Consider the following 57,671-nt stretch of genomic DNA (forward strand, 5'->3'; position numbering starts at 1 on the left):
TTGAAGCTAAAACAGGAGATTTGATTTTAATAGTAGCGGATAAAAATAGTATAGTGTTACAGAGTTTAGGTGCATTAAGGCTTGAAATGGCAAAAAGGCTTGGAATACTTGAGAATAATAAAAAATTTAGATTCGTATGGGTAACTGAGTTTCCGCTTCTTTCATATAATGAGGAAGAAGAAAGATTTGAGGCTGAGCATCATCCTTTTACTATGCCAATGGACGAAGATATAAAGTATCTTGATTCAGATCCAGGACGTGTCAGAGCTAAAGCATATGATATAGTTTTAAATGGTGAGGAACTTGGAGGAGGAAGTATCAGAATACATAATACAGATTTACAGGAAAGGATGTTTAAGGTTATAGGAATTAGCGAGGAGAAAGCCAAAGAAAAGTTTGGATATTTACTTCAGGCATTTAAATTTGGGCCACCACCTCATGGAGGACTTGCATATGGACTTGACAGAATGGTAATGTTTCTTGCTGGAACTGAAAATATAAAAGATGTAATTGCATTTCCTAAGAATCAAAATGCATTTTGTCCATTAACGGAAGCACCTAATATTGTAGATAAAGCGCAGCTTGATGAATTGGGTATATATATTAAATAAATGAAAATAAGCTATACCTTTTTAGATATAGCTTATTTTGGTTAATTATTTAATTTTGTTTTTAAATCAGATAAAGAGTTTGCTATTTCGGATCTAGGCAAATTACCATCTTCAAGATCACTATCTTCCTTTAGTAGGAGATCTTCATAAAATTTTAATGCAGATTTTATAGATGTTGTGCTGAAATTGTCAAATTCTAATGTTTCAAATATTATATCGTCAGCTTTGTCATATTTATGCTCACAAATATAATAATCGATTAATTTATATTCTATATATAAAGGGAGTTTGTATTCTTTTACTCTATTTATAATTGAATTTATATCAGAAAAATAATCTTTTAAGTTTGAATCGGAACTTTTATTCAAGCATGCTTCTAAAAATAAGTTTAATGATTTAAGTAATATGCAAAATGATTCATTTTCTTTTTTTTGAAGTTCAAGTATGAAACCTTCTTCCTCTAAAAGTTTTGCCATCATTATGCATTTATCTGAGTTTATACTTCCTCCGGATTTTATCATATCTATTAGGCTTTCGTCTGAAAATGAGTTGAAAAATTTAAGACTCAATCTGAATATTTCTTTAAAAGTATCATCTATAAGAGTTATAGCTTTGTCTAAATTCCCATCTTCCTTGTTTCTTAATATTTTTCTTATGTATTCCTCAAATTTTGCAACAAGTTCAAGTGTCATATTGCGTTTTAACATTTTAAGTACCTCCAATTGATATAAGTAAATATATTATATCAAAAATAAGTTTTGATTTAAATTTTAAGTTAATTATTTATGAATTATAATATATTACGATAAATAATAATATACATTTATATAGTTATATAATATACTGTTAGTATGTTTGTAATTTTTAAATAAACAATAATTAAAGAAATGAATTCTGGCATTCTGTTGATGCTAAAAAACATGGTAATTAATATTAATATGAGTAAAGTATGATATAATCATCATAATAATATTATATACTAGTTATGGAGATGATATAAATGCAGTTGTGTTCTATTTGTCATAAAAATGTAGCTACAGTTTTTACATTGAAAGTAGAAAATGGAAAATTTGAAACTATAGGGTTGTGTCCGGAGTGTGCAAAAAATATTGGATTGCCGGCTATAAATCAATTGATGCAGCAAAATGGAATAAAACAGGAAGATATAGAAAACTTCTCAAATCAAATAAATAATATGATTGGTGAGATAGATATAGATAAATTTGCAAATAGTGATATGTTTATGAATTTGTTCAATTCTATAACACCTAATAAAAATATAGAAAATATAGAAGATGATTCTGATAAAAATAAAGATCCAGCAAAGAATGAAAAAGTTAATAATGATTCAAGTAATATTAAAACCAAAAGCAAATTATTCTCTAAGAAAAGAAAAAAACTAGATAAATACGGAACAAATTTAACAGAAAAAGCAAGGAACAATAAAATAGACAATATAATTGGAAGAGATAGAGAGATTGATAGAATTATACAAATCTTAAACAGAAGAACTAAGAATAATCCTGTTCTAATAGGAGAACCTGGAGTTGGGAAAACTGCTATAGCAGAAGGTCTTGCACTCAAAATTGCCAATAAACAAGTGCCGGTTAAGCTGCTTGACATGGAAGTATATCTTCTGGATTTAACTTCAGTTGTTGCAGGGACTCAATTTAGAGGACAGTTTGAAGGTAGAATGAAGGAAATTGTCGAAGAGGCAAAAGAAAATGGTAATATCATTATAGTAATTGATGAAATCCATAATATAATAGGAGCAGGTGAAGCACAGGGAGGTGCTTTAAATGCAGCTAATATACTAAAACCATCTCTTGCAAGAGGTGAGATACAAGTAATTGGAACAACGACGATTGAAGAATATAGAAAATATATTGAAAAGGATTCTGCCTTGGAGAGAAGATTTCAGCCTATTTTAGTCGAAGAACCGACAATAGAAGAGACGATAGAGATGTTAAATGGTATAAAAAAATATTATGAGGATTATCATAAAGTAAAGATACCTGAGGAGGTTATTGAAGCAGCTGTTAATTTATCTGAAAGATATATTTCTGATAGATATTTGCCTGACAAGGCTATAGATGTAATTGATGAGGCTGCTTCAAGGGCAAATCTAAACAATAAATCTCTTTTAAATTTGGAAAATTTAAATAGGGAGCTTAATGAAATACAGAATGAAATACAGAATGCTGCAAATAGTGCTGATTACCAAAAAGCAGCTGAGCTCAAAACAAGTGAATGTAAAGTACAAACTCAGATTGATGAACTTAGAGATACAAGTTTAAATGTACAGTTAACTACAGATGACATTGCCTATGTAATCGAAGCATGGACTAAAATCCCAGTCCATAAGGTTAAGGAGAAAGAATCACAAAAGCTTTTAAATTTGGAAAATAGTCTGCACGAAAGAATTATAGGACAAAATGAGGCAGTTACAAATTTATCTAAGGCTATAAGAAGAAATCGTCTTGGTTTTAAGAAAAAAGGGAAACCTGTATCGTTTATATTTGTAGGACCAACAGGTGTTGGTAAAACTGAGCTTGTTAAGGCACTGTCATGTGAATTATTTGGAAGTGAGGATTCACTTATACGTGTCGATATGTCTGAGTATATGGAAAAACATACTGTATCAAAATTGATTGGAGCGCCTCCTGGATATGTTGGATATGATGAAGGAGGACAGCTTACTGAAAAAGTTAGGAGAAAGCCATACTCTGTTTTACTACTTGATGAAATTGAAAAAGCGCATCCGGATGTATTTAATATGTTATTGCAGATACTTGAAGATGGAAGACTTACGGATGGTCAAGGAAGAACAGTATATTTTGATAATACTATTATTATAATGACATCAAATGCTGGTACTGATTTTAAGGGAAATAGAATAGGATTCGGAGAAGAAAGTTATAATAGTTTAGAAAATCATGCAAAAGATTCATTAAAACAAGTTTTTAAACCAGAGTTCCTTAATAGAATAGATGATATTATAGTGTTTAAATCATTAGGAAAAGTAGAAATATATAAAATTATTGATTTAATGCTTGAAGAAGTTAAAGAAGAAGTAAGTGAGAAAAATATAACCATATCTGTAACAGATGAGGTTAAGGATTTTATATTAGATGTTGGATATGATGATAAATATGGAGCCAGACCACTTAGGAGAGCTATTCAAAAGTATATTGAAGATGAAATTTCTGAGCAATATTTACAGGGAAAGTTTTCGGAGGGGTCAAATATAGAAATAAGTATGATAGATGGAAAAATATCAATAAAAAATGAATTATCAAACTAAATTTTTAATTGCTCCCTGTTAAGTAAACGAGTTTTTTTGCCTTACTTGTTGGCTTAACAGGGAGCATATCATTTTTTAGTAATAGTCCATTTTAAAAAATAAGAGGAGTAACTACGGAAATCAAACGTGTGGGCTCCTTAATTGGATTAAACCATGAATGTAAGACAGTAGAGGGATATTGAATAGAATCCCCGGCGTTTACGATATACTCTTCTTTATTTAAGGTTACAATTAAAGTGCCTTCAAGTACATATACGAATTCTTCTCCAGGATGACTGAACGTGCTTCCATGCATTTGTTCAGGTGGTATTGTTATCAGCATTGCTTCGAGCTTTCTTGAAAAAAAGTCTCCACTTATTCTTGAATATTCAGAGTTAGAACCTTCTAGTTTAAATACTTTAGTGTTTGATGAATTAACTAAAAAGTTGTTGATCTCTGGTGGGGTAAAGAAATAATTCATTGTAACGTTTAATGCATCTGCAATTTTCTTTAGTGATGTAATTGCAAGTGAAGAAGATCCATTTTCTATTTGAGATAAAAAGCTTACTGAAAGACCAGTCTTTTTACTTAAATCCTTTAAAGTAAGATTATTCTTTTTCCTTAAATTATGAATTTTTTCAGCTATTTCACTAATCATTATTTTCCTCCATTATATTTTGATGGTATTAAAATATAGAAATTAAATAAAGAAAAATTTACTAGTAAATAAGTTAAAATTTCTCTTAAATATATTAACATACAAAAAAAGAAATTTCAATCCTATCTGTATGCGTATTAGCAAAATATGGAATTAAAATTTCAGCATATATGAAATTACTAGAGGTATTAACGGTTATTAAATAAATTAGATATATATGTACGAAGACATATTGTCACATCATAGTGATGCTGGCAATATGTCTTAAAATGTACTTTTAAAGACTGAACTATAAAGCTGTACAATTTTTTGAATTATTCTTAATTATCTGCACCACTGCCAGTAAGGACAGAAATTTTGGCAAGGTCTCTTGCGTCTTCTTCTGCATCTTTTACGTCTTCTATTCTTTCTGCCCCTATACATATCATCGTCAATACCATTGTAATAAGGATCATAAGAGTCATTGTCTGTTTCATTATCATAATCCTCATCGTAATAATTGTAATTATAATCTTCATCGGTTGTGTAATAATCCTGGTCGGCCATCATTGGACATTTGATAGGTGATTCTCTCATCATATCATAGTAATTCATAAATGCTGGCTGAGCTATAGGACAAAAATTGTTTGATAATGTATTATCTTCGAATTTTTGTTCATCATTTTGATTGTCCTGATCGTTGATATTTTCAGGCCCTTCTGCGTCGTCTCTGTAAGGATACATAAAATACCTCCGTAATAACAAATTACAATATTATATTATGACAGAAAATAAAATATGTTACAAAATAATAAAGATGCATATATTTAGATTGTGAAGAATATTTAGTACTAGTAGTATAAAATTATCGCAAAAAAATATATATATAATTCTGAATAATTGCTATAATTAAATAAAATGCTATATAAATACAATTAAGTTCGGGAGGTATAGCTAAATGATTATAAAAAGTAATGAGGTTAAACTTAAAAATATAGATGATGGAATTTCAAAAAAGGTTATTTCTCATGGGGGAAGTTTAATGGGAGTAGAATTTCATTTCTTGAGGGGGGCAGTTAAAGGGATACATTTTCATAAAAATGAACAATTAAGTTATATATTAAAAGGAAGTTTTGAGGTTCAACTTGAAGGCAAAAAGGAAATACTTAGAGTTGGTGATAGTTGTTATGTCAAGTCTAATGCTAGTCATGGTATTTTAGCACTTGAGGATTCGATTGTTTTAAATGTATTTACACCACAAGTAAATGCAATTTATTGATATAAATTAAAAATATCCAGTAAAATTTATTTTGCTGGATATTTTTATATATTCACTAAAAAATAATTTATACAAAATTCAAATATTTAGAATAAACCTTCAATATATATGCATAATCAACATTATAATACATAAAATATACCGCGTTTTAGGATAAAATATAATATACTTGCAGGATAGAGAAATATATGGTATTATTAATTTATTAATTCTGAATATTTGTAACAATATTCTTAGAAGTTTTTAATGCATTAAATAACAGTAATTAATTTTAATTTATCAAAAAATTCAAGGAATTATCAAAAATAATTTTTAAGGGGGATTAAAATGGGAGAGAGAAATGCATTAAATGAAAATCTTGAACGTGGCCTTGAAGAAAGACACATTCAATTGATTGCACTTGGTGGAGCAATTGGAGTTGGACTATTTTTAGGTTCTGCAACTGCTATTCAAACTGCCGGACCAGCAATTCTTCTAGTATATGCGATAGCTGGACTTATGATTTTTTTCGTTATGAGAGCACTTGGAGAATTGGCAATTGCATATCCTGTTTCAGGATCATTCAGTGCATATGCCAGTGAATTTATTAATCCACTTATGGGATATTTAACCGGGTGGACTTATTGGTTTATGTGGATTGTAACATGTATGGCTGAGGTTACTGCAGTAGGAGTTTATGTAAGATTTTGGATACCGTCTATGCCTCAATGGATACCTGCTCTTGCAGCAGTTATAATAATGACAGCGGTAAATTTGATTGCAGTAAAAGCCTATGGAGAATTTGAATTTTGGTTTGCATTAATTAAGGTTGTTACGATTATTGCCATGATAATATTAGGATTATTAATGATAATATTTGGACTTGGAAATGGTGGTAAACCAATAGGAATTTCTAATTTGTGGACAAATGGTGGATTTTTCCCTAAAGGAATAAGTGGCCCTGTTATGTCGGTTGTTATGGTTGCATTTGCATATCTTGGTATAGAACTTATCGGAGTTACAGCAGGTGAGGCAAAGAATCCTGAAAAAACAATATCTTCAGCTATTAATAAGGTTCTATGGAGAATACTTATATTCTATATAGGTGCACTTACAGTAATAATGGCAATTTATCCATGGAATCAGTTAGGAACAATAGGAAGTCCTTTTGTTTTAACTTTTAGCAAACTTGGAATTGGCGCAGCTGCAGGAATAATAAATTTCGTTGTATTAACAGCAGCATTGTCCTCATGCAATAGTGGTATTTTTAGTACAGGTCGTATGCTGTATAATCTTTCTTTACAAGGTGTTGCACCAAAAAGATTTGGACAATTAAGTAAATCACATGTTCCAATGTTTGGAATAATAATCTCGGCATGTTTCTTACTAGTTGGTGTATTACTTAATTATGTTGTTCCTGAAAAAGTATTTACTTATGTAACAAGTGTTGCAACATTTGGAGCAATTTGGGTATGGGGAACAATATTAGTATGTCAGATGAAATTTAGAAAGAGGCTTTCTCCTGATCAGGTAAAAGAATTGAAATTCCCTACAATTGCATTTCCATATGCAAATTGGATAAGCTTATTCTTCCTGGCATTTGTAATTATTGTAATGATGTTTAACCATGATACGCTTATGTCCCTTGCTGTTGCACCAGTATGGTTTGGAATTTTACTTATAGCATACTATGCATTTGGTTTTAACAGGAAATTTACTAAAAAATAAGAATTAATTGAAGCTAATTTATAAAATAAGGTTCTATATTTTTAGAACCTTATTTTTATAACTAATTAAAACTAATTTGTAAAAGTTTATCCTAAATAGTGACAAAAGTTGGTTTAGATATTATAATAATATAATAATAAATTTTAAAATTAAATTAGTTTAAGTTTGATTTTGTATTCATGCGTATAAAGGGTTTGATTTTAATAATTGTAATATATGGGAAGTGATTATATTGAAAAAGCAGGCTCAAAAATCTAAAAAGAGTGATTTGGAAAAAAATAAAGAAAAAGTGAATCAAAAAGATAGAGAGTCTCACAAATTTTTATTTGAAATGATAGGAAGGATTTTTAGAGAGTAACTATGCAAAAACAGCAGGTTTTAAAAACTTGCTGTTTTTTTAAGTTCTGATTAAAAAGATAATTTGGTTAATACTAGGAAATATTAGATGAAAATATAGAATTTTATGCACTAAAGCTAATTATAAGTTTTATAGATAATATTAAGATGATATAATAAAGAGGTTCGAAAGTTTAATATATTGATATAGGAGGTTTAAATATGTCAAAACAAAGATTACTAGTACTTGACGGTAATAGTATTATGAACAGAACATTTTATGCACTTCCACCACTAACTAATTCTGAAGGAATACATACTAATGCCGTATATGGATTTATTACGATGCTGCTTAAAATGAAAGAAGAGATAAAGCCTGATTATATAGTATGTGCTTTTGATAAAAAAGCACCAACATTCAGACATAATGAATATAAAGATTATAAGGCTGGTAGAAAAAAGATGCCTCCTGAATTAGCAGAGCAATTTCCTATAATTAAAGATATATTCAATTTGCTTTCTATAAATATATTTGAAATAGATGGTTTTGAAGCAGATGATATAATAGGAACTATTTCTACATTTGCAGATAATAATGGTATAGAGGTATACATAGTTACAGGTGATAGAGATGCGCTTCAACTTGCAAGGAATGATGTCAAAGTTGTGATAACTAAAAAAGGAGTTAGCGAAAAAGAAATATACGATAAAAACAGAATGATAGATGAATTTGGAGTGACACCTACTCAATATATAGATGTTAAAGGGCTAATGGGTGATAAGTCGGATAATATACCTGGAGTTCCAGGAATAGGTGAAAAGACAGCATTTAAATTGATAAAAGAATATAAAAGTATAGAAAATGTACTTACTAATATTGATAACATAAAGGGAAACAAGTTAAAAGAGAACCTAAGACAGTATAGTGAACAGGCAATATTCAGTAAAAAACTTGCTACCATTGTAACAGATGTTCCTATAGAGATTAATCTTTCTGATATAAAATCAGATGATAGATATGATGAAGGTGCTCTTAAAAAACTATTTATAAAACTTCAATTTAGATCTTTACTTGAAAAGATAATACCAACTGAAAAGATAACAGAGAGTGAATTAAAGTTTAAATTAGTAAGCGATTTACAAAAATTGGAGAGTTCTGCACAAAAAATATTGGATGCAGCTAAAAAAGATGAGAATTTATACATTACATTTAAAATTATGGATGAAAATATATATTCTAAAAGCTGTATAGATAAAATATTTATAAATATAGGTGACTTAAGCTATATTATGAATGTTAAGGATATTTATGATGCCTCCGCTAACTCAACAGTTATGATATTGAGAACTATCTTTGAGGACGTTAATATTAAGAAGATTAGTTATGATGTCAAACTTCCTATTATAGTTTTGAAAAAGATGGGTATAGATTTTAATGGTATAGACTTTGATACTAAAATAGCTGCTTATTTAGTGGATTCCTCAAGGGGAAAATATGATTTTGAAACTGTGATAGAAGATTATTTGGCTATCTCTGTAGATGGAGAAGATGATAAGGCTGATTTAAAAAGAACAATTCTGCTTAAAGAGCTTTATAGAGTACTTAAAGATAATATAGATCAAAAGAATATGCATGAACTGCTGTATGATATGGAACAGCCTCTTATAAATGTACTTGCATCGATGGAGGCTCAGGGATTTATGGTTGATAGAGATAAGCTTGTAGAACTTGAAGATAAGTTTAAAATTGAAATTGATGAGTCTAAAAAAGAGATTTATTCTATGGCAGATGAGGAGTTTAATATAAATTCTCCAAAGCAATTAGGAAAAATCTTATTTGAAAAACTCGATTTGCCGGTTATAAAGAAAACTAAAACTGGATATTCAACAAATGCAGATGTATTGGAAAAACTTTATGATAAGCATCCTATAATAGAAAAAATAATATATTATAGACAACTTACAAAACTATATTCTACATATATAGAGGGACTTAAGGCTGTAATTGATACAGATAATAAGATTCATTCAAGTTTTAATCAAACGGTAACAACAACAGGCAGGCTCTCGAGTACAGAACCAAATTTGCAGAATATACCGGTAAAATATGAGATGGGTAAGGAGATAAGAAAAATATTTATCCCTGAAGATGACTCGGTTATATTGTCAGCTGACTATTCACAAATAGAACTGAGGGTTCTTGCACATATAGCGAATGATAATAATCTAATAGATGCATTTTTACATCATAGTGATATTCACACAAAAACAGCATCTGAAGTGTTTAATGTTCCTATAGATGAAGTAACGCATACTCAGAGAAGTAATGCTAAAGCCGTAAATTTTGGTATAGTTTATGGTATAGGAGATTTCAGTCTTGCCAAAGATCTGAAAATAAGTAGAAAAGAGGCCAGGGATTATATTGATAAATATTTTGAGAGATACCCTGGTGTAAAAGAATATCTAGACAATATTATAGAAAAGGCTCAAAAACAGTCATATGTAACTACAATTTTAAATAGGAGAAGAAGCATACAAGAAATTAATTCATCAAATAAAATGGTGAGAGAATTTGGTAAGAGATTGGCAATGAACACACCTATACAGGGAAGTGCGGCTGATATAATAAAAATAGCAATGGTAAATGTGTATGACAAGTTGAATGAACAGGGACTTAAAAGTAGGTTGATTCTTCAAGTTCATGATGAATTGATATTGAATGTGTACAGGAATGAAATTGGGATTGTTAAAAACTTAGTTAAGAACGAAATGGAGAATGCTATAAAATTAAGTGTGCCTTTAGAGGTGGATATAAATATAGGAGATAGTTGGTATGATACAAAGTAAATGGGGGAGTGTTTATGCTTAAAATTGGGCTTACAGGTGGCATTGGAAGCGGAAAGAGCACTGTTTCCAAAATGCTTTCCGATATGGGGTTCTGCATCCTAGACGCAGATAAGATAGCAAGAGAAGTTTTTGAGATTTATCCTGAAATACTTGTAGATGTAAAAAAGAAATTCGGAAATAATTTTTTTGATAAGAACAATGAATTAAAAAGGAAGGAATTCGGAAATTATATTTTTCAAAATAAAGATGAGAGAAAAAAATATGAAAATATAATAATACCTTTTATAAGAAAAGAATCGTTTTTAAGATTAGATAAATGTGAGATGTCAGGGGAAAAAGTATGTGTTTTTGATGCACCTACATTAATAGAAAATAATTTTCATAAGTATATGGATATAAATTTACTTGTATGGGTAAATTTTAATACCCAAATAGAAAGAGTTAAAAAAAGAGATGGGCTTTCATATAAAGAGGTTTTAAATAGAATAAATTCTCAAATGACTTTAGAAGAAAAGAGAAAATTCGTGAATTATATTATAGATAATTCAAGTAGTGTAGTACAGACGAGAGATAATTTATATATTGTACTAAATAAAATTGGTATAAAACTTAAGGGGGTGAAGTGCCTTAAAACATCAGGCACAGAGTAAGTTGAAAAAGGTAATAAGGATATTAATCTTAATTTTATTTGTAGTAGCGTTGATATTTGGGAAAAATATAGCAATGTGCTTTTTTCCGTTAAAGTATTCAGATTATATCATCAAATATTCAAAAGTGTATAATATAGATCCATATTTGGCAGCGGCAGTTGTAAAGACTGAGAGTAATTTTGATGAGTATGCAATATCTAATAAGGATGCATATGGTCTTATGCAAATTACCCCAGATACAGCTAGGTGGGCTGCTCAAAAAATGAATATCTATGGATTCACGATGAATATGCTGATGACACCTGAATTTAATATAAAAATGGGATGTTGGTATATAAATGACTTAAATGGTGAATTTAATGGAAATATTAATGTTATGCTTGCTGCATATAATGGCGGGAGAGGAAATGTAAAAAAATGGTTAAAACAAAAAGAACATTCTAATGACGGAAAAAATTTGGATTACATACCCTTTAAAGAAACTAATAAATATGTTAAAAAGGTAAAGATGAATTATACAATATATAAATATCTATATAAAGATAAACTTAAAAAGTAATTTGAAATAAAAATAGCATTTAAAAGTTATATTGACAAATGTAAAATAAATAGTATAATACTGATTAGGCAAAGATGTCACTTTAATTTAAAAGAGTCAGTCTTTGTTATAGTTTTTTAGCGAAGGTGGCGGAATTGGCAGACGCACTACTTTGAGGGGGTAGCGAGTAAAATCATACGGGTTCAAGTCCCGTCCTTCGCACCAAATGTTGAATATTTTCTGAAATATTCGACTAGCTCTAAGTTTTGAACCTACATTATAAAATTGGGAGTTCAATATTTAGATGTGGATATGTACTTTTATATGAATCCTTGTAATGGTTTAGAAGAGATAAAAGCATCTGTGAGGACACCCACCTATCGAGAGATAGGTGTCAAAATTGGAGCAACGGTATTTTGGATTTTATTATTGAATTTAATAGTTTTTAGAAGAGAGGTTTTTGCCTCTCTTTTTTTATGCGGTGTTTTATGTGCAATTAAATTAGTAAATAAATACCATTAATCATGCTTAAAATGATGGAAGTTTGTTAAAAAAAAGTCAACTTGACATTGAATTTAGAATATTCTAGAATAATTATATATCAAAATGAAAGTTGGCCGATATTATTTTTTATATTTCTGAATAATGACAAAAATTTAACAAGAACATGCAGAATATTGTGATCCAAATTAAATAAATTTTTGAAGTTTATTCTAGCAAAATTGATTTAAGCAGAATTGAGTTCTGTTTATTATAAATACTTAATAAATAAGAGGGTGGGATTGAATGGATACTGTACAGAAAAAAAATGACACCAGTAATTTAGATGGAATGGATGTTATACAAAAATATCCTAAAGAGCAAAGGTTTACTTTAGCTATTTTACAGGATATACAGAGGAAATATAAATACATTCCTCGTGATTCAATAGAAGCGTTAGCAAAATATCTAGATACACCCGTAAGCAGGCTTTATGGTATGGCTACTTTTTACAAGGCTCTGAGTCTTACACCGAAAGGAAAGTATATTATAACTGTTTGTGATGGAACGGCATGTCACGTAGCTGGATCTATGGTCATTTTTGATGAATTAGAAAAACATTTGGGAATAAAACCAGGTGAAACCACAGAGGATCTTATGTTTTCAATCAATACCGTCAATTGTATTGGCTGTTGTGCTATAGCTCCTGTCATGATGATCAATGACAAATATTACGGAAATTTGACGCCTAAAATGATAAAAGAAATTATTGATAATTATAGAGGTGAAAAATAATGGACCAAAAGAAAACTATTAATGTATGTTGTGGGACAGGTTGCTTGGCAAAAGATAGTATGGCAGTTTACAATGAATTTAAAAATATAACAGAAAAATTGGGAGTCAATGCAGAAGTAAAAACTAAATTTGAGTTAAAAGCAACCGGCTGTGATGGACTTTGTGAAAAAGGGCCTGTTATAAAAATATATCCGGATGATATAGCTTATTTTAAAGTTAGAGTTCAAGATGTAGAAGATATAGTAAAAAAGACTTTGATAAATGGAGAAATTATTGAAAATTTATTGTACTTTGAAACTTCTACTAAAGAGAGACTTAAAAATCATAAACAAAGTGAATTTTGCAAAAGACAATATAAGGTTGCACTTAGAAATGTTGGAGAAATAGACCCTACAAGTATAGATGATTATATTGAAAGAGGAGGATATAAAGCTTTAAAACATGCCATTTCTGAAATGAAACCTGAGGATGTATTGCATGAAATATCAATTTCAGGACTAAGAGGAAGAGGTGGAGCTGGATTTCCTACCGGTCGTAAATGGCAGACTGCTACTGATATTGACACTAATCCTAAGTATGTAGTATGTAATGGTGATGAAGGTGATCCAGGTGCATTTATGGATAGGAGTGTTATGGAAGGTGACCCCCATAGTGTTATTGAAGGCATGACTTTATGTGCGTATGCAATTCATGCTAACCATGGTTTTGCATATGTAAGAGATGAATATGGATTAGCTATAGAAAATTTACAGAAAGCTATAGATGTAGCTGTAGAAAATAATTTATTAGGAAATAATGTACTTGGAACGGAATTTTCTTTTGATATTCAGATAGTAAGAGGTGGAGGAGCATTTGTGTGCGGTGAATCTACAGCGCTTATGGCATCAATAGAAGGAAAAGTTGGAGAACCTAGAGCAAAGTATATCCATACTACAGAGAAAGGATTATGGGGACAGCCAACAGTGTTAAATAATGTTGAAACGTGGGCCAATGTACCTATAATAATTCAAAAAGGTGGCAGCTGGTATAATACTATAGGAAATATGGAAAAAAGTAAAGGAACAAAGGTGTTTTCTTTAGTTGGAAAGGTCAAAAATACTGGACTTGTAGAAGTTCCTATGGGTACAACCTTAAGGGAAATAATATTTGATATAGGTGGCGGAGTATTAAATGATAGAAAGTTTAAAGCCGTTCAAATAGGCGGGCCATCAGGAGGATGTTTACCTGAAAAGTATCTGGATCTTCCAGTTGATTATGACACTCTTAAAGCAGCTGATTCAATGATGGGATCAGGTGGAATGATTGTAATGGATGATAGAACCTGTATCGTAGATGTTACAAAATACTATCTGAGTTTTTTAGCAGAAGAATCATGCGGAAAGTGTGTTCCTTGCAGAGAAGGTGTTAAGAGAATGCTTGAAATAGTTACAGATATCTGTGAAGGAAAGGGAAGAAATGGAGATATAGAAGAATTACTTGAAATATGCTCTATGGTAAGCCAGGCAGCATTATGTGGACTTGGAAAGAGTGCTCCAAATCCTGTCTTAGCTGCTATAAGATATTTTAGAGATGAATTTGAAGAGCATATTCGTGATAAGAGATGTCGCGCAGGAGTATGCAAGAAATTGACAACCTTTACAATAGATTCTAACAAATGTGTAGGTTGTGACTTGTGCAGAAAAAATTGTCCTGTGGATGCTATATCTGGTGATGTTAAAAAGCCTCACAAAATAGATGCTCAGAAGTGTGTAAGATGTGGTAACTGTATTAATATATGTAAGTTTAATGCAGTCAAAGTGAAATAAGGGGTGTGAATCTTATGAATATAATTATAGACGGAAAACATTGCGAGTGTGAAAAGGGAGAATTTATTCTTCAAATTGCAAGAAGAAATAATATATATATACCCACGCTATGTCATAGTGATGCACTGTCTGGAATTGGAAGTTGTAGATTATGTATGGTAGAGGTTATAGACAGAGGACGTTCGAAGGTTGTTACAGCTTGCTTATTCCCTGTAGCTAAAGAGGTAGAAGTTGTTACAAACTCTGATAAAATAAAAAGAATAAGAAAAAATGTGGTTATGCTTCTTAAAGCAAGATGTCCAGAAAATAAAGAAATTGATGACCTGGCAAAGTATTTTGATGTGGACGAACATAGAGTTCAGAGATTTAAACTAGATAAGACAGAAAACTGTGTATTATGTGGACTTTGTACAAGAGCCTGCAATAAACTCGGAGCAGGAGCTATATCAACTGTAAACAGAGGTATATATAAAGATGTATCAACCCCATATAATGAGATTTCACCGGAGTGTATTGGATGTGAATCATGTGCCAATGTATGCCCAACTAATGCCATAAAGGTAACTAAAAAGGACAATGAATTAGAAATTTGGGGTAAAAAATTTAAGATGATAAAATGCAGTGCTTGTGGTAGATATTTTGCTACAGAGGAGCATATTAAATTTGCATATAAAAAAGCAGGTATGAAAATTGATTTAAATAAGGTTATGTGCGATAAGTGTAAAAGAGAAAAAAGTTCCAAACAAATTGCAAAGATATACAAAGATTATAATATTTAGACGATACGGTACTAAAAGAAGGGTGGTAAATTATAAAATGAAATTAGAACTTAATCCTTTTGTTTTGGTAGATCCGAAAAAATGTATAAATTGTCGTTCATGCGAAGTAGCTTGTGCTGCAAGTCATAGAGAAAATGGATGTGGATCTACAGTAGGCAATATGGATACACCAATTGTCCCAAGAGCGTTTATTGTCAAAAATAAAGAGTATAGCATAAGAATTCAATGTAGACAATGTGAGGATTCACCTTGTGCACAAGTATGCCCAACAGAAGCTATTACCTATGAGGATGAAAATATAATAGTAAATCAAAAGTTATGTATAGGTTGTAAAACTTGTACGATTGTATGTCCAATAGGTGCAGTAGATTTAATGCCTAAATTTGAAGGAAAATCAATTGATGGTGGAATAAATAGAAAATTAAAGTTGATAGCATATAAGTGTGATTTATGCAAAAATGCCGGTGGGGAGCCTAATTGTGTAAAAGCATGTCCTGAAGATGCTTTAAGAATAGTAAATCCTGAAGAAGATAAGAAAGATCATAATATTAAAGCTGCATTAGAGCTTATGTCGGATAACGGTTTATAATTTCGGATATTAAAATGAATGTTGAAAGAAGGGAATATTACGTATGTCAAATGCTTCTATAATAAATATAGATAGAGAATTATGTACTGGCTGCAGACGTTGTGCTGAAGTGTGCCCTGTAGATGCGATAGAGGGAGAGGATGAAAAGCCTCAAAGCATAGATACTGATAAATGTGTCATGTGTGGACAATGTGTTCAAATATGTAAAGGATATCTTGCGTCAGATGATGAAGTGTCTACTCCAAGAAGTAAAAAACTTTTCGATAGAGGAATGTTAAATAGTGTTAGAGAACCTATTTTTGCAGCTTATAATCTCGGACAAGTAAAAAAATTGAAAGAAATGCTTAGAAATAAAGATATGTTTAAAGTTGTTCAGTGTGCACCTTCCGTAAGGGTAGCGCTTGGCGAAGATTTTGGTTTGCCGCTTGGAACATTGACGCCGGGTAAAATGGCAGCATCTCTTAAGAAATTGGGATTTGATAGAGTTTATGACACGAATTTTGGTGCGGATTTAACTATAATGGAAGAGGGAAGCGAATTAATACAAAGACTAAAAGATAATGAAAATTTACCTATGTTTACATCATGTTGTCCAGCTTGGGTAAAATATTTGGAGCAAATGTATCCTGAATTATTAAATCACCTTTCAAGTTGTAAGTCGCCGCAGCAGATGGCTGGTGTGGTATTTAAAACTTATGGTGCTAAGATAAATGGAATTAATCCAGGTAAAATTTATAGTGTTTCTATAATGCCATGTACCTGTAAGGAATTTGAGTGCGAAAGGGATGAAATGCACGATAGTGGTTATAGGGATGTGGATCTGGTTATAACTACAAGAGAATTGGCTCAGCTTTTAAAAGATGAGGGAATAGATTTTTATCAATTACAAGAGGAAAAATTTGATACTCCTCTTGGCAAATATTCTGGTGCGGGAGCTATATTCGGATCAACTGGAGGTGTTATGGAGGCAGCACTTAGAACTGGATATGAGCTTGCAACTAAAAAAACGATTCCTAAATTAGATTTGACCATGGTAAGGGGAGGAGAAGGATTTAGAACAGCTGAAATTGAACTTGAAGATTTCCATTTGAAGGTTGGGGTCGTATCTGGACTTAAAAATGTTAAAACTGTCTTGGAGTCAATAAAGAGTGGAAAGTGTGACTTGCAGTTCATAGAGGTAATGACCTGCCCGGAAGGATGCATAAGTGGTGGAGGACAGCCTAAATTGTTTATTGATTCTGATAGAGATCAGGCTTATAAAAATAGGAAAAAATCTATATATCAGCATGATGCCAATTTAAGTGTAAGAAAATCTCATGAAAATCCTGCTATAAAGGAAATATACAATAAATTTTTAAAGAAGCCATTAGGAGAAAAGTCACATGAGTTACTTCATACACAATTTATTTCTAGGAGAAAATAGGTAATATGTAAATTATATAAGTGTAAATTTAATTTTTTATAATGAACTTTGCCTTAGGTATAGAAATTTGTATCTAGGACAAAGTTTTATTTTTGTATTTTGAAAAACGTTTTCTTTCGAAATTATAAACAAATTTTACTTAAATGCTTGAACTTAGTAAATTATTATGTTACTATAATAACAATATATGCTATGGACGTACATGTGTACGCGATATACATACAAAAAATGGAGGGTTTTATGAGTAATAAATATTTAATAATTGATACAGGGATTCTTCCAGAAGTTTTCACTAAAGTTATGCGATTAAAAGAACTTTTAAGAATTGGAAAAGTAAAGGATATATCTGATGGCGTAAAAAAAGTAGGAATAAGCAGAAGCACATATTATAAATATAAGGATTTTGTATTTACCTTGTCAGAAGGGTTAACCAGTCACAAGGTCACGTTAGGGCTAATGCTTGCTCATGAAGCTGGTACATTATCAAAGATATTGGATAAAATAGCATCTAAAAAAGGAAACATACTTACAATAAATCAGGACATTCCGATAAATAAAGCGGCGAGTGTTTCAATAACATTTGATGCATCAAAACTGGATATAGAAATTAATGAATTAGTTGATGAAATTGCAGCAATTAAAAATGTCATAAAGGTAGATTTGGTAGCTGTAGAATGAATTAATAAGTAAAGAGGGGGCAGTTTATAATGGCTTGTATAGCAATGCTTGGTTATGGAGTTGTAGGCAGTGGGGTTGCTGAACTCATATTAAAAAATAGAGGAAAATTTAAGAAAAATTTAAATCAGGAGCTGATTTTATCCAAGATTCTTGTAAAAAATACTAAAAAACATAAAGATAATAAAAATAGTGATATAATGACCGATGATATTAATGAAATATTTAAAGCTAAAGTCGATATAGTTGTGGAAGCAATGGGAGGACTTGAACCATCATATGAATATGTAAAAAAAGCGTTAAACTTAAAAAAACATGTAGTTACTGCAAACAAGGATTTGATAGCTGAATATGGATGTGAACTTCTCAAAATAGCCGGGGAAAATGGAGTTACACTTCAATTTGAGGCCAGTGTAGGGGGTGGAATTCCAATATTAAAATCAATCAGCGAATGTCTTGTTGGAAATGAGATAAACGGTATAAAGGCTATTTTAAATGGTACAACAAATTTTATATTGTCTAAAATGTCAGCTGATGGCATGAGATATGATGAAGCACTCAAACTTGCACAAGAAAGTGGATTTGCGGAGTCAAATCCAGAGTCGGATGTAATGGGATATGATGCTGCAAGAAAATTATCCATATTATCTACTATTGCATATGATAGAAGAGTTGAATGGAAAGATATAAATATAACAGGTATAACTGATATAGATGAAAAAGATTTTATGTATGCTAAGCAAGAAGGATATAATATAAAACTCGTTGGAATGAGCAGGAGAGAAGAAGGAAAGATATATGCATCTATAATGCCTGTAATGGTTAGAGAAGAATCAGTCTTAGGGAAAATAGAAAATGAATATAATGTTATAGTTGTGGACGGAGATGCAGTAGGGGATGTGGTTTTTTCAGGAAAGGGAGCAGGGATGTTTCCAACTGCGAGTGCAGTATTTGGAGATATCATTGATATAATAGGACATAAAAGAACAAGCCCTTTGAGTTTTAATGATGAAATAGCGGAAATTGATAAATATTGGTCTAGTGAAGATAGATGGCTTATAAGGATTAATACAAGTAATAGGTTAGAAGTAATAAAAAACATATCAGCTAATTTCAAAATGTGTCATATATTTTCAAATTCAGTTACAGGTGACAATGGGAATGAGGTAGCTGCATTTGTAAAAGCTTCAGATGAAAAGTCTTTGAATAATATCATAGATGGTTTTTTAAAATTAGATGGTGTTGAAAAAGTGAAAAAGATATTAGTTATGGATAGATGATGTGCATTTTGGATGGGGAGGCTTGTTTATGTCAAAGATTAAAGTTAAAATACCTGCTACAACTGCTAATATGGGACCGGGATTTGATACACTTGGAATGGCTTTGAAGTTATACAATGAAATAGAAGTTGAAGAAACTTATACGGAAACTGAAATATACAACGATAATGTGAAGAGTTCTGATGATTATAAGGATAATCTTATATATAAAAGCATAATAAATGCACTTGATAGATTTCACTATAAATATAATGGATTTAAAATAAATGTCATAAAATGTGACATACCTATGAGTAGAGGCCTTGGAAGCAGTGCTGCTTGCATAGTTGGAGGAGTAAGTGCTGCAAATGTTATTATGGGGAATAGACTTACAATTGAAGAAATTATATCAATTGCAACTGATATAGAAGGACATCCTGATAATGTTGTTCCAGCAGTAGTCGGAGGTATGGTAGTATCTATAAATGAAGATGGTATGGTAAATTATTCTAAAATAAGTATGCCAGGACAACTTAAGTTTGCAGCAATGATACCAGAGTTTGAAGTTAGTACAGAGCTTTCAAGAAAGGTTCTTCCTGAATTTTATAAAAAACAGGATTGTATATTCAATATATCAAGGGCAACTATGCTTGTAAGTTCTCTGTATAATGAAGATTTTAATAGTTTACGAATGTGTTTTGATGATAAGATACATCAACCATATAGGAATAAATTAATCAACAATCTGGATAGTATATTTGCTAAATCTAAAGAATTGGGATCAGTTGGGGAATTTATAAGTGGTTCTGGATCAACTCTTATGGCTGTTTTAAATAAAGATGAAGATAATTTTGTAAATAAAATGGGTGAATTTTTAAATCAATTAGATGACAGGTGGAAAATTATATTGTTAAAACCGGATATGGAAGGTGTAAAAGTTATGTAACTCTGTCCCAAAATCGTGTATTTTAAGTATCCTAATTTTATAGGGCTTGTAATTTCAAGCTTAAATTATACTCCAGTTGGCATTCCCAAAATTTGCCACCTAAAAAATTTCTAGTAAGTCTAAGTTCGTATTTATAAAAATCTAAGCAGATTTTATAAACTCGCATGCTCAAACATATAAAATCTACTAAGATTTTCAAAAATACTTTACTAAGATTTACTAAAAAATTTTTTAATGTGCCTACATTTTGGAAATGTCAGCTTACGTATAACTTAAGCCTGGAATTACAAATCCTATATTTTTAATATATGTAATAAAATTTTATATTTATAATATTAATATATTAAGGATAAAGGCAAAGCTTAGGGGTGAAAAAATGAAGTACACAAGGTATGATTTGGGACAAAGAGGTGGAGGTAAAACATTCGTTTTAACAGTAGTACTCATTCTAGTATTTGCATTTTTATTTGCCACCATAATATTTAAAATATTTGTTAGCGGAGGCAATTATAGGAGCAAGGCAGAAAATACTGTTTCTAAACAAACAGATAATAAAAGTGGCAGTGGAACCAAGAATAATACTGCTGTGGAAGATAATCAAAAGATAGGAAAATTTGTAGCTGTACAAGGGGGAATATATAAAGATAAAAATAATGCGGAGCAGGAGAAAAATGTTCTAAAGAAGTATGGAACACCATTTTCGGTAACAGAGCAGGATAAAACAAGAATTCTACTCGGAATTTATAATGAAGAAACAGGAAAAAATGTGGCAGAATCTCTCAATCAGCAAAAGGTTGATAATTCGAAAATGACATTTTCAATCTATAAGGATAACACATGTGACATACAGATATCGGAAATAGTAAATGCTTATATACAAGTTTTGAATAAAGCATCTGATAAAAATGTTGAGGCTGTAGAAACAGCTGATTTAAAGAAATGGAGTAATTCTCTTCAGAGTGTTAGAAGTGGTAAGAATTTGGATAAATTGAAGCAAATTAAAACTTATATAAATAAGTTACCGGATAGGATATCAAAAGATAATGTTGAAAGTGAATATACTTATATATATGGTTTTTTAAGTAAAGTCGGGAAAAAATAGATATGCCTTAATTGTGAATAAAGAATATTATATAAAGTGAAGAAAATTGTATTTTATATAATATTCTTTATTTTTGTAAATATAATACTTACTTTTAAAATTTTTTTAAAACAATTGTATATGTACTTGTTTAACCCTTTATTAAATGATAAACTATATTAGATATAAAATTAAAGTGGGGGATTAATTTGAAAGGAGCTGAAAAAAGTAGTGGCTTTTTATGGTTTATAATATTTTTAGGAGCTGTATTTGGAAGTTTTGTCGGGGATATAATAGGAAATAGTTTTAACATGCTGAGCTTTTTAGGAAAATCATATACTATAGGTAGTTCTACACCATTTGTGCTAAATTTGAGATTTATGATTTTAACATTGAGTGCAAGTGTAAATGTAAGTATAATGACTATACTGGGAACAATTATAGCTATAATATTGTATAGAAAATTCTAGGCCGAAGGGTGGTACTAAAAATGAAAGTTATTTTGGCATCATCTTCTGTTAGAAGACAGAAGTTACTCTATAGAATCATAGATGATTTTGATGTAATAGTAAGTAATTTTGATGAGAGCTTAGTCGAATTTGAAGGAGACTGTGCCTATTATGTTATGGAGCTGGCTCAAAAAAAAGCCGCAAGTGTAGAAAAATATTTAAATAATAAAGCTAATGATAGGAATATAATAGTTGGATGTGATACTATTGTATCCTTTAAAAATAAAATTCTTGGTAAGCCTGGTGATGAAGAAGAAGCATTTGATATGCTTAAATTATTAAGTGGAAATGTTCATAAAGTGTATTCAGGAATAACTTTGATAGATACACTAAATCATAAAATAAAGAAGGATTTTGTCTGTACAGATGTTAAATTTTCTACTTTGTCTGATAGTGACATAGTAAAATACATAAAAAAAGGTGAATGTTTGGATAAAGCAGGAGCCTATGGTATTCAAGGATATGGTGGATTATTTGTAGAGGAAATTCACGGATGTTATTACAATGTTGTGGGATTGCCTTTAAATAAGCTGTCTAAAATGTTTAGGAGTATGGGGGTAAATCTATAAAGAGGTAATTTATATGGGAAGAATTGTGGATTTATCTAAAAGTGAGAGACCTCGCGAGAGACTCATGAAATATGGGGCAAAAGTATTATCAAATGCTGAACTTTTGGCGATAATATTGAGAACTGGAAGTAAAAAGGAGAATATAGTAGAATTAAGTAATAGGGTCATAAAAGAAAGTGGAGGACTTAATGGTCTTCTTACTTCTGATTTAGAAGCCTTTCGAAACCTTTATGGAATAGGGAAGGCTAAAGCTGCGCAGATATTAGCTGTGGCTGAGATATCTAAGAGGTTTAACTCATATAAAGATGGTTCTGAGTATAAAATACTAAAATCATTTGATGCAGCTAATCTTGTAATGAGTGAAATGAGCAGCCTAAAGCAGGAACATTTGATGACTATATTACTAAATACAAGAAATATCGTAATATGTGTTGAGGATATTTCAATTGGAGATTTAAATTCCTCAATAGTACATCCACGTGAAGTATTCTGCGAAGCTATCAAAAAAAATAGTGCTTCAATTATAGTATGTCATAATCATCCTTCTGGCGATCCCTCGCCAAGTAGTGAAGATTTGAATATAACTTATAGATTAAAAGAGTGTGGTAAAATTTTAGGAATTAATTTATTAGATCATTTGATTATAGGTAATGGTAAATATATTAGTTTAAAGGAAAAAGGAATATTGTAGTTATGTATTGAAAGGAGAAAAATAATGGGATTATTTGGCATATCACGAGATATGGGAATAGATTTAGGAACAGCAAATACTTTAATATATGTGAAAGGCAAAGGAATATTATTGAGAGAGCCATCAGTTGTGGCTATAAATAACGAGGCAAAAAAAGTTTTAGCGGTAGGAGCCGAAGCTAAAGAGATGATAGGAAGGACTCCAGGAAATATAGTTGCTATTAGACCTCTTAAAGATGGTGTAATTGCCGATTTTGACGTTACACAGACTATGCTTAGGAAATTTATTGAGAAAATAAGTCCAAAATCTGCATTTACAAGTCCGAGAATAGTTATATGTTTTCCTTCAGGTGTAACAGAAGTTGAAAAGAGAGCTATAGATGAAGCTACAAAGCAGGCTGGGGCAAGAGATGTACTACTTATGGAAGAGCCTATGGCAGCCGCTATTGGTGCTGGACTTCCTGTAAACGAACCAACTGGAAGTATGATTGTTGATATTGGTGGAGGTACTACAGAGGTAGCAGTCATATCCCTTGGTGGAATAGTTACAAGTAAATCTTTAAGAATAGCAGGAGATGAATTAGATCAAGCAATAGTAAGCTATATAAAGAAAGAGTATAATCTAGCAGTAGGAGAAAGAACTGCAGAAAATGTTAAGATACAGCTCGGATCAGCATTTAAATTAGAAAAGGAAGAAGAAAAGTCTATGGAAATAAGAGGAAGAGATTTAATATCAGGACTTCCTAAAGTTATAAATATAACAGAAACTGAAGTAAGAAGTGCATTAAGTGAAGCAGTGTATTCAATAATTGATTCTATAAAAACTACTCTTGAGAAAACACCTCCAGAATTGGCTTCAGACATTATGGATAAAGGTATAATGCTTGCTGGCGGGGGTGCGATGCTTAGTGGACTGGATTTACTTATAAATAAGGAAACTCACATGCCTGTTCATACAGCGGAATCTCCTCTTGACTGTGTTGCACTTGGTGCTGGCAAAGCACTTGATACTATAGATAAGATAATAGCAAGTAGAAAATAATAATTATGAAGATATTTAAGAATAAACTGGCAGTAGCAATTGTAGTACTGTCAGTTACATTTTTAATTTTAATTACACAGGGATTTAGGAGAAATAAATTACCTTTTTTAGAAAATGGCATAGGTGTTGCCTTTAATCCAGTTCAAGGCACGATATATAAATTTAATAATGGTGTTAAAGACTTTGTGGGTTTTATATTTAATTTTTCTGATGTAAAGGATGAAAATGAACAGCTAAAAAAGAAAAATAGCGAACTTCAAAATAAATTAGTAGAGTATAATTCACTTAAGAATGAAAATAATGATTTGAGAAAAATGTTGAATTTTAAGAATCAAAATTCACAATATGATTATCTAGGATGTGACATAATAGGTAAAAGTGGTGACGGAGTTTTAGATCAGTTTGTTATAAATAAGGGAACTAAGAATGGAATTACAAAACAAATGATAGTTGCAGCTCCAGATGGTTTAGTTGGACAGATAACAAGTATTGGGTCTAATTGGTCTATAGTACAGACATTGTCCAATGAGAATATAGCTGTTAGTGCAACTATAGAGAGTACAGATGAAAATAGCGGTGTAGTTAAAGGGTATAAAAACAGTGATAATAAATTACTTGCACAGTTATGTTATCTACCTGAGGATTCTACTGTAAAAAAAGGCGATGTTATATTGACATCAGGTCTTGGAGGATTTTATCCAAAGGGAATAAGAATAGGTTCAGTAATAGGTATCGAGGAAGATAAGGGAAAAGTAATGAAAAATGCTATAGTACAGCCATACGTTGATTTTAATAAACTTAACAATGTTTTTGTCGTTATACCTAAAAATAAAATAGATGTGAAATATTAGGGTGATATGATATGAAAAAAGTATTGATTTTATTATTGCTGTCAATATTGTTATTTATGCTGGATAATGTACTTATGCCATTTATATCTATAAGAGGGGCATATCCAAATCTGCTTTTAGTTTTTATAATTTCGTACTCGATTATAAATGGAAGTTGGGAAGGAATGTGGATTGGTACATTATGTGGTATGCTGCAGGATGTTTATTTTTTGAATGGTTTTGGCATAAATGCATTCACAAATATGATTGTATGTATATTAGCTGGGTTTATAGGAAACAGTATACTTAAACAAAAGATGATTATGCCAGTTATGACTTGCTTTGCCTTGAGTATTTTAAAGGGAATAATGGTTTTTGTGATATTGTATATAGGCAAGGTGTACAGCAGTTTCGGGAATGTGTTTATTATAGGTATATACAGTTTAATTATATCAATTGTTATGTATAAAGGTGTGTATAGGCTTTGCCAAAAGCCATATATGGAAAGGCGATGGAGATTTTAGAGGAATGGTGATTTCATGAAAATCGATAAAAAGAATGGTATCAATAGATATGCAGCGCTAATAACTATAATGGTTTTAATCTTTGTTTCTATTTTATCCAGGATAATTTTTCTTCAGGTAGTAAAGGGAGAGGATTATAAAGCAAAGGCAGATAGCAATTCTATAAGAGAAATTCCTGAAACTGCACCTAGAGGAAAGATTCTTGATACTAATAACAAGGTGCTTGCAACTAATACACAAAGTTATGTTCTGGTATATAATCAAACTGATGAGATAGATCAAACATTTTTTCAGACTATGGACAAGGTGTTTAAGATTCTGGATGAAAATGGAGAAACTCAGAAAGATGATTTTGAATTAAAGATAAATCCATATAGATTTGAATTTAGAAGTGACGATCCAAAAACTCAAAAAAATCTTGAATTGAGATTTAAAAAGGATAGAGGTATGGATTCATATGTGCAGAAAAAATTATTCGGAGATAAGAGTACAGATAAACTTACTACTGAAGATAAGGCAAAAATCGACGAAGAGTTGCTTAAAATAACCCCTGAGGAAACATTTAAATTTCTGGTGAAAAAATATAATATAAATAGTTCTAAGTATTCCCTTGAGAAACAGAGAAGGTTTATGATAATAAAAGATACTGCTAAAATGAACAGTTTTTCAGGATATAAACCGGTAACTGTTGCCAGCAATATAAAGAGAAGTACCGCTTTGATTTTTTTACAGATGTTAAATGAGCTTCCTGGAATTGATGTCGATACACAGCCAATTAGAACGTATCCGTATGGTGAAGTTGGATCTGCATTTTTAGGTTATATATCTAAGATAACATCTGACGATGAAAAATACAGTGAAAAAGGATATGACACAAGTACGGATTATATAGGTGCCGCAGGTCTTGAAGCTTCATATGAGGATAGACTAAAAGGTTCTAAAGGTGGTAAAATTGTTAAACTCAATAAGCAGGGAAGAATAATTCAGGAACTTGGCAGCAGAGATTCTTATCCCGGTCAGAGTTTAAAACTCACTATAAACGAGGAAGTTCAAGCAGCTGCAGAAAAGGCACTTGATACAAAAATGTCAGAATTAAGAGCTAACCCTTCTGCACAGCAGCGTTCCAATACAGCTAATGCAACAAGAGGAGCCGCAGTTGTTTTAGATGTGAATACAGGTGGTGTTTTGGCACTTGCAAGCAGGCCGGGGTATGATCCAAATTTGTTTTCTACTCCCGGAAGTCTAAGTACAGATTTATATAACCAATTTTTTAATCCTGATCTTAAAGCATTTGGTAAGAATTATATAGAACAAAGGGGATTAATGGCATATTATCCTGGTGAAACAGAAGATGAAGTTTTGAATACATTGTTTCCTGTGGATAAAAGTATAAAAAATAATACTACCGTAAGGAAGGATCCTTATGATATATATGCGAAACCACTTTTTGATTATGCGACTCAGTCACTTATACCTCCAGGATCTACATTTAAACCTATGACTGCCATTGCAGGACTTCAGGGTGGTGTTATAACACCTGGTTTTGTGGTGGATGATGAAGGAATATTTGATAAAGGTGGAGGAAATTATACACGCTTTACTTTGGATGGAGCAAATGGACCAGTTGACCTTATAAGTGCCATTCAAAAATCGAGTAATCCATACTTTATGACAGTAGGTGGACTTATAAAAAAAGCATTAGGCAGCGATGGACTTGCTAAATATGCATGGAAATTTGGACTTGGTGTCCCACCTACTTCTGATGAAAAACCATCAACTGGCATAGAAATACCTGAAGCATTTGGCCAGGTGTATAATATGTGGTCTATGAAAAATTTGTATGCTAGTACGTATTTATATAAGACAATGCAAACGCTAAAGTCTGGTGGTGACAATGGATATAAATTTACCCCTATTGATCTGTATGATAATGATAATGATTCTAGTAAGGTAAAGGATATAAAGAAAAAGCTTAAAGAATCAATACAGGGTTCAATAAAAGATGGAAGTAAATCATTTAATAAGGATACGTATAATGAGTTAATAACTAATTTAGTGAAAGAAGATCCTCAATATAAAGATAAAGGTATATCAGATAAAGACATAAAATCAATGATATCGTGTATATATTATACAACGGTTTCTGATGCAAATAGCCAGATAAATGTTACAGCTCCAATGTATGATGCTGCTATAGGTCAGGGTATGAATCAATTTACCCCTCTCCAAATTGCTAATTATATTGCGACTATTGCAAATGGTGGCACTAGATATAAAATTCATCTTGTAGATGAAATTTTGGATCCAAATGGAAAGGTTATTGAACAAAACAAACCAGAGGTTATAGAGAAAACTGGAATCAGTGCTGAGAACCTGGCGGCAGTTAAATCAGGAATGGCTGCTGTTAATGAAAAAGGTACTGCAGCAGGTGCATTTCAAAGTTTTTCTATACAGACAGCAGGAAAAACTGGTACAGCCAGTACTAATAATCAAGAGGCTGTTGGCAGGACTGACTATTCAGTATATGTTGGATTTGCACCACTTGATGATCCTAAGATAGCTGTATGTATTGTAATGTTTGATGGTGGTCAGGGAGCCCAAAGTGCATATGTGGCTAGAGATATATATTCCGCATATTTTCATCTGAATGATGGTTCAGATTCTGGAACTAGCAGTACCGGCCAATAATATAGATATTTGGGCTGTAAACTCTATATAAAGTGACAGGTTATATGCTATAACCTGTCATTTTAATTTTAAAAGATTAATACTTTACATTAATGGTAAATTATATCGTAAAATGATCACTTTTTATGTTAAAATATAATATATAGTACAAATTACTAAAAGGAATTACAGGTACTGTGTTGAAATATAAATAAAATAGGTGACTTTTATTGGAGGTCTAATATGTTGGAGGATAGTATAATAATTAAAGGTAATAAAGAGGGCATTAATGCAGTTATAAATATCAATAAATTTAAAGATTTTGATGAAATGCTCGAAACTTTAATTGGCAAGTTATCAAGAGGAAAAGTTTTTTATAAAGGTGCTACCCTTAAAATAACGACTGAACTTAAGTATATCAACCAAAAAGAATTCCGTAAATTGAAGGATGTGCTATTTGAAGAGTTTCTCATAAAAGATTGTATACTAGAAGATAGTAAAGAGAAAAAAGTTAAGGTATTTACAGGAATTTATGAAGGACGTACTAAGTTTTTGAGAAGAACTGTGAGAAGTGGTCAAATTGTAAACTATAACGGCAACATAGTTATAATAGGAGATGTTAACGCAGGTGCAGAAATATATGCAGGTGGGAATATTATTATATTAGGGGCTTTAAAAGGATATGTTCATGCGGGATTTGGAGGTAATATAAAAGCGCTAGTAGCTGCCTTTTATCTTCAACCTGAAATACTTCAGATAGCAAATGTGATGACAAGGTCACCAGAAGACAATGTTAAACCTCAATATCCAGAAGTTGCTAGAGTTAAAGGTGATACAATAATTGTAGAACCATATTTACCTAATAAATTTATATAATGGAGGTATTTTAAATGGGAGAAGCTATTGTAGTGACGTCAGGCAAAGGTGGGGTTGGAAAAACTACTACCACAGCCAATGTTGGTACAGCATTAGCGTCATTTGGGAAAAGTGTAGTAGTAGTAGATGGAGATACAGGACTTAGAAATCTTGATGTTTTAATGGGACTTGAGAATAGAATCGTGTTTACATTAATAGATGTAGTTGAGGATAAATGTAGATTGAAACAAGCTCTCATAAAAGATAAAAGATTATCTAATCTTTACTTACTTCCGACTGCTCAAACTAGAGATAAAAATGATGTTAGTCGGGAACAGATGACAAATCTGATACATGAATTGAAAAGGGATTTTGACTATGTAATTATAGACTGTCCAGCTGGTATTGAGCAGGGGTTTGAAAATGCTGTAATTGGAGCGGATAGAGCATTGATTGTAGTAAATCCGGAAGTTACATCTGTAAGAGATTCTGATAGAGTTATAGGAAAACTAGATTCAAAAGGACTAGAGAATCATCAACTAATAATAAATAGAATAAATTATGATATGACTAAAAGTGGAGAGATGCTTGACATTAATGATATATTGGATAGTCTTGCAATAGAACTTATAGGTGTTGTACCTGATGATAGAAGTATTACTGTATCTACGAATAGGGGAGAACCGATAGTTTTAGATAATAAGGCAATGTCGGGACAGGCATTCAGAAATATAGCTAAGAGAATAATGGGAGAAAAGGTTCCACTCATGAATTTAGAGTCAATCAATGAAGGTTTTTTTTCAGCTTTGAAAAAGCTATTTCATATAAAATAAAGGAGGGAATAATATGGATTTGTTCAAAATATTTTCTTCAAAGCCTTCCCCAAAAGAAGTAGCTAAAGAACGTTTAAGATTAATATTAATACATGATAGATCAAGTGTTTCACCAGAGTTATTGGAATCAATAAAAGAGGATATTCTAGAAGTGCTTTCGAAGTATGTAGAGATTGATTCTGGAGAAATTGACGTAAAAATGACGAAAATGGAAGAAATAGATGGCGATTCTCCAGCTTTAATTGCTAGTATTCCGATAAAAATGACGAAAAGATAGAAAAAGCTATTTAAGGCTATGTAAATTACATAGCTTTTTTTCATGATTGTGGTATAATCATATTTATATTGGAGGGATAAAATTTATGTTGCAAAAAGTTACTGTTAATAAAAAGCTTGTAAAAGAATTAGATTTTTGGTCAATTATTGTAGTAATAGCTTTAGTAGTATTTGGATCTCTCAATATTTATAGTGCTACGCATATGAAGTCAGGTACATATTATCTTAAGGCTCAGCTTATATGGCTTGTTGTTGGACTGTTGCTTATATGTGTCATTTTGTTATTCGACTATTCCTTAATAAAGAATTATGCTAATATAATATATTGGTTTGGTATTTTTTTGCTTATACTAAATGATACTTTATTCAAGGTTACTGTAAATGGTGCATCATCATGGATGAAAATAGGTCCTATTCAGCTTCAGCCATCCGAATTTGCGAGACTTGGGATGATTATAATGATTGCAAAACAGCTTGATGACATGGAGGGAAATATCAATAATATAAGAAATTTTGTCAAGCTTACAATATATGCTTTAATACCTATGGTTCTTATAGTAATTCAACCAGATATGGGGATGACTATGATTTATTTCTTTTCCGTTCTCGGAATGTATTTTATATCTGGATTGAATCTTAAAATTATTGGTGGTGGTATGGCAGGACTTGTTGGTCTTGTTGCTATTATATGGAATTCCCCATTGATGGAACAATATTGGAAAACCAGGCTTACATCATTTCTGAATCCAGAATCGGATGAACTTGGATCCGGGAATCAACTTATATCATCGCTTATAGGAATAGGCTCGAGCGGATTCTGGGGCAAGGGATTTTTAAAGGGTACACAAGTAGGAGGAGGATTTGTTCCAGAAGATCACACAGATTTTATATTTTCAGTAGTTGGAGAAGAGTGGGGAATTGTGGGAGCAGCCTTTCTTGTGATTTTATATTTTATACTATTATATAGATTTGTTAAGATATCGAGAGAATCAAAAGATATTTTTGGTTCAGTACTGTGCATTGGTATAGTTGCTTCTATGTTGTTTTCGATACTTCAGAATATTGGAATGACTATAGGAATTATGCCTATAACAGGAATAACTCTTCCATTTATGAGTTATGGAGGAAGCTCAATGATGACTAATTTTATAGGATTAGGTTTGATTTTAAGTGTTGGTATGAGAAGAAAGAAAATTAATTTTTAGGGGGAAATGTTTATGAAAATCGCATTTGTTGCACATGATAAAAAAAAAGATGATATTGTTGATTTTGTGAAAAGATATGAAGATGTGTTTAAAAATCATGAAATTTTTGCGACAGGAACTACAGGAAAGCTCATAAATGAAATAGTTGGTTTAAAAGTACATAGATTTCTCTCAGGTCCTATGGGAGGAGATCAAGAAATTGGAGCAAGGGTAGCTGAAGGAAAAATGGATTTTGTAATTTTTTTAAGAGATCCGCTTACATCACAACCTCATGAACCAGATATTTCTGCGTTGCTTAGAATATGTGATGTTCACTGTATTCCACTTGCTACTAATCTTGGATCAGCAGAAGTTTTTGCAAAAGCTCTTAAAAATCATAAATAATAATATGAAAAATGTGAATCCTAGCAATAAAGAGTTGTTAGGATTTTTATTATTAACAAAACTTTTAGATTTGCTGGATAAGTATGCTATTTAAAAAACTCGTCATTTATTGTACAATATTGAAAGATATATTTTTTAGAAAGGGAAGGTTTGAGCATGGACAAAAGAAAATCCAAGCATAGTAAGAAAATTGGAAATTGGAAAACAATAGTACTTTTTTTGGTATTTGAACTGATATTTACTGGAGTAACAGCTCCGCTTTTAATATTTTATGGACCATTTCAAAATGTTAAAAAAACAGTAGTTGGCGCGGCTATGACTACATTAAGCCACCAGTATATAGCTAAGTTATTTTTATCAGATGACGAAATTAATAAAATTTTGGGAGAAAATAGTATTGATAACTTGGAACAAAGTGATATAATGCAGCTAAAATTTAGCAATAAACATGATGACAGTATAGAGAGAGAAGAAATTAGTGATGGGAAGAAATACAAAGGATATATGTTAATTATACATGATCCTACAAGAGTTAAAGTTGGATATAGTAAAAAATTAGGTCTTGAAGGGGAAATGACAAGCCAGATAGTAAAAGATAATAAAGCAGTTGCAGCAATAAATGCAGGAGGATTTATAGACAGTTCATCTGGAGATAGTAAGTGGACAGGAACAGGCGGAAAGCCAGTTGGAATAATTATGAGTAATGGTAAAATTATGTATAATGATATTAATAATCCAGAGTCTAAGACAGATGTTGTTGCAATTACCAGGAATGGAGTACTGCTAGTGGGATCTCATAGTCTAAATGAAATGATGTCACTTGGAGTTATTGATGCTATATCGTTTTCACCGGCTTTAGTTGTGGATGGTAAGGGTACTATAAAATCAGGAGATGGTGGCTGGGGAATAGCTCCAAGAACAGCAATAGGTCAAAGAAAAGATGGCTCAATATTATTTCTGGTTATAGATGGAAGACAAACAAGCAGCTTGGGAGCTACATTAAAAGATGTACAAAATATAATGCTGCAATATGATGCTATTAATGCTTCAAATTTGGATGGAGGGTCTTCTTCAACTATGTATTATAAAGGAGAAATACTTAATAATCCATGTGACCCGCTAGGTGAAAGATCTGTTCCATCAGTCTTTTATGTTAAATAGTAGCTGAAAATGTATATGAAGGAGAATTCAATATGAAAGTTTTAAAAAGGATTACACTGTGGGCTCTCATATCATTGATTTTGCAGTTTTCTGGATTTTTTTATGCAGATAAGTATCTTCTAACCTCTGATACGTCTCCTGTAAAAACTAAAAAAATAGTCAGTAAAACCAATGAGAGTCAAGAAGCAAGTATTAATATACCTGATGATGCTGAGAATATAACAATGTCATATGATGGAAAATTTGTAGCGTACTACCATGATGATACTCTAAAGGTAGTGGATACTAAAACAGCTGATGAAAAGAATGTCGATTTTGGTGATGATGTTGAAATTTCGTACTATAAGTGGCTTCCGGATAGAAATAGAATGCTTATAGCGGAAAAATCAAATTCAAAATTTGCATCTAATTTCACTTTGGCATATTACGATGTTGATAAGGATATAAAAGAGGATGTAAAAGAATTAGATTGGTCGGATAAAAAGTCAGAGGTTGCAGATATACAAGCATCTCCACTCACCAACGTTATATACGTTAAAGTTGCAAATGGTGGAAAAAGAAGCAGTGTATATTGGATAAATATAATGAAAGAATTGAAAAAGGTGGATACAAAAGCTTATATGATAGGTAAAATAAACATAATACCACATGAAGATAAACTGGTATATGAAGATTTAACTTATCATAGGATATATGCAACGGATCAGAATCAACCGATTGATATAAATGGTGTTGATGATCCAACACTTCTAGGAATAGACGATGATGACACCATATATATAGGTCAAGCTGATAAAGATAATAATGTATCGAAGATATTTTATGGTAATATGAAAGAAGATACAAATACATTTACATCTGTAAGTTTAGATAGTTCAGTTGATAAAAACGATATATATGTTGATAGTTCAGGATATATATATGTAAATGATAATTTTAAAGGTATTGTAACAGAAATGAAAAATAGGAAACAATATAAATATCTAGGTACATTTGTACAGATATATGAAAATGGAATTGCATCTGTGAGTGATGGAAAATTAGTAAAGACTCCAATTAATTAAACATTTAAGAAGGGATGATTTTTATTGAACAATTGGTTACTACAAAAAATACTTATAGTACCTGCAGTACTTATAGGACTTACTGTTCATGAATATGCACATGCTGTAGTTGCAGATAGATTAGGTGATAAAACTCCTAAGTTTCAAGGAAGACTTACGCTAAACCCATTTGTGCATGTAGATATAATAGGTTTTTTAATGATTATACTTATAGGTTTTGGTTGGGCTAAGCCTATAGAAACTAATCCAAATGCATTAAAAAATAGATATAAAGATGATTTGAAGGTTTCTTTTGCAGGACCCTTTGCCAACTTAATACTAGCCTTTATAGGGGCTTTATGTGTTGGAATTATAATTAAATTTGGATCAATTTCACTTGGGAATGTTCCAATATTATATAGCATTATTATGAGTATATTTTATTCTATTGTGAGTATTAACTGTATGTTGTTTGTATTTAATCTCATACCAATACCTGGTTTAGATGGTTTTCATATTTTAAGAGATTTGTTTCCGTCAATATACTTTAGAATTTCAGATTCTCTATATAGATATCAGCTTATAATACTCATAATTTTTGTAGCTACACCTCTTGCCAATTATATAGTCGGAGTACCATCGTCACTTTTATATGGCATGTTTATGAAAATAGTCAATTTAATGATGTAGTATGATATAACCCAAATAGTGAAGGAGAATGTTCTAAATATGAGACTTAGAAAGAAATGGTGGGCCAGACCTGAAATGGAAGCTAGTCATCTGACGATTATAGATCCAATTAAAAATAAAGGTGTGTGGCATGAAGAATTTAAAAACAATAATGATATTTATCTTGAACTTGGATGTGGAAGAGGAGGTTTCTTGACATCTAATGCGGTAAATAATAAAGATATAAACTATATAGGAATTGATTTAAAAGACGGGGTTTTGGTATATGCACTTAGAAAGCTTGAAGAATCTAAACTTGAAAATGCAAGGATAATTCCCATGAATATAAATAACATTCAAGATGTTTTTGGAAAAAATGAAATTAGTAGAATATACATAAATTTTTGCAATCCATGGCCCAAGAGAAGACATAAAAATAGAAGACTTACTCATACATGTTTTTTAAACAAGTATAAAAATTTTTTAAGACTTTCCGGAGAGATCTGGTTTAAAACGGATAATAGAGAACTTTTTGATGAATCTATAGAATATTTTAAAGATAATTATTTTAGTATAAAATATTTAACGTATGATCTTCATGACTGTGGATTTACTAAAAATGTAGTTACAGAATATGAAGAAAAGTTTACGAATCTCGGTATGAAAACAATGTTTTTAATAGCAAGAATGAATGTAATTAGTTGATTTATAAACCTCATGATTTCACAGCTTTTAAATTATCTATATAGGGTTTGTAAATTCCAAGCTTAAGTTATATGTAAGCTTTCATTTACAAACCCTATACTAAGGGAGCAAACATTCTTAAAATAGACTCTATGATTTTTTTTATAAGATTCCTATTTTTCCAAACATTTTCTTGTATTTCATTAGATGTTTCTATAGTATTCATAAGATCCTTATAAATATCTTTTATTGCAGGAACACCATACATGTAAGTTGCACATTCAAAATGAAGAAATAGACTCCTATAATCCATATTTATTGTTCCAACAATTGCACATTCATTATCTGATAAGAATACTTTCCCGTGAATAAAACCGGGCGTATATTCATATATTTTTACGCCTGCTTCAAGCAGTTTGTCATAATGAGACCTGGTAAGAATTTGTATGATTTTTTTATCAGGTATAGATGGAGTTATTATTCTTACATCAACACCCTTTTTTGCAGCTAAGCATAAAGCCAGTATGATTTCGTGACCTATTACTAGGTATGGAGTAGTTATATAAATGTAGTCTTTAGCACTATTTATAATATTAATATATATATCTTCAGCAATTTCGTCTTGTTTAACTGGGCCACTGTAATAAGGAATAACAATACCATTATTAGTATTTTTCGCAGTATTATCAGCTATAAATTTGTATTTTTTAAAATCTTCCCTTTTTTTTATTATTGACTGCCACATTTTCAGGAACATGATTGTAAAGCTATAAACTGCCTGACCATGTAAACAAATAGACATATCTTTCCAGTACCCATATTTTTTATAGAGGTTTATGTACTCATCCCCTATATTTATGCCACCATTAAATGCTATTCGTCCATCAATTATTGTTATTTTTCTATGATCCCTATAATTTAGCATAAAATTTAGCATTATCTTAAATGGATTAAAAATTTTAAGTTTTATATTATGAGCTTTGGCAGATTTTTTTAAGTTTTTTGGGAAGACAAATAAAGATCCTATATAATCAACTAGAATTCTTACTTCTACACCACTATCGGCCTTTTTCTTTAAGATTTCAAAGATATTATTCCACATTTGGCCGTCTGAGATTATAAAGTATTCTAAAAAAATAAATTTTTTAGCTTTTTTTAGTTCTACAATAAGTTTTTTATACATCTCTTCACCAGATGGAAAGTAATCAACTTTTGTATTTGAATATGTTATGCAATTACTAATATTTTTGATAAGTCTTGTTTCATTATATCTAACTTTATTTTTTTTCTTCAAATCAGATAGAGTTTGTTGATTTTCATCGATAAGTACACTTTTATCCATTTTCAGTTTATTAATTCTTCTAAAATTATGGTTTATACCGATTCTAGATAAAATATAAATAAGGACACCTATGACAGGTATTAAAAGAATTAAAAGTATCCAGCTGATTTTATAAGATGCATTTTTATCTTTATAATTTAAATGTATTACAGATATGAGATTTATAATTTCAAATAGTGCAAAATAGTATATATAAAACTTGTGAATAGTACCATAGATTAATGCTATGAATACAAGTTGAAAAATTATTACAAGTATTAAGAATGAAAGTTTTAAAATTGAAGTAAATATTCTTCTCTCAGCCAATTTAAGCACCTACTTTGAATTATTATCTTTATTATAGTATAGTTTATAATATATAAAAAGTGTTAAGATTTTCTTTTAAATGTAGTGCCGCATACACTACATGTTATTGTTATTTTCCCTTTATGTTTTGGAACTCTTAGTTTTTGGGAACAATTTGGGCATTTAAATATTTTATAATATCTTTGTTCGTTCATAGAAGTTGTAAGTTTTTTAAAAAAATTGGAGATGGGTGCTATAAAATTTTCATATGATTGTAATTCATTATATCTTTTATATCTATTTTTTGAGAGGCATCTCCATGTACTATATATAAAAAAAACAAAGCCTAATGTACTTGTGTATCTAAAAAGCGATAGAATACATCCGGCAATATAAAGATGAATTGAAAGTTTATCTATTCCATAACTATTTCTAAAATAGTAGGAAATTCTATTTAAAAAATTTTTCAAAATGATCAGCTCCTCAGATTTATACTATATAGTTTATAAGATAATATGATGTATTTTATACAATTATATAGTATAATTCAAAGTTTTTCAGTAGCAGAGAACAGTAATTAACAAATTATTTATAATTAAAAAAATAAATCGAATAAACATAAATTACTGGTTAATTTAATTAAAGTGTTTTGATTTATGAGGTTAAAGTTCATTTTTATGACTATAATTAGTATGTAAATTGTTTTTTACGTGATATAATTATAAATATAGAATAGAAAATGTAATTATATTTAATGAAATTGCCTTATTTTATACTAAAGGAGTGGAAACTTAATTGGATAATTTGATTGGAAAAGTGGCTGTAGTTACAGGTGCTTCTCGGGGAATAGGCAGAGCCACAGCTATTGCATTAGCTAAAAATGGGGCTTCAGTCTTAGTAAATTATAGAGAGAATGAAGAAGCAGCAGAGGAAACTTTAAAAAGTATAAAGGAAATAGGGGCTTATGGAATTATATTTAAGGCGGATGTGAGTGATTTTAAAGAAAGCGAAAAATTAATAAAACAAGCTGTTGATAAATTTGGTAAGATAGATATATTAGTTAATAATGCTGGTATTTCGAATGTCGGATTGTTTATTGATATGAATGAAACTGATTGGAATAAAATGATCGATATAAATCTTAAAGGAACTATAAATTGTTCGCACAATGCTATTAAGTACATGATTCCTAAGAAAAGTGGTTCTATAATAAATATATCTTCAATGTGGGGAGATATTGGAGCTTCTTGTGAAGTGATTTATTCTTCAACTAAGGGTGCTATTAATTTATTTACAAAGTCCCTGGCAAAGGAGCTGGCACCATCAAATATAAGAATAAATGCAGTTGCACCAGGTGTTATAGACACTGATATGAATAAGTGGTTATCTGAAGATGAAAAACATGAATTAGAAGAAGAAATACCTGTTGGAAAGTTTGGCACAGTAAACGATATTGCTAATACTGTGTTATTTTTAAGCAAAAATAGTTCTAAGTATATAACAGGTCAAATAATAAGAGTAGATGGTGGAATATCTTAAAATATGCTTATAAATAAATTGATATCTATAAATGTATAATGAAAGTGGTAATGTTATGAAAAAAATTATTGTATTGGATGATATGGCCTATATAAGGTACAGGGTAAGATTAATATTGAAAGATCAGGATATAGATGTATATGAATCATATTCTTCTTATGACCTTTTTAATCAACTTTCGGATAAAGGAGATGAGATAGGTTTAATAATTTTAGAAATCGGTCTCAGCAATGAGGACGGCTTTGAAGTGTTAAAGAAGATAAGGGCAAAAGATTATAAAATACCAATTATGATACTAACTAAACTTAGTACAAGAAATGACTTCATAAAATGTATAAAAGAAGGTGCTTCTGAGTATATTTTAAAACCGTTTGACAGTAAAATTCTAGCAAATAGAGTAAAAAGGCTAATTAGAGATGAGAAGACTGAATCTGGCTATGAGGAAATAATTTATCTTAATTTTCAAGAGTATCTATCAAAACAAATAGATATAGCAAGAGAAGATAGAAAAAATCTATCTGTTTTTATGATGAATTTGACAAAAATAGAGACCATTAGAGTGAAAAATGAAAAAATAGATTTTAATGAAAAATATTTCTTTTTATTGGATTCTCTGTATAAAGAATTAAAAGGAATATTTAAAAACCTAGGCTTGTTTGAAAAATACGGATTTTCAGCTTTTGTCGGTGTTTTACCAGATTGTGATAAAAATAAAATGATGCTTCTAAAGAAAAATGTGATTGAAAAATATAATATTCTTAAGAAGGCTGAAAACAGATATAAGAATTATGACCTTAATGTTGTGTTTGCAGTGTATCCTGAAGATGGTAATAAAAAACAAAATTTATTGGATAAAATTACAATGAAATTGAACAAACTATAGTATTATAATATATAATATTGAAGGGAGGATATGGTTTGTTATATTCACTTGTATTTGGACTTGTGACCTTAGGGTATGGAATTATACCTAAAATAGTAAGACCAAAAGAAATTAATTCATGGTATGGATACCGTACTGATTTTTCAACTAAAAATCAGGACGTATGGGATGAAGGAAATAGATATTCGTCAAATCAATACATTATAGCCGGTATAATCCTACTTGTAATTGGAAGAATATCATATGCTGTAATCGGAAATAAAGGTTTTTGGGCTCCTTTAATTGCATTTGTTCCTGTTCTTATGTGTACGGTTTTTACAACTGAAAAACATCTGAAAAGTATGTTTGATGATGATGGTGTATTAATAAAGAAGACGAAAGACAAAAAGTAGTGAAAGCTATGATTTGAAGATATTAGTGAAGTAAATCTCAGATCATAGCTTTTTTTATTGACATTGTGATATACTTGTTATAGTATATGTATAACAAGTATATCATATGGAGATGATAAAAAAATGTTGATGAGATTGGATTTCGAATCTGATACACCTATTTATATACAACTTAAAAGAGAAATAATATATGGTATTGCTACAGGACAATTAAAAGAAGGTGATAGTTTACCATCTGTAAGACATATGGCAGAAGATATAGGTGTAAATATGCATACTGTAAACAAGACATATAATTTACTTAAGGCGGATGGTTTTGTAACTATTGACAGAAGAAAAGGTGCCATAATAAGTAATATTTCTAAAAAACCTTCCTTAGACTATATTGAAAATTTAAAGCAGGACATGAAATATACAATAGCAGAGGCGGTCTGCAAAGGAATAGATAAAGAAGATTTTCTAAAAGAATGTAATGAATTATTTAAAATATATTTAGGAGGTGTAAAATATGAAAAGTGATCAATTTATATTTGCTGCACTTATGAGTTTTATACTATTTGTGATTTTTATAATACAAATATTGATGCCCAAGCTTACAAGAAAAGATATATTTTTTGGAGTAAGAATACCAGAGGAACAAATTGAAAATAGTGAATTGAAATCTGTATTTGTAAATTATGTAAAAAGAAATATTATTGTATTTTTATTATTTATATTATTAAATTTTTGCTTTGCATATATATTATCGGATTATATTGATATCATAGAAATTTCAAGTGTACTTTTATATATTTTGATTTCATTTATTGTCTATTATTTTAGTAATAAGGAAGTTAAGCTTATTAAAAATAAAAATACCTGGTTTAAGGGCAAGAGGGAAGTTGTCATGATAAATACCGATTTTTCTAAAAATAGAAGAAATGAGGTACTTGTATCATCTAAATGGTTTTTAATATGTTTGATTATAATAGTATTCAATATAGTAATCGGGTTTAAATATTATGGCAGTCTCCCGTCAAAAGTACCAATTCATTTTGATTTTTATGGTAATCCTAATGGATGGATGAACAAGTCATATAAAGTTATATGGCTTATGCCTATAACAGAAATTTTTATGACAGTGATAATGTTTTTTACGTATAAAATAATAGCCTGGTCAAAGCAACAAATAAACCCTTCAAGTCCTGAGGAATCACAAAAGAAGGATAAAATGTTTAGACACGTTTGGTCCAAGTATATAATTATAAGTAGTGTAGTTCTTGATCTGCTTTTTACTTTTGGAAATTTATCAATATTTAATGTGGTTAAGGTAAATTCGAGTTATACTTTTATTATTACGATTTTAATAACAGTTTTTATATTAATATTTACTATATATTTAAGTATAAAATCAGGTCAGGGTGGAAGCAGGATAAAGTTAAAAAATAATTCTGAAAAAATTAATTATGAGTTTTCAAGTGTAGATGATGACAGGTATTGGAAACTTGGAAATACTATTTATGTAAATAAAAATGATCCCGCTATATTTGTAGAAAAGAGATTTGGAGTTGGATGGACTATGAATTTTGGAAGAAAAGAAAGTATAATAATAACTATAGTATTTATATTTTTAATAATATTGATTGGTGTATTTGCACAATGATAATTTATAGGGTTTATAAATGAAAGCTTAAATTTTACTCCAGCTGACATTCCCAAAATTCGTCACCTAAAAAATTTCTAGTAAGTCTAAGTTCGTATTTATAAAAATCTAAGCAGATTTTATAAACTCGCAGGCTCAAACATATAAAATCTACTAAGATTTTCAAAAATACTTCGCTAAGACTTACTAAAAAATTTTTTAATGTGCCTACATTTTGGAAATGTCAGCTTACGTATAACTTAAGCTTTCATACATTAACCATACATAGTGTTTGTAATTTAAAGGTTAATTTAACCTTTGGCAGCATCTCCCGGGGTATAAGTTAAACTGCAGACTATGATTGTGCAATTGAGCTTAACTGCTTAAATATACTGTAAGTTTTACTTCCCCAATTACTGTCTGAGGCATATTTGGGGCCTATATATGAAAATAAATTTGTCCCTTGAGGCATACCCTTCGAGAGATTTAAAACAGTTCTGGCGGCTATAGCAGATGAATCACTTATATTTGTGTTGTACGATTGCCAGCTGCCATATACATTATAGGGATTATTTATAATTTTATACGCGCTGGATGTATTGTTAGGTACAAATCCCTGTTCTGAACCGGCAATAGCAAAAAGTATAAGTGGATTTAAGTTGTACTGGCTTGCGGCTGAGATCACGACTGAAAAGTAGCTGTCATCTGCTAGTAATGAATTACTTTGTTCTAAAAATTGCTTTAGTTTGCTCTGGTTTATATTTATATAGTTCATGGTAACTACATCATTATAAGAGGTATTGCTTACATTTGTACTTGAGTTATCGGCTTTATTTGAATTAGATTCTGAATTAGCATCTAAAACATTGGCACTGTTTGAGCCTGGATTTATATCTATATAATCGCAGTGAATGTAACCAATATAAGAATCATATTTTACTTTATACCAGCGGCCACTTGTAGATATTACTTCAACTTTGGCCCCATTTGGAATTTCAGTTAGTATCTTACCAGTCCATGGGCTATTCCTTAAATTTAAAGTTGCAGATGGATCACTTAATTTAACTGATTTTATTGTATCCTTTAAAGGATTTTGCTCAGATTTAACTGATACAGTGTTAGTTGATGCAGTTAAATCTGAGGCGGAAGTTGAAGAATTTTGTGCAGCAGTAGTTTGAGATACCTTGGCAGAGTTAGATGATAATTTTATATAGGCTGCGGAAACATAGCCTGTTTTACCGTTATAATTTATTTTGTACCAACCACTGTTTGTACTAAGTATTTGAACCTCTGCACCATAAGGTAAGGAGCCTGCTATAGTTCCAGAAGGAGTACTCCTTAAATTTAAATACGATGAATGATCCCTAATGTTTACGAAACCAGTGTTATTAGAGGTGGATGTATTTTGAGTGCTGGTACTTGAAGACGAACCTAAGTTTATATATTTTGAACTTACATATCCATAAGATGAACTATAGTTAATTTTATACCAATCACCACATTTTTCAACTATATTAACACTTGCGCCTTTGGCAAGAGAACCAATAACATTTGAAGATGTAGATGCACTGCTTCTTACGTTTAAGTATGAACCGGAATTTGATACATTTACAGTGCCACTGCCTGTCATACTTATTGCACCAGCTTCAACAGTGTCGGTGGATGATGTGGTATTTTGACTTTCTGTTCCAGAAGCTATATATGTGGAACTTACATATCCGTAAGATGAATTATATTTTATTTTGTACCATCCATTTGATTCCGAAAATATACTAATGCTTGTACCTTTAGCGAGGGAACCAATAACGCTTGAAGATGTGGACGCATTATTTCTTACATTTAAATATGAACTGGATGTATTTACAGTACCGGTTTTTATAACTGCTTGTCCACTGGATGAATCTGTATTTTGTGTATTATCAGATGAAGTTGAACTATTCTGAGACAAGTATATATATCCTTTTAAATATAAATTGCCTCTTGTCTTCATAGCCTCTTTGGATAATGTTTTTACATTTCCGTCATATGACCCTCTTACATTAAAATTTCCTTCGTTTAAATATACAGTATCACCTTCTACTTTTTCAACAAAGCCAACATGCCCGTATCCTAAGTTTCCTCCACCCCAAACAACTATTGAATTAGCTTGTGGCTCATATCCATATGAGTACACCTTGTCTCTTGCATTAGCATACCACCAGTCTACGGCATTGCCATAGAATTCTGATGGAAGTGCTATCGAAAGTTTCTCTAAAACTCTTCCATATGTAAACCAGGTACATTGACCCTTATATCCGCATTTAGTGAAAATATTATTGCCATTATAGGCATTACTTTGTATATTAGGTAAAATACCATCAGCTAGTACATGATTAGTATGTAATAAATTTCTACTACTCATGATTGCTGTTGATATGAAGAATGCAAAAATCATTTGTTTTGATCTGTTCATTTTAATATTTTCCCCCCCAAAAATAAATTAATTACAGTAATTTAATATATACTAGATAATACCAATTATATACATAATTATATTATCGTATATATTAAAGAATTATTAACCTTTTAAAGGCTATTTTTCTATAAAAACATGGTATAATTGTATATAAGTTACATAAATATGGTAAGTACTTATACTTTAATAATAAATTATATTAAAATTTAATCAAGAGGGAATTTGCTAAATATGAAAAAAATTGAGGATAAAAATATGAAAAATAATGATCAAATAAAATTATCGGTACGTGAATTAGTTGAATTTGTTTTAAAAGGTGGGGATTTAAATTCGAAGTTTATTGGTAATAATAGGGCACTTGAAGGCTCTAAAATACATAGATTACTGCAAAAAAAATATAAAGATGATATGGAAGATGTGGAGTATAAATCGGAACAGAGCTTGAAATATGAATTTGAATATAAAAGTTTTAATTTTTTTATTGAGGGACGTGCTGATGGAGTAATAATTTTTCAGGATGGAATTACAATAGATGAAATAAAAACAACAACAATTCCACTAAAAAATATAGATGAAAATTATAATGAAGTTCATTGGGCACAGGCTAAGTGCTATGCTTATATATATTCGATTCAAAATGGAATAAGAGATATAGATGTCCAACTTACATATTACAATATAGTTACAGATCAGATAAAATATTTTAAAAAGGTATTCAGGTTTGAAACTTTAAAATACTTTTTTTATGATTTGCTCGAAAAATATTTTTACTTTGCAAATTATACTAAAAAATTGAAAGAAGATAGAAATGAATCAATTAAAGTTTTAAAATTTCCATTTAAAAAGTATAGACAGGGGCAGCGTGAGATTGCTGTAGGAGTATATACTACTCTAAAGTGTTCTAAGAATGTATTTATTCAAGCTCCTACAGGTATTGGAAAAACAATTTCGACTGTATTTCCATCAATAAAAGCCATGGGTGAAGGACTAGTGTCAAAAATATTATATCTTACTGCAAAAAATATAACATCAAATGTTGTTTTAGAAACATTGAAAGTGATGAAATATAAAGGATTAAAGCTAAAATCTGTAATTATAACTGCTAAACAAAAAATATGTTTTAATGAAGAAGTTTTATGTAATCCTGAGGCGTGTGAATTTGCAAAAGGTCATTTTGACAGAGTCAATGAAGCACTATTTGAGGTTTTAGATAATGAGGATATCATAGATAGAAATGTAATTGTAAAATATGCAAAAAAGTTTAAAATTTGTCCATTTGAATTTTCACTAGAAATCACATCAGTGGCTGATTTTGTGATTTGTGACTATAATTATGTATTTGATCCATCAGCATATTTGAGAGGTTTTTTTGAAGAACAAAAACAAGATTATGTATTTTTGATTGATGAATGTCATAATTTAATAGATAGGTCTAGAGAAATGTTCTCATCTGAGTTATATAAAAAACCGATTTTAGATTTAAAAAAAACTATGAGAATAATAGAACCATCAATATCACGTTCTTTAAATAAGATAAACTTGTTTATGGTAAAACTAAAAAAAATGTGTGGAAATAAAGGATTTTATGTAGATCAGCAGCAAGTAAGTGACATCTATCCACTATTGAAGGATTTTATAAGTAAATCTGAAGAATGGCTTTCTAAAAATGAAAATACTCAAGGATATGAGGAACTTCTTGAAGTTTATTTTAATGTTATTAAGTATATTAAAATATCCGAAATGTATGATGAAAACTTTGTAACTTATGTTGAAAGAGTCCGTGATGATTTAAAGATAAAATTGTTTTGTGTGGATTCATCTAAGCTTTTAAATAATGTTCTAAAGAGATGTAAATCTTCGGTGTTTTTCTCCGCAACACTTTCTCCAATAAACTATTTTAAAAAAATGCTTGGAGGAGAAGGAGGTGATTATGTAATAAAAGCAGTTTCACCATTTCCAGGTGAGAACAGAAGTGTGATAATTGCAAACAGAATTTCTACAAAATATAAAAACAGGAGAAATACATATGAAGATATATCTGATTATATAAATTGTATTGCAAGTGCAAAGAAAGGAAATTATTTAGTCTTTTTCCCATCTTATGAGTACATGGAAAAAGTATATAACGAGTTTTTAAGTAAATATACCTCTTTTAATGCAATAATTCAGATGATAGATATGGAAGAGAATAAAAGGGAGGTATTTCTTAAAAATTTTGATTCTCCTAATAAAAATACGATTGGATTTGTTGTGCTTGGAGGGATGTTTTCAGAGGGAATTGATCTAAAAGGCGATAAGCTCATAGGTGCAGTAATAGTTGGTGTTGGTTTGCCTAAAATTTGTTTTGAAAGAAATATAATCAAGGAACATTTTAACTTAAAAGTAGGGGCTGGATATGAATATGCATATATGTATCCAGGAATGAATAAAGTTTTGCAAGCAGCAGGAAGGGTTATAAGAACAGCTGAGGATAGAGGAATAATATTATTTATAGATGAAAGGTTTACCCATAATGAATATAAGAAGCTTTTAAAACATTATTCAACAAACTATAGTGTAATAAGAAATAAAGATGAATTAAAAAATATTGCTTGTGAATTTTGGAGGTAATATAGGGTTTATAAATGAAAGCTTAGACTTACTAGAAATTTTTCACGTGACGTATTTTGGAAATCCCGGCTAGAGGCTAAGTTAAGCTTGGAATTACGAACCCTATAAGTTTAAAATGTAATAAAAATCCTGTGATCATCATATGGTAAATATAAGTCAAATCAAAAATAAGATATTTTATTTACTATAATATGAATTTAAACAGGGGGGTCATTTTGAATAAGTTTAAGGCATTATTAAAATCGTTCTTATTTGAAATCCTAATGATATTTATAATTTTTTTGTTCGTTATTATTGCTGGACTTGTAGATTTGAAAAGTAATGAACAAATGCAAAATAAACAGGTAATAAAGGATATGAGTGTGTCTTTAGAAAATGATAAAAGATCTTTAGAAAATATAAATTCAAGACTTATAAAGGAAAATGATCAGATTAAAAAATTAAAGACAAAAATGAATTCTGCAAATAAAGATCAAAAAAATAGTTTGATTATACAGTATAATGATCAAGTTAAAAATTATAAACAGGAACTTGACAATTATAATGAAAAAGTGAAACGATACGATAATATGTATTATCAATATAAATCTTTTTCTGGAAAGAGTGGAGGGTTAATAAATTGGATTAGATCTGTGATAGGTATATAGAATTTGTTAAAATTGAGGTGGTATGGTGAGGATTAATAAGCTTTCTCCTATTATATTTTTGATAGTTGGATTAATGCTAATAGGTAGTGTTTCGACTATTTCAATAAAATCATATATAAAAAATAAATCTGTTAATGCACCATCATATAATAAGGCGTTTTCTCAAAGCAAAAATAATTTAAATAAAGATGGTGATAGTAAGGGAATATTTTTTAAAAAGCCTGGTAAACTTCCAAATAGAACCTTATTAAAGATATATAAGAAAAAAAAGGTGCTTGAATTATATGGAGATAATAAGCTTATTGGAGTACTTGGTGTAAGTCTTGGAAGTTCAATAGATGGGAAAAAAGAGATGCAAGGTGATAATAAAATTCCGGAGGGAAGTTATTATGTTTGCTATAAAACTGACAAGACAAAGCATACGTATTTTATTGGAATAAGTTATCCTAATATAAATGATGCTAAAAAAGGATTAGAGCAAGGAATGATAAATGAAAAGACCTTTGATAGAATAAAAAATTCAATAGATAATAAAAAACAACCTCCATGGAATACAGCATTAGGTGGGGATGTCGGAATACATGGAGGAAAGGGTACAAGCAGCTTAACATATGGAAGTATTGTTTTGTCAAACTCTGATATAAATATTTTGAAAAACTATGTTAAGTTAAATACACCTGTGTATATATATCCATAATTTAAATCTAGTAAATTTTTAAAAGATAAGAAAATGCATATATTGCGTATTAAGCATTGTTGTAGACACATAAGTAGAATTCTTACTCCCGTGAAATACTGTAAGGCTTTGACACGTTAAAACTTTTTATAAATCTAAAACTTGTGCTGTTAAAAATCTAAAAAACCTGGATAAACTCGTACCTCAGACAGTATCCAGAACTTTAAGATTTTTAACAGCACTTCGCCAGGATTTATAGAAAAAGTTTTAAATGTGTCTTCAGCCTTACAGTACTCCACTACGTAAGAATTCTACTTATGTTTGCAATAAATTGTTTAATGCGATATTCTATATTTTTAATTGATTTACAGTATTTATATCTGTTTTAGGCGTGTGCCGTCTGCTAAAATTTTTCTAAAAGACTTCGCCAAGAGATGTAAAAAACTTTTTAGATGTGCCTTCAGTTTCCAGGTATACCTCTGTGGTGTGAGTTAAGTTTGTCCTTATAAGTTATATATTTAAACCAGGTTATATGCTTAATAAGTGAAATATCACCTTCAAGGGTTCTAGGGCGATCAGCCTTTGTGATTTATACTATAATTACAATTTTAAACGTATATTGAAGTAATTAAAAAAGCCTGAATAAGATCATATTTCAAATGATATCCGGGACTTTAAGGTTTTTCACAGCACTTTGTCAAAATTTATAGAAAAGTTTTAGATGTGTCTTCAGCTTTACAGTACTCCACTACGTAAAAATTTTACTTATGTTTGCAATAAATTGTTTAATGCGATATCCTATATTTTAATTGATTTGGAATTTTATGAATGGTAATCCCCCGAATAATATAATCCCGGAGGGATATTTTAAACTTATGGGAGTTACAAAAAATAGCATATCTATTTTCATAACAGATTTAAATTTAAATGTGAGTTTTACTATATACCCGGGAAGTTAATATCCTAATAATTAAATTAGTACAGTCATTACTATAACTTAAAGAAGGAAGACTGTAAGCCTTAAAACCCGTTAGGGTGCTCTGTTTTTCTTATGAAGGGCAGGTTATTTTAATTTTAGATATATTTAATCTTTTACCGGGAAAAATTTCGTTATTTATTATAACTTCTGTAATTTTGAAATATCCCTCCGGGATTAATGTTATATATACAAGGACTACGTCCGTAAAACCTTTATAAAGAGAATACAATCATGGAGATTATAATGTAAGTTGACAAATACTATTGCAAGAAAATGAGTGAGATTATATATGATTTATATTTAAATGGAGTAGAGGACTTTTAAATCAATATGGCTACGCCATAAACCCTTAAAGGCGAAATTATTTTATTGAGCATTTGATTTATAATTTATAAGGACAAACTTAACTCATACGCAGAGGTATACTTAGAAACTGAAGGCACATCTAAAAAGTTTTTTACATCTCTTGGCGAAGTCTTTTAGAAAAATTTTAGTAGATTATATATGTTTGAGCAAAGCGAGTTTATATAATCTGCTTAAATTTTTAAAAGGCGAGCCTAGAGATGTTAAAACTTTTTTAGGGTGCCGAAGTTTGTAAGTATACCTCTGCGATGTGAGTTGAGTTTGTCCTTATAACCATATATCTATGATCAATGCTTAATACGCAATATATGCATATTGAGTCTATGTAGTTTTTTATAAAAAATAATACAGTTTTACAATATTGTTCCAAATATTGTGATAAAATAAAGATAATCAAATCTTTTTATAAAGATGGAAATAATCAAAATTTAAAAATTTTAAGAGGAGGTAAAATAGAATGCCTTATAAACTTTCACCAATAAAATTTGATAAGGTTGGTTATATTAGGGATTCAGTATTTTCCATTTTACGCAATGCCATTCTTGATGGAAAATTAGAACCAGGTCAACGACTTGTAGAGCGTAATATTGCAGAGCAATTAAAAATAAGTAGAACTCCAGTCAGAGAAGCTATTCGTAAGCTTGAATTTGAAAAATTGGTAACTCATATTCCTCGCAGAGGAGTTGTTGTTTCTGGATTTAGTAGAGAAGATATTAAGGAAATTCAATTAATGAGAATAGCATTAGAAGCTCTTAGCTGTAGTATTGCAGCTACAAAAGTCAAAAATAATGAATTAGAAAAGTTAAATTCAATTAATAATAGAATGTTAAAAGAATATGAAAATGGGAATATTGAAAAGTCTATCATGATGAATAAAAAATTTCATGAAATTATTTGTAAAGCTGCAGAAAGTCCACATTTATATTATTTTATTAATACACTTCGTGGTTATATTAACAGCTTTACAAAATTAACGTATACAAAAAAAGGACGTATAGAAGAAGTATTGGAAGAACATAAGAAAATTATTGAAGCCTTGCGTAGTCATAATAGTGATGAAGCATATAATGCGGCTAAAATACATGTGGGAAAAACAAGTGAGGTATATTGGAAAATGGCTTATTCAAAGGATGTTTAATTATATTAAAAATAAAAGCAGTAGCATTATTAAAAAATTCAAAATATTTTATTTATTAAAGTTGTATACTGTATACCATTTTAATAAAATATTTTTAAGATTATAAGTTTTGTATACTTAATTAAATATCAGGATTTATGGTACATTTAAGAGAAGTTTTATAAAAGTAAAAAAATATATTTTTTGTAAATCTATTGAAAATAGAAAAAAACATGCTATACTTATAAATAGATAATAATTTTTCAGAAAATTTAAAATGTTGTATGATAGTTTTGAAAAAATTGCTTTTATAGTATAAAAGTAGCTGATTTTATTGATATTAAGAAATTTTTTATTATAAAATTATCAATGGTCCAGGAAGTGATAATGGAAAGGCAATGCAATTTTGTGATTTTAAAAAAGTAGATATTGAGAAATTAGTAAACCTTTAGCAGAAGGTAAAACTATTGAAATCTCAAATATCTACTATAGTAAAGTAAAAATACTAAACTTAATCTAATTATAGCCAAACCAACTAGAAAAAGCAATGTGAAAGTAAACTTTAATGCATATTTTTACAAGAATTTCTATCTGTCAAATAAATGAATTTTTTAGCTTTGTTATCTGTAGAAATGTAATCCGAAGATAAAAATGTTCCTTCCAATATGGTATACCGTATACCATATTAAATAAACAAATGCCAAAATTAATTTCTTCAATGAATATTCTTAAGAGCAAAATTAATTTTTTACTAATATGGTATACCGTATACTGTTTTGAATTAGTGAACATTGAAATTAAACTTTCTCTAGCAGAGCATTACTACAAATAAAAATGAGGTGTATACAATGGGTGAGTTTAATATTATTAAATTAAAAGTTAAAGAAGGTTTATTGGAAGATTCGCGTAAAGGCATAGTTCGCATGAATCGAGAAGATATGGAACAATTAGGAGTGGATACAGGAGATACCATTAAGATTAAAGGTAAAAGAGACACTTCAGCCAAAGTTTATCCATCTTTTAATGATATTTATGGAATGCCTTTCATTCAAATGGATGGAACAATCCGGAGAAATAGTGGTATAAAACTAAATGAATCAGTAACAATTACTAAAACTGAAATAAAAACAGCAAGAAGGGTAGCTTTATCTACGACAAATATATTTTTTAAATGTACGGAAGATGATGAAAAAGAAGTAAAAAATTTAATTAGAGGAATACCGGTAATTAGTGGTGACGAAGTAACATTAATGATTTTTGGTCATAATGAAATCGTATTTCATGTAAGTGGAACCGCACCATCAGGGCCAGTTGTGATAAAGGAAGAAACAGATCTTATTTTTATGGAAAGTGAGTTTTCAAGTTCGAAGGCAAGAGTTACATATGAAGATATAGGTGGCTTGAATCAAGAAATTAAAAGAATACGAGAAATTGTTGAATTGCCATTGAAATATCCAGATGCATTTAGAAAATTAGGATTTGAACCTCCAAAGGGCATTCTTCTTTATGGTCCACCAGGTACAGGTAAAACCTTAATTGCCAGGGCAATAGCGTCTGAAACAGAGGCTCATTTTATCCATGTAAACGGACCTGAAATAATGAACAAATTTTATGGAGAAAGTGAGGCTAAAATTCGGGAAATTTTCAAAGAAGCTAAGAGTAAAGCTCCAAGTATAATTTTTATGGATGAAATTGATTCCATTGCTCCCAAGCGGGAATTTGTACATGGTGAGGTGGAAAAACGAGTAGTTGCGCAATTTCTTGCACTTATGGATGGCCTGGAAAGTCGAGGACAGGTTATTGTAATTGGTGCTACTAATATACTTGATTCATTAGATCCAGCGTTAAGACGTCCGGGTAGATTTGATAAAGAAATTGCAATATTACCCCCTAATAAAGAAGGAAGGCTTAATATACTTAAAATTCATACAAACAGTATGCCTCTCCATGAAAAAGTAAATTTGAGAGAGTTAGCCAGGATTACTTATGGATTTGTTGGTTCGGATATTTCGGCTTTGTGTAAGGAAGCTGGTATGGTAGCTTTACGTAATGTCTTACCTAAAATTGAAACAGGTGGAAATATACCACCATTTAAAGTTACCATGGAAAACTTTATTGAAGCTCTGAAAGAAATTGAACCATCAAGTGCCCGGGAATATGTTACAGAAAGTCCTGATGTAAAGTGGGAAGAGGTTGGAGGATTAGATGAAATTAAAGAAACTATGAAAATTTTGCTTGAGTTCCCTTTAATTGATCCCAAACTATGTAAAGAATATAATTTTAGATCGCCTAAGGGGATTTTACTAACTGGTCCATCTGGTAGTGGAAAGACTTTATTAGCAAAAGCCATCGGTAACTATGTAAAAGAAAATTTTATTACCATAAGTGGTCTTACTTTATCATCTCACTGGATGGGAGAGTCAGAAAAGGTTTTGCATGATATATTTGTTAAAGCAAAACAAAGTGCTCCGTGCATTCTATTTTTCGATGAAATAGATGCCATAACTCGTTCTAGATCTAACGAAGCAAATAATTTGACAGATATGCTTATAAGTCAACTAATATATGAATTTGACAAGTTAAGAGATTTTGATGGAGTAACTGTATTAGCTGCTACAAATAGAATAAATTTGATTGATTCAGTTTTATTTAGGGAAGGGCGCTTTGAGTATGTAATAGAACTAAAGCTTCCAGATATTTATGGGAGAGAATCTATTTTAAAAATTCATGCTCAAAGGTTACCTTTAACAGGCAGCATTGATTTTAGGCAATTAGCTGAAAGTACAGAAGGAATGACAGGAGCAGAACTGGCTAATTTATGCCATAGAACTTCATTTATAGCAATTACGAGAGCAATGAAAACAGGGTTAAAGGTCAAAATAGATCAGGAAATTTTTAATCAGGCCATTACCAAAGTAAATTCTGAAAAGAACTTAAAGGGGGTGAGGACAGGAAAAAGTTAAATTTAAAGTCAAATTTAGATGCCAATCAAAAAGGAAGGAAGGGGTGTAGCAAATTGAGTACTAATAATTTGTTTGCTGAACCAAATTTAACACAAATTACAGTTTGGGGAAGAGGAGTATATGAAAACAAAGAAGCTCGTGACGTAGTTGTTTCATTGACAGAAGCCGCTGCTTTAGAAGGTAAGTTTGTTCAAGCATGGGAGAATTATGTTGATCTTCCGGATCGTATATATGTTCCGGTAAGAGCGTATGGGAAAATTAGCCCTAATGAAATTGAATCTAAGTATGTTTATGAGAATGAAACACCTGATATAGTAGTACTTACAGAAGAAACTCTTGTTAAAGGTGTAGATATTCTAAAAGGAATTAGGCCAGGAGCAGTTTTGATTGTCAACACTAAAAGATCACCTGAGTACTTATTTAAATTTATTAAAAAGAATACTGAAAATCTTTCTAAGATTGTAGCAATAGATGCCAATAAATTATCAAAATCAATAATTACTCTTTCAGGAGCAGAAGGTGCTACTGATGCATCTGGTATTGGTAAAGGCATGGGTGCTGCATTAGCTGCTGCCGTTGTTAAAGGCACAGGAATTGTAAAATTTGAAAACTTATTGAAAAAAATTGTTAATAAGAGCGCTGCAAAGAAAGCCTTTAATCAAGCTGTTGTTGTAGATGCAAGTAGTTTACCTAAAGCTTCTGCTTAAAATATTAAGGAGGTGTCGTTAAATGGCTGTACCGTATGAAAAGATTCCTTTTGCAGGAACAGTGTCTTCACCACAAAAAGAAAATGAAGGAATGATAACTGGTCACTGGCGTACTAGAAGACCAATATTGGATACTGATAAGTGTATACAATGTCAAACTTGTTGGATATTTTGCCCGGATTCATGTGTAAAGCTTATGACTAAAGACAATCCTATTAGTTTCAATTTGAAATATTGCAAGGGTTGTGGTATTTGTGCTGAAGAGTGTCCAGTTGGAGCAATAAGCTTAGTTCCTGAATTAGATTTTGAAGATTAGTCTAATATTAATAGGAGGTGAATTATCATAATGAAAAAGAATATAAAAAGAATATCTGGTTGCGTTGCGACAGCCAATGCAGTTAAATTAGCTAATGTTGATGTTATTTGCTCATACCCAATACGTCCATATACTGGAATAATGTCGGAATTGTCGAGAATGGTTGCAGATGGAGAATTAGATGCAGAATTTGTTCTTGGTGAAGGAGAACATGGACAATTAAGTGTTGTTTATGGAGCCGCAGCTGCGGGAGCTCGTGCTTTTACAGGTAGTTCAGGTGTAGGTGTAGCTTATGCAATGGAAGTTTATTCACCAATATCTGGTGAAAGGTTACCACTTCAGATGGCAATTGCTGACCGTACGTTAGACCCGCCAGGAGATTTCGGGTCGGAGCAGACCGATGCTTTATGTTGTCGTGATCAAGGCTGGATTCAAGGCTGGGCATCCACGCCTCAAGAAGCTCTGGATTTAACTCTTTTATATTATCGCATAGGTGAAGATCCTAGAGTTCTTTTACCTCAATATGCGTGTCAGGATGGATACTTTGTATCTCATATACTTGGTGAAGTTAATATACCATCACAAGAACAAGTTAATGCATTTTTGCCACCATATAAGAATCACCATGTTTTGGACCCAAGAAATCCTATGATTATGGGTGCTCAGATGGAACCAGAAATGGGACCCGGAACTCAGTATCAACGTCATTTAGCTGTAGAAGGTACTTATAAGGTAATTGAAGAAGTTCATGAAGAATTTGCTGATATATTTGGACGTAAATATGACCCTTGGCTAGAAGAATATATGACTGATGATGCTGAATCAGTTATATTTATGCAAGGTGGACATACTGAAACAGCTAAAACTGTTGTCAAGCATTTACGTAATCTTGGAGAAAAGGTTGGTGTAGTTAGATTACGTACATTCCGTCCATTTCCAACTAAACAGGTGAGGGAGTGCTTAAGCAGATTTAAGTCTGTGGGCGTAGTTGATAATTCTGTTAATTTTGGTATTTCATGTGGCTCAGGTGTTCTTTTAACTGAAGCTAGAGCAGCTTTGTATAATTGTGATTCAAAAGTTAATACAATTGGATTTGTTGCCGGTTTAGGTGGAGAAATGATTACTCATGATGAGTTCTATAAGTTCTTCAATATATTAAAAGAAGTTAATAAAACAGGTAAAGTTGAAAAACAAAGCTATTGGTCACCATTTGAAGTCTAGGTATGAGGGGAGGAAGTCAAGTGTTAGAAGAAATTAAGTCAATTAAACAAGCACCAGTAGAGGAATGTTACGTTCCTGGTCACCGTACATGTGCAGGATGTGGTCCTGCTTTGCAATATAGATTAGTTGCTAAAGCAGCTGGAAAAAATACAATTTTCATAGGCCCTACTGGCTGCATGTATGTTGCAAATACAAGTTATGGTTGTGGTCCATGGTCAGTTCCATGGATACATGCACAAATAACTAATGGTGGTGGAGTTGCTTCTGGTATAGCAGCAGCTTACAAAGCTATGATACGTAAAGGTAAGACTGATGCAGAATATCCAAACATAATTGTTATGGCTGGTGATGGTGGTACAGCTGATATAGGAATTCAAGCTCTGTCTGCTGCTTTCTATAGAGGTCATAATATAGTATTTATTTGCTATGACAATGAATCTTATGCAAATACAGGTATTCAAGCTTCTCCAACTACTCCTTATGGAGCATGGACTACATTTACACCTGCGGGTCCAGTAGTTCCAGAAGGAAGGAAGCTTATGCCTAAAGATATAACAAAGATGATGGCACATGGCCATCCTGAATTAAAGTATTTAGCTACAGCATCACTTGGATATCCATTAGACCTAATGAATAAAGTGAGAAAGGCTTGTAATGCTGAAGGACCTGCTTTTCTTTATATTCATGCTCCTTGTCCAAAAGGATGGAGTTTCCCAGCAGAAAAAACAGTTGAAGTTGCAAAATTGGCAGTTGATACAGGTATGGTGCAAATATATGAACTTGTTAATGGTGAATATAAACTTACCGTTGTACCTAAAAAGTATAAACCAGTTAGTGAATATATTAAATATCAAGGCAGATTTAGTCATCTGCAACCGGAGCATATTGAAAAACTTCAGCAGTTTGCAAATCAACGTTTAAAAGAAGTTGGAGTAGAAAATACTGTAGCTCCAATAACAGAATAAAGAATTTCACAAAATCTCGAGCAAAGTTAATTTGTTGTGTAACCCCGGACCACTCTTTAGTTGCTCTGGGGTTATAATCTAGTTTAAATATTTAATGTTAAATTTATATTTCGCATTAAATATCTAATAAATTTAAAATTTAATATAATTTAAAGGGAGGAGAACTGAATGTCTGATATTGATGACATGAAAGTCAAAAATCTCAATGCTTATGGATCATTTTTCGGAAATCGTTGGGTTCAGTTGATTTCTGCTTGTTTAGCTATGATAATGATTGCTAACCTTCAATATGCATGGACTCTGTTTACTACTCCGCTAGTTAAGTCGTTACATTCGTCTCTAGTTGCTGTTCAGTATGCTTTTACCTTGTTTATAATGTTTGAAACCTTTGTTCAACCGGTAGGTGGATTATTGCTTGATAAGTTTGGAACAAAACTAATGTTTGCTCTTGCAGGTATATTAATTGGCGGCGGATGGGCAATGCTTGGTCAGGTAAATTCTGTTCCTATGTTGTATTGCTTTTACGCTGCAGCAGGAGTAGGAGCTGCAATCATTTATGGTGGATCTGTTAGTGTTGCAGTTCGCTGGTTCCCGGATAAGCGTGGCTTGGCATCAGGTTTAATAGCAGGAGCTTTTGGAATAGGAGCTATGCCTTTTGTGCCTGTAATTCAACAAATATTAAATGCCAGTGGACCTTCACAAGCATTTATGGGTACTGGTATATTTCAAGGTGTTGTTGTTGTAATTATAGCATTTATACTTCGCTATCCTGTTGGTACAAAAATGCCTGGTCAAAAAGAAAAAACTGTTAAAGTGGATCAATCAAAAATTGGATTTAGTCCTAGTGAAGTGATAAAAACTCCTCACTTCTGGATTATGTGGACCATGTTTTTATCGATAAGTATTGGTGGGCTAGTAGTTACAGCTAA

At 30.8% G+C, this 57,671-nt stretch carries 54 protein-coding genes, 1 tRNA gene and 1 other RNA gene (2 of these 56 only partly in view); 50 read left to right on the forward strand and 6 right to left on the reverse strand.

Features of this window, described 5'->3' with window-relative positions:
* Positions 1–611, forward strand: the 3' end of a protein-coding gene (aspS, locus tag D4Z93_RS04735; protein ID WP_119970837.1) for an aspartate--tRNA ligase. The gene continues 1,162 nt to the left of window position 1, outside the view; only the last 611 of its 1,773 coding nucleotides appear in the window; its start codon lies off the left edge, out of view; its stop codon occupies positions 609–611.
* Between the two features lie 41 nt (positions 612–652).
* Here the strand turns inward: aspS and D4Z93_RS04740 are convergent, their stop codons facing one another.
* Entirely contained in the window at positions 653–1,318 is a 666-nt protein-coding gene (locus tag D4Z93_RS04740) for a DUF6483 family protein (protein WP_119970839.1), read from the reverse strand.
* Between the two features lie 293 nt (positions 1,319–1,611).
* Here D4Z93_RS04740 and D4Z93_RS04745 point away from each other — a divergent pair, with 293 nt between their 5' ends.
* Positions 1,612–3,915, forward strand: coding sequence for an ATP-dependent Clp protease ATP-binding subunit (locus D4Z93_RS04745; RefSeq protein ID WP_119970841.1), 2,304 nt, complete (start codon positions 1,612–1,614; stop codon positions 3,913–3,915).
* A 91-nt stretch (positions 3,916–4,006) separates the two neighbouring features.
* Here D4Z93_RS04745 and D4Z93_RS04750 read toward each other — a convergent pair whose 3' ends face one another.
* A complete protein-coding gene (locus tag D4Z93_RS04750) occupies positions 4,007–4,552 on the reverse strand; it encodes a helix-turn-helix domain-containing protein (protein WP_119970843.1) in 546 nt (181 codons plus the stop codon).
* 324 nt (positions 4,553–4,876) lie between these two features.
* Positions 4,877–5,275 (reverse strand): hypothetical protein, encoded by a 399-nt coding sequence (locus D4Z93_RS13450; RefSeq protein WP_119970845.1) that lies wholly within the window; start codon positions 5,273–5,275, stop codon positions 4,877–4,879.
* A 214-nt stretch (positions 5,276–5,489) separates the two neighbouring features.
* On the opposite strand from D4Z93_RS13450, the gene D4Z93_RS04760 reads away from it, so the two are divergent.
* The 33 genes from D4Z93_RS04760 to trmB all read left to right on the forward strand — a co-directional run bounded on the left by D4Z93_RS04760 (position 5,490) and on the right by trmB (position 35,682).
* Positions 5,490–5,810: a cupin domain-containing protein gene (locus D4Z93_RS04760; RefSeq protein ID WP_119970847.1), complete on the forward strand. Its 321-nt coding sequence runs from the start codon at positions 5,490–5,492 to the stop codon at positions 5,808–5,810.
* 327 nt (positions 5,811–6,137) lie between these two features.
* Positions 6,138–7,517 carry an amino acid permease gene (locus tag D4Z93_RS04765; protein ID WP_119970849.1) on the forward strand — a complete coding sequence of 460 codons (1,380 nt, stop codon included), beginning with the start codon at positions 6,138–6,140 and terminating at the stop codon, positions 7,515–7,517.
* A gap of 232 nt (positions 7,518–7,749) precedes the next feature.
* On the forward strand, positions 7,750–7,875 hold the full coding sequence (locus tag D4Z93_RS13605; RefSeq protein ID WP_279220957.1) for a hypothetical protein: 126 nt from the start codon (positions 7,750–7,752) through the stop codon (positions 7,873–7,875).
* A 200-nt stretch (positions 7,876–8,075) separates the two neighbouring features.
* Positions 8,076–10,700, forward strand: coding sequence for a DNA polymerase I (polA, locus tag D4Z93_RS04770; RefSeq protein WP_119970850.1), 2,625 nt, complete (start codon positions 8,076–8,078; stop codon positions 10,698–10,700).
* A 14-nt stretch (positions 10,701–10,714) separates the two neighbouring features.
* Complete coding sequence (gene coaE / locus D4Z93_RS04775) at positions 10,715–11,350, forward strand: dephospho-CoA kinase (protein ID WP_119970852.1); 636 nt, start codon at positions 10,715–10,717, stop codon at positions 11,348–11,350.
* 1 nt (position 11,351) lies between these two features.
* Entirely contained in the window at positions 11,352–11,909 is a 558-nt protein-coding gene (locus D4Z93_RS04780; protein WP_119970854.1) for a lytic transglycosylase domain-containing protein, read from the forward strand.
* Positions 11,910–12,028: 119 nt separating this feature from the next.
* Positions 12,029–12,113, forward strand: a tRNA-Leu gene (locus D4Z93_RS04785).
* A gap of 9 nt (positions 12,114–12,122) precedes the next feature.
* Positions 12,123–12,315, forward strand: a non-coding RNA gene (gene ssrS, locus D4Z93_RS04790) — 6S RNA.
* Between the two features lie 359 nt (positions 12,316–12,674).
* On the forward strand, positions 12,675–13,163 hold the full coding sequence (nuoE, locus tag D4Z93_RS04795; protein WP_119970856.1) for an NADH-quinone oxidoreductase subunit NuoE: 489 nt from the start codon (positions 12,675–12,677) through the stop codon (positions 13,161–13,163).
* Complete coding sequence (locus D4Z93_RS04800; RefSeq protein ID WP_119970858.1) at positions 13,163–14,968, forward strand: NADH-quinone oxidoreductase subunit NuoF; 1,806 nt, start codon at positions 13,163–13,165, stop codon at positions 14,966–14,968. Before nuoE ends, D4Z93_RS04800 begins: the two co-directional genes overlap by 1 nt.
* Positions 14,969–14,982: 14 nt before the next feature.
* Positions 14,983–15,747 carry a 2Fe-2S iron-sulfur cluster-binding protein gene (locus tag D4Z93_RS04805; RefSeq protein WP_119970860.1) on the forward strand — a complete coding sequence of 255 codons (765 nt, stop codon included), beginning with the start codon at positions 14,983–14,985 and terminating at the stop codon, positions 15,745–15,747.
* A gap of 37 nt (positions 15,748–15,784) precedes the next feature.
* A complete protein-coding gene (locus D4Z93_RS04810; RefSeq protein WP_119970861.1) occupies positions 15,785–16,336 on the forward strand; it encodes a 4Fe-4S dicluster domain-containing protein in 552 nt (183 codons plus the stop codon).
* A 43-nt stretch (positions 16,337–16,379) separates the two neighbouring features.
* The gene (locus D4Z93_RS04815) at positions 16,380–17,759 is read left to right on the forward strand and encodes a [FeFe] hydrogenase, group A (protein WP_119970863.1); all 1,380 of its coding nucleotides are present in this window, start codon (positions 16,380–16,382) and stop codon (positions 17,757–17,759) included.
* Between the two features lie 240 nt (positions 17,760–17,999).
* Entirely contained in the window at positions 18,000–18,437 is a 438-nt protein-coding gene (locus D4Z93_RS04820) for an ACT domain-containing protein (protein ID WP_119970865.1), read from the forward strand.
* Positions 18,438–18,466: 29 nt separating this feature from the next.
* Positions 18,467–19,714, forward strand: coding sequence for a homoserine dehydrogenase (locus D4Z93_RS04825; RefSeq protein ID WP_119970867.1), 1,248 nt, complete (start codon positions 18,467–18,469; stop codon positions 19,712–19,714).
* A 28-nt stretch (positions 19,715–19,742) separates the two neighbouring features.
* Complete coding sequence (gene thrB, locus D4Z93_RS04830) at positions 19,743–20,639, forward strand: homoserine kinase (RefSeq protein WP_119970869.1); 897 nt, start codon at positions 19,743–19,745, stop codon at positions 20,637–20,639.
* A 376-nt stretch (positions 20,640–21,015) separates the two neighbouring features.
* On the forward strand, positions 21,016–21,741 hold the full coding sequence (locus tag D4Z93_RS04835) for a hypothetical protein (RefSeq protein ID WP_119970871.1): 726 nt from the start codon (positions 21,016–21,018) through the stop codon (positions 21,739–21,741).
* A 188-nt stretch (positions 21,742–21,929) separates the two neighbouring features.
* A complete protein-coding gene (locus D4Z93_RS04840; RefSeq protein ID WP_119970873.1) occupies positions 21,930–22,190 on the forward strand; it encodes a DUF4321 domain-containing protein in 261 nt (86 codons plus the stop codon).
* Positions 22,191–22,210: 20 nt separating this feature from the next.
* On the forward strand, positions 22,211–22,798 hold the full coding sequence (locus D4Z93_RS04845; protein WP_119970875.1) for a Maf-like protein: 588 nt from the start codon (positions 22,211–22,213) through the stop codon (positions 22,796–22,798).
* 13 nt (positions 22,799–22,811) lie between these two features.
* On the forward strand, positions 22,812–23,489 hold the full coding sequence (gene radC / locus D4Z93_RS04850; protein WP_119970877.1) for a RadC family protein: 678 nt from the start codon (positions 22,812–22,814) through the stop codon (positions 23,487–23,489).
* Positions 23,490–23,513: 24 nt separating this feature from the next.
* On the forward strand, positions 23,514–24,530 hold the full coding sequence (locus D4Z93_RS04855; protein ID WP_119970879.1) for a rod shape-determining protein: 1,017 nt from the start codon (positions 23,514–23,516) through the stop codon (positions 24,528–24,530).
* Between the two features lie 5 nt (positions 24,531–24,535).
* A complete protein-coding gene (gene mreC / locus D4Z93_RS04860) occupies positions 24,536–25,381 on the forward strand; it encodes a rod shape-determining protein MreC (protein WP_119970881.1) in 846 nt (281 codons plus the stop codon).
* Between the two features lie 11 nt (positions 25,382–25,392).
* Entirely contained in the window at positions 25,393–25,884 is a 492-nt protein-coding gene (gene mreD, locus D4Z93_RS04865) for a rod shape-determining protein MreD (RefSeq protein ID WP_119970883.1), read from the forward strand.
* A gap of 15 nt (positions 25,885–25,899) precedes the next feature.
* Positions 25,900–28,572, forward strand: coding sequence for a penicillin-binding transpeptidase domain-containing protein (locus D4Z93_RS04870; protein ID WP_119970884.1), 2,673 nt, complete (start codon positions 25,900–25,902; stop codon positions 28,570–28,572).
* Between the two features lie 222 nt (positions 28,573–28,794).
* Complete coding sequence (gene minC, locus D4Z93_RS04875) at positions 28,795–29,427, forward strand: septum site-determining protein MinC (RefSeq protein ID WP_119970886.1); 633 nt, start codon at positions 28,795–28,797, stop codon at positions 29,425–29,427.
* A gap of 14 nt (positions 29,428–29,441) precedes the next feature.
* Positions 29,442–30,239, forward strand: coding sequence for a septum site-determining protein MinD (gene minD / locus D4Z93_RS04880; RefSeq protein ID WP_119970888.1), 798 nt, complete (start codon positions 29,442–29,444; stop codon positions 30,237–30,239).
* Between the two features lie 13 nt (positions 30,240–30,252).
* Positions 30,253–30,516, forward strand: coding sequence for a cell division topological specificity factor MinE (gene minE, locus D4Z93_RS04885; protein ID WP_119970890.1), 264 nt, complete (start codon positions 30,253–30,255; stop codon positions 30,514–30,516).
* A gap of 85 nt (positions 30,517–30,601) precedes the next feature.
* A complete protein-coding gene (gene rodA / locus D4Z93_RS04890; protein ID WP_119970892.1) occupies positions 30,602–31,720 on the forward strand; it encodes a rod shape-determining protein RodA in 1,119 nt (372 codons plus the stop codon).
* Positions 31,721–31,732: 12 nt separating this feature from the next.
* A complete protein-coding gene (gene mgsA, locus D4Z93_RS04895) occupies positions 31,733–32,104 on the forward strand; it encodes a methylglyoxal synthase (protein WP_119970893.1) in 372 nt (123 codons plus the stop codon).
* Between the two features lie 156 nt (positions 32,105–32,260).
* The gene (locus D4Z93_RS04900) at positions 32,261–33,265 is read left to right on the forward strand and encodes a phosphodiester glycosidase family protein (protein WP_119970895.1); all 1,005 of its coding nucleotides are present in this window, start codon (positions 32,261–32,263) and stop codon (positions 33,263–33,265) included.
* A 32-nt stretch (positions 33,266–33,297) separates the two neighbouring features.
* Entirely contained in the window at positions 33,298–34,329 is a 1,032-nt protein-coding gene (locus D4Z93_RS04905; protein WP_119970897.1) for an NHL repeat-containing protein, read from the forward strand.
* A gap of 24 nt (positions 34,330–34,353) precedes the next feature.
* Positions 34,354–34,998, forward strand: coding sequence for a site-2 protease family protein (locus D4Z93_RS04910; RefSeq protein ID WP_119970899.1), 645 nt, complete (start codon positions 34,354–34,356; stop codon positions 34,996–34,998).
* Positions 34,999–35,037: 39 nt separating this feature from the next.
* On the forward strand, positions 35,038–35,682 hold the full coding sequence (gene trmB / locus D4Z93_RS04915; RefSeq protein WP_119970901.1) for a tRNA (guanosine(46)-N7)-methyltransferase TrmB: 645 nt from the start codon (positions 35,038–35,040) through the stop codon (positions 35,680–35,682).
* Positions 35,683–35,776: 94 nt separating this feature from the next.
* On the opposite strand, the gene cls is transcribed toward trmB, so the two are convergent.
* Positions 35,777–37,309 carry a cardiolipin synthase gene (gene cls / locus D4Z93_RS04920; RefSeq protein WP_119970903.1) on the reverse strand — a complete coding sequence of 511 codons (1,533 nt, stop codon included), beginning with the start codon at positions 37,307–37,309 and terminating at the stop codon, positions 35,777–35,779.
* A 62-nt stretch (positions 37,310–37,371) separates the two neighbouring features.
* Positions 37,372–37,758: a hypothetical protein gene (locus tag D4Z93_RS04925; protein WP_199798412.1), complete on the reverse strand. Its 387-nt coding sequence runs from the start codon at positions 37,756–37,758 to the stop codon at positions 37,372–37,374.
* Positions 37,759–38,083: 325 nt separating this feature from the next.
* Between D4Z93_RS04925 and ymfI the strand changes: the two genes are divergently transcribed.
* The 5 genes from ymfI to D4Z93_RS04950 all read left to right on the forward strand — a co-directional run bounded on the left by ymfI (position 38,084) and on the right by D4Z93_RS04950 (position 41,744).
* Positions 38,084–38,827 (forward strand): elongation factor P 5-aminopentanone reductase, encoded by a 744-nt coding sequence (gene ymfI, locus D4Z93_RS04930; RefSeq protein ID WP_119970905.1) that lies wholly within the window; start codon positions 38,084–38,086, stop codon positions 38,825–38,827.
* A 55-nt stretch (positions 38,828–38,882) separates the two neighbouring features.
* A complete protein-coding gene (locus tag D4Z93_RS04935) occupies positions 38,883–39,710 on the forward strand; it encodes a response regulator transcription factor (protein WP_119970907.1) in 828 nt (275 codons plus the stop codon).
* A 35-nt stretch (positions 39,711–39,745) separates the two neighbouring features.
* Positions 39,746–40,102, forward strand: coding sequence for an SdpI family protein (locus D4Z93_RS04940; protein WP_162920257.1), 357 nt, complete (start codon positions 39,746–39,748; stop codon positions 40,100–40,102).
* 123 nt (positions 40,103–40,225) lie between these two features.
* On the forward strand, positions 40,226–40,621 hold the full coding sequence (locus D4Z93_RS04945; protein WP_119970910.1) for a GntR family transcriptional regulator: 396 nt from the start codon (positions 40,226–40,228) through the stop codon (positions 40,619–40,621).
* Positions 40,611–41,744 carry a DUF1648 domain-containing protein gene (locus D4Z93_RS04950; protein WP_119970912.1) on the forward strand — a complete coding sequence of 378 codons (1,134 nt, stop codon included), beginning with the start codon at positions 40,611–40,613 and terminating at the stop codon, positions 41,742–41,744. The genes D4Z93_RS04945 and D4Z93_RS04950 overlap by 11 nt, the downstream gene beginning before the upstream one ends.
* A 334-nt stretch (positions 41,745–42,078) precedes the next feature.
* Here the strand turns inward: D4Z93_RS04950 and D4Z93_RS04955 are convergent, their stop codons facing one another.
* Positions 42,079–44,175 carry an SH3 domain-containing protein gene (locus tag D4Z93_RS04955; RefSeq protein WP_119970914.1) on the reverse strand — a complete coding sequence of 699 codons (2,097 nt, stop codon included), beginning with the start codon at positions 44,173–44,175 and terminating at the stop codon, positions 42,079–42,081.
* A gap of 258 nt (positions 44,176–44,433) precedes the next feature.
* Here D4Z93_RS04955 and D4Z93_RS04960 point away from each other — a divergent pair, with 258 nt between their 5' ends.
* The 10 genes from D4Z93_RS04960 to oxlT all read left to right on the forward strand — a co-directional run.
* Positions 44,434–46,788: an ATP-dependent DNA helicase gene (locus D4Z93_RS04960; RefSeq protein ID WP_119974233.1), complete on the forward strand. Its 2,355-nt coding sequence runs from the start codon at positions 44,434–44,436 to the stop codon at positions 46,786–46,788.
* A gap of 215 nt (positions 46,789–47,003) precedes the next feature.
* Positions 47,004–47,435, forward strand: a complete 432-nt coding sequence (locus tag D4Z93_RS04965; protein WP_119970915.1) for a hypothetical protein — start codon at positions 47,004–47,006, stop codon at positions 47,433–47,435.
* A 22-nt stretch (positions 47,436–47,457) separates the two neighbouring features.
* Positions 47,458–48,132: a L,D-transpeptidase family protein gene (locus D4Z93_RS04970; protein ID WP_119970917.1), complete on the forward strand. Its 675-nt coding sequence runs from the start codon at positions 47,458–47,460 to the stop codon at positions 48,130–48,132.
* Positions 48,133–49,910: 1,778 nt separating this feature from the next.
* Positions 49,911–50,591, forward strand: a complete 681-nt coding sequence (locus D4Z93_RS04975; protein WP_119970919.1) for a GntR family transcriptional regulator — start codon at positions 49,911–49,913, stop codon at positions 50,589–50,591.
* 827 nt (positions 50,592–51,418) lie between these two features.
* Positions 51,419–53,533: an AAA family ATPase gene (locus D4Z93_RS04980; protein ID WP_119970920.1), complete on the forward strand. Its 2,115-nt coding sequence runs from the start codon at positions 51,419–51,421 to the stop codon at positions 53,531–53,533.
* 53 nt (positions 53,534–53,586) lie between these two features.
* On the forward strand, positions 53,587–54,240 hold the full coding sequence (locus D4Z93_RS04985) for an oxalate oxidoreductase subunit delta (protein ID WP_119970922.1): 654 nt from the start codon (positions 53,587–53,589) through the stop codon (positions 54,238–54,240).
* A 22-nt stretch (positions 54,241–54,262) separates the two neighbouring features.
* The gene (locus tag D4Z93_RS04990; protein WP_119970924.1) at positions 54,263–54,556 is read left to right on the forward strand and encodes a 4Fe-4S binding protein; all 294 of its coding nucleotides are present in this window, start codon (positions 54,263–54,265) and stop codon (positions 54,554–54,556) included.
* A 30-nt stretch (positions 54,557–54,586) separates the two neighbouring features.
* A complete protein-coding gene (locus D4Z93_RS04995; protein WP_119970926.1) occupies positions 54,587–55,777 on the forward strand; it encodes an oxalate oxidoreductase subunit alpha in 1,191 nt (396 codons plus the stop codon).
* Between the two features lie 20 nt (positions 55,778–55,797).
* Complete coding sequence (locus tag D4Z93_RS05000; protein WP_119970928.1) at positions 55,798–56,742, forward strand: oxalate oxidoreductase subunit beta; 945 nt, start codon at positions 55,798–55,800, stop codon at positions 56,740–56,742.
* Between the two features lie 168 nt (positions 56,743–56,910).
* Positions 56,911–57,671 carry the 5' portion of an oxalate/formate MFS antiporter gene (oxlT, locus tag D4Z93_RS05005; RefSeq protein ID WP_119970930.1) on the forward strand. The gene runs 526 nt beyond the window's last position, so the window shows 761 of its 1,287 coding nt (coding positions 1–761); it begins with the start codon at positions 56,911–56,913; the stop codon falls past the right edge of the window.

This window comes from Clostridium fermenticellae, assembly GCF_003600355.1.
Taxonomy (GTDB): domain Bacteria; phylum Bacillota; class Clostridia; order Clostridiales; family Clostridiaceae; genus Clostridium_AV; species Clostridium_AV fermenticellae.

Excerpts from the sequence above, each read along its gene's own strand:
- D4Z93_RS04740 (WP_119970839.1), bottom strand. The coding sequence starts at position 1,318 with ATGTTAAAACGCAATATGACACTTGAACTTGTTGCAAAATTTGAGGAA.
- D4Z93_RS04745 (WP_119970841.1), top strand. The coding sequence starts at position 1,612 with ATGCAGTTGTGTTCTATTTGTCATAAAAATGTAGCTACAGTTTTTACA.
- D4Z93_RS04750 (WP_119970843.1), bottom strand. The coding sequence starts at position 4,552 with ATGATTAGTGAAATAGCTGAAAAAATTCATAATTTAAGGAAAAAGAAT.
- D4Z93_RS13450 (WP_119970845.1), bottom strand. The coding sequence starts at position 5,275 with ATGTATCCTTACAGAGACGACGCAGAAGGGCCTGAAAATATCAACGAT.
- D4Z93_RS04760 (WP_119970847.1), top strand. The coding sequence starts at position 5,490 with ATGATTATAAAAAGTAATGAGGTTAAACTTAAAAATATAGATGATGGA.
- D4Z93_RS04765 (WP_119970849.1), top strand. The coding sequence starts at position 6,138 with ATGGGAGAGAGAAATGCATTAAATGAAAATCTTGAACGTGGCCTTGAA.
- polA (WP_119970850.1), top strand. The coding sequence starts at position 8,076 with ATGTCAAAACAAAGATTACTAGTACTTGACGGTAATAGTATTATGAAC.
- coaE (WP_119970852.1), top strand. The coding sequence starts at position 10,715 with ATGCTTAAAATTGGGCTTACAGGTGGCATTGGAAGCGGAAAGAGCACT.
- nuoE (WP_119970856.1), top strand. The coding sequence starts at position 12,675 with ATGGATACTGTACAGAAAAAAAATGACACCAGTAATTTAGATGGAATG.
- D4Z93_RS04800 (WP_119970858.1), top strand. The coding sequence starts at position 13,163 with ATGGACCAAAAGAAAACTATTAATGTATGTTGTGGGACAGGTTGCTTG.
- D4Z93_RS04805 (WP_119970860.1), top strand. The coding sequence starts at position 14,983 with ATGAATATAATTATAGACGGAAAACATTGCGAGTGTGAAAAGGGAGAA.
- D4Z93_RS04810 (WP_119970861.1), top strand. The coding sequence starts at position 15,785 with ATGAAATTAGAACTTAATCCTTTTGTTTTGGTAGATCCGAAAAAATGT.
- D4Z93_RS04815 (WP_119970863.1), top strand. The coding sequence starts at position 16,380 with ATGTCAAATGCTTCTATAATAAATATAGATAGAGAATTATGTACTGGC.
- D4Z93_RS04820 (WP_119970865.1), top strand. The coding sequence starts at position 18,000 with ATGAGTAATAAATATTTAATAATTGATACAGGGATTCTTCCAGAAGTT.
- D4Z93_RS04825 (WP_119970867.1), top strand. The coding sequence starts at position 18,467 with ATGGCTTGTATAGCAATGCTTGGTTATGGAGTTGTAGGCAGTGGGGTT.
- thrB (WP_119970869.1), top strand. The coding sequence starts at position 19,743 with ATGTCAAAGATTAAAGTTAAAATACCTGCTACAACTGCTAATATGGGA.
- D4Z93_RS04835 (WP_119970871.1), top strand. The coding sequence starts at position 21,016 with ATGAAGTACACAAGGTATGATTTGGGACAAAGAGGTGGAGGTAAAACA.
- D4Z93_RS04845 (WP_119970875.1), top strand. The coding sequence starts at position 22,211 with ATGAAAGTTATTTTGGCATCATCTTCTGTTAGAAGACAGAAGTTACTC.
- radC (WP_119970877.1), top strand. The coding sequence starts at position 22,812 with ATGGGAAGAATTGTGGATTTATCTAAAAGTGAGAGACCTCGCGAGAGA.
- D4Z93_RS04855 (WP_119970879.1), top strand. The coding sequence starts at position 23,514 with ATGGGATTATTTGGCATATCACGAGATATGGGAATAGATTTAGGAACA.
- mreC (WP_119970881.1), top strand. The coding sequence starts at position 24,536 with ATGAAGATATTTAAGAATAAACTGGCAGTAGCAATTGTAGTACTGTCA.
- mreD (WP_119970883.1), top strand. The coding sequence starts at position 25,393 with ATGAAAAAAGTATTGATTTTATTATTGCTGTCAATATTGTTATTTATG.
- D4Z93_RS04870 (WP_119970884.1), top strand. The coding sequence starts at position 25,900 with ATGAAAATCGATAAAAAGAATGGTATCAATAGATATGCAGCGCTAATA.
- minC (WP_119970886.1), top strand. The coding sequence starts at position 28,795 with ATGTTGGAGGATAGTATAATAATTAAAGGTAATAAAGAGGGCATTAAT.
- minD (WP_119970888.1), top strand. The coding sequence starts at position 29,442 with ATGGGAGAAGCTATTGTAGTGACGTCAGGCAAAGGTGGGGTTGGAAAA.
- minE (WP_119970890.1), top strand. The coding sequence starts at position 30,253 with ATGGATTTGTTCAAAATATTTTCTTCAAAGCCTTCCCCAAAAGAAGTA.
- rodA (WP_119970892.1), top strand. The coding sequence starts at position 30,602 with ATGTTGCAAAAAGTTACTGTTAATAAAAAGCTTGTAAAAGAATTAGAT.
- mgsA (WP_119970893.1), top strand. The coding sequence starts at position 31,733 with ATGAAAATCGCATTTGTTGCACATGATAAAAAAAAAGATGATATTGTT.
- D4Z93_RS04900 (WP_119970895.1), top strand. The coding sequence starts at position 32,261 with ATGGACAAAAGAAAATCCAAGCATAGTAAGAAAATTGGAAATTGGAAA.
- D4Z93_RS04905 (WP_119970897.1), top strand. The coding sequence starts at position 33,298 with ATGAAAGTTTTAAAAAGGATTACACTGTGGGCTCTCATATCATTGATT.
- trmB (WP_119970901.1), top strand. The coding sequence starts at position 35,038 with ATGAGACTTAGAAAGAAATGGTGGGCCAGACCTGAAATGGAAGCTAGT.
- D4Z93_RS04935 (WP_119970907.1), top strand. The coding sequence starts at position 38,883 with ATGAAAAAAATTATTGTATTGGATGATATGGCCTATATAAGGTACAGG.
- D4Z93_RS04945 (WP_119970910.1), top strand. The coding sequence starts at position 40,226 with ATGTTGATGAGATTGGATTTCGAATCTGATACACCTATTTATATACAA.
- D4Z93_RS04950 (WP_119970912.1), top strand. The coding sequence starts at position 40,611 with ATGAAAAGTGATCAATTTATATTTGCTGCACTTATGAGTTTTATACTA.
- D4Z93_RS04955 (WP_119970914.1), bottom strand. The coding sequence starts at position 44,175 with ATGAACAGATCAAAACAAATGATTTTTGCATTCTTCATATCAACAGCA.
- D4Z93_RS04960 (WP_119974233.1), top strand. The coding sequence starts at position 44,434 with ATGAAAAATAATGATCAAATAAAATTATCGGTACGTGAATTAGTTGAA.
- D4Z93_RS04970 (WP_119970917.1), top strand. The coding sequence starts at position 47,458 with ATGGTGAGGATTAATAAGCTTTCTCCTATTATATTTTTGATAGTTGGA.
- D4Z93_RS04975 (WP_119970919.1), top strand. The coding sequence starts at position 49,911 with ATGCCTTATAAACTTTCACCAATAAAATTTGATAAGGTTGGTTATATT.
- D4Z93_RS04980 (WP_119970920.1), top strand. The coding sequence starts at position 51,419 with ATGGGTGAGTTTAATATTATTAAATTAAAAGTTAAAGAAGGTTTATTG.
- D4Z93_RS04990 (WP_119970924.1), top strand. The coding sequence starts at position 54,263 with ATGGCTGTACCGTATGAAAAGATTCCTTTTGCAGGAACAGTGTCTTCA.
- D4Z93_RS04995 (WP_119970926.1), top strand. The coding sequence starts at position 54,587 with ATGAAAAAGAATATAAAAAGAATATCTGGTTGCGTTGCGACAGCCAAT.